The sequence below is a fragment of the Cellulomonas xiejunii genome (assembly GCF_024508315.1).
Classification (GTDB): Bacteria; Actinomycetota; Actinomycetes; order Actinomycetales; family Cellulomonadaceae; genus Cellulomonas; species Cellulomonas xiejunii.
The window spans coordinates 2,293,304-2,348,986 of sequence record NZ_CP101987.1 but is presented as its reverse complement, the minus strand read 5'-3'; the positions used below and the strand labels follow the sequence as shown (position 1 = coordinate 2,348,986).

The 55,683-nt window shown below is 73.2% G+C and carries 54 protein-coding genes (2 of these 54 only partly in view); 27 read left to right on the top strand and 27 right to left on the bottom strand.

Going from position 1 to position 55,683, the window contains the following annotated elements:
• On the top strand, positions 1–300 hold the end of the coding sequence (locus NP048_RS10725; RefSeq protein ID WP_227575601.1) for a TIGR03618 family F420-dependent PPOX class oxidoreductase. It extends 690 nt beyond the left edge of the window; only the last 300 of its 990 coding nucleotides appear in the window; its start codon lies beyond the left edge, outside the window; the stop codon is at positions 298–300.
• Between the two features lie 129 nt (positions 301–429).
• On the opposite strand, the gene glnA is transcribed toward NP048_RS10725, so the two are convergent.
• Complete coding sequence (gene glnA / locus NP048_RS10720) at positions 430–1,854, bottom strand: type I glutamate--ammonia ligase (protein WP_089799516.1); 1,425 nt, start codon at positions 1,852–1,854, stop codon at positions 430–432.
• A 176-nt stretch (positions 1,855–2,030) separates the two neighbouring features.
• On the opposite strand from glnA, the gene NP048_RS10715 reads away from it, so the two are divergent.
• The gene (locus NP048_RS10715; protein WP_227575600.1) at positions 2,031–2,540 is read left to right on the top strand and encodes an RDD family protein; all 510 of its coding nucleotides are present in this window, start codon (positions 2,031–2,033) and stop codon (positions 2,538–2,540) included.
• Positions 2,541–2,578: 38 nt separating this feature from the next.
• Here the strand turns inward: NP048_RS10715 and NP048_RS10710 are convergent, their stop codons facing one another.
• Together NP048_RS10710 and lipA are read right to left on the bottom strand one after the other, a co-directional pair.
• Positions 2,579–3,319, bottom strand: a complete 741-nt coding sequence (locus tag NP048_RS10710; protein WP_227575599.1) for a DUF4191 domain-containing protein — start codon at positions 3,317–3,319, stop codon at positions 2,579–2,581.
• A 51-nt stretch (positions 3,320–3,370) separates the two neighbouring features.
• The gene (gene lipA, locus NP048_RS10705; protein ID WP_227575598.1) at positions 3,371–4,384 is read right to left on the bottom strand and encodes a lipoyl synthase; all 1,014 of its coding nucleotides are present in this window, start codon (positions 4,382–4,384) and stop codon (positions 3,371–3,373) included.
• 158 nt (positions 4,385–4,542) lie between these two features.
• Between lipA and NP048_RS10700 the strand changes: the two genes are divergently transcribed.
• A complete protein-coding gene (locus tag NP048_RS10700) occupies positions 4,543–5,046 on the top strand; it encodes a flavodoxin domain-containing protein (RefSeq protein ID WP_227575597.1) in 504 nt (167 codons plus the stop codon).
• 4 nt (positions 5,047–5,050) lie between these two features.
• Here NP048_RS10700 and lipB read toward each other — a convergent pair whose 3' ends face one another.
• Both lipB and NP048_RS10690 read right to left on the bottom strand, forming a co-directional pair.
• Positions 5,051–5,737, bottom strand: coding sequence for a lipoyl(octanoyl) transferase LipB (lipB, locus tag NP048_RS10695; protein WP_227575596.1), 687 nt, complete (start codon positions 5,735–5,737; stop codon positions 5,051–5,053).
• A gap of 10 nt (positions 5,738–5,747) precedes the next feature.
• Positions 5,748–6,239 carry a MarR family winged helix-turn-helix transcriptional regulator gene (locus tag NP048_RS10690; protein ID WP_227575595.1) on the bottom strand — a complete coding sequence of 164 codons (492 nt, stop codon included), beginning with the start codon at positions 6,237–6,239 and terminating at the stop codon, positions 5,748–5,750.
• Positions 6,240–6,287: 48 nt separating this feature from the next.
• Between NP048_RS10690 and NP048_RS10685 the strand changes: the two genes are divergently transcribed.
• From NP048_RS10685 to NP048_RS10675, 3 genes are read left to right on the top strand one after another with little or no spacing between them, the layout of a single operon-like run.
• A complete protein-coding gene (locus tag NP048_RS10685; protein WP_227575594.1) occupies positions 6,288–8,621 on the top strand; it encodes an MMPL family transporter in 2,334 nt (777 codons plus the stop codon).
• Between the two features lie 20 nt (positions 8,622–8,641).
• Positions 8,642–9,688, top strand: coding sequence for a Gfo/Idh/MocA family oxidoreductase (locus NP048_RS10680; protein WP_227575593.1), 1,047 nt, complete (start codon positions 8,642–8,644; stop codon positions 9,686–9,688).
• Between the two features lie 56 nt (positions 9,689–9,744).
• Positions 9,745–11,130: a serine/threonine-protein kinase gene (locus NP048_RS10675; RefSeq protein ID WP_227575592.1), complete on the top strand. Its 1,386-nt coding sequence runs from the start codon at positions 9,745–9,747 to the stop codon at positions 11,128–11,130.
• On the opposite strand, the gene NP048_RS10670 is transcribed toward NP048_RS10675, so the two are convergent.
• The 3 genes from NP048_RS10670 to lpdA form a co-directional block, all read right to left on the bottom strand.
• On the bottom strand, positions 11,102–12,019 hold the full coding sequence (locus NP048_RS10670) for a TIGR01777 family oxidoreductase (RefSeq protein WP_227575591.1): 918 nt from the start codon (positions 12,017–12,019) through the stop codon (positions 11,102–11,104). The two genes, NP048_RS10675 and NP048_RS10670, sit on opposite strands and share 29 nt — an antisense overlap.
• Before the next feature lie 123 nt (positions 12,020–12,142).
• Entirely contained in the window at positions 12,143–13,930 is a 1,788-nt protein-coding gene (sucB, locus tag NP048_RS10665; RefSeq protein WP_227575590.1) for a 2-oxoglutarate dehydrogenase, E2 component, dihydrolipoamide succinyltransferase, read from the bottom strand.
• A 29-nt stretch (positions 13,931–13,959) separates the two neighbouring features.
• Positions 13,960–15,342, bottom strand: a complete 1,383-nt coding sequence (gene lpdA, locus NP048_RS10660) for a dihydrolipoyl dehydrogenase (RefSeq protein ID WP_227575589.1) — start codon at positions 15,340–15,342, stop codon at positions 13,960–13,962.
• A gap of 199 nt (positions 15,343–15,541) precedes the next feature.
• Between lpdA and NP048_RS10655 the strand changes: the two genes are divergently transcribed.
• On the top strand, positions 15,542–15,901 hold the full coding sequence (locus tag NP048_RS10655) for an oxidoreductase (RefSeq protein ID WP_227575588.1): 360 nt from the start codon (positions 15,542–15,544) through the stop codon (positions 15,899–15,901).
• Positions 15,902–15,935: 34 nt separating this feature from the next.
• Here NP048_RS10655 and NP048_RS10650 read toward each other — a convergent pair whose 3' ends face one another.
• Positions 15,936–17,417, bottom strand: a complete 1,482-nt coding sequence (locus NP048_RS10650; RefSeq protein WP_227575587.1) for a leucyl aminopeptidase — start codon at positions 17,415–17,417, stop codon at positions 15,936–15,938.
• Positions 17,418–17,497: 80 nt separating this feature from the next.
• On the opposite strand from NP048_RS10650, the gene NP048_RS10645 reads away from it, so the two are divergent.
• Genes NP048_RS10645 through NP048_RS10630 form a run of 4 tightly spaced genes read left to right on the top strand, consistent with a single transcriptional unit; the run spans position 17,498 to position 19,587 of the window.
• Positions 17,498–17,854 carry a hypothetical protein gene (locus tag NP048_RS10645; RefSeq protein ID WP_227575586.1) on the top strand — a complete coding sequence of 119 codons (357 nt, stop codon included), beginning with the start codon at positions 17,498–17,500 and terminating at the stop codon, positions 17,852–17,854.
• A 1-nt stretch (position 17,855) separates the two neighbouring features.
• Positions 17,856–18,314 carry a hypothetical protein gene (locus NP048_RS10640; RefSeq protein WP_227575585.1) on the top strand — a complete coding sequence of 153 codons (459 nt, stop codon included), beginning with the start codon at positions 17,856–17,858 and terminating at the stop codon, positions 18,312–18,314.
• Between the two features lie 5 nt (positions 18,315–18,319).
• Positions 18,320–19,375 (top strand): quinone-dependent dihydroorotate dehydrogenase, encoded by a 1,056-nt coding sequence (locus NP048_RS10635; RefSeq protein ID WP_227575584.1) that lies wholly within the window; start codon positions 18,320–18,322, stop codon positions 19,373–19,375.
• Positions 19,372–19,587: a hypothetical protein gene (locus NP048_RS10630; protein ID WP_227575583.1), complete on the top strand. Its 216-nt coding sequence runs from the start codon at positions 19,372–19,374 to the stop codon at positions 19,585–19,587. Before NP048_RS10635 ends, NP048_RS10630 begins: the two co-directional genes overlap by 4 nt.
• A 3-nt stretch (positions 19,588–19,590) precedes the next feature.
• Here the strand turns inward: NP048_RS10630 and yczR are convergent, their stop codons facing one another.
• Positions 19,591–21,039, bottom strand: coding sequence for a MocR-like transcription factor YczR (gene yczR / locus NP048_RS10625; protein WP_227575582.1), 1,449 nt, complete (start codon positions 21,037–21,039; stop codon positions 19,591–19,593).
• A gap of 188 nt (positions 21,040–21,227) precedes the next feature.
• Between yczR and yczE the strand changes: the two genes are divergently transcribed.
• Together yczE and NP048_RS10615 are read left to right on the top strand one after the other, a co-directional pair.
• Positions 21,228–21,878 carry a membrane protein YczE gene (gene yczE / locus NP048_RS10620; RefSeq protein WP_308054095.1) on the top strand — a complete coding sequence of 217 codons (651 nt, stop codon included), beginning with the start codon at positions 21,228–21,230 and terminating at the stop codon, positions 21,876–21,878.
• A 34-nt stretch (positions 21,879–21,912) separates the two neighbouring features.
• Positions 21,913–22,710 (top strand): hypothetical protein, encoded by a 798-nt coding sequence (locus tag NP048_RS10615; protein ID WP_227575581.1) that lies wholly within the window; start codon positions 21,913–21,915, stop codon positions 22,708–22,710.
• A gap of 22 nt (positions 22,711–22,732) precedes the next feature.
• Here the strand turns inward: NP048_RS10615 and NP048_RS10610 are convergent, their stop codons facing one another.
• Positions 22,733–23,332, bottom strand: coding sequence for a DUF3043 domain-containing protein (locus tag NP048_RS10610; protein ID WP_227575580.1), 600 nt, complete (start codon positions 23,330–23,332; stop codon positions 22,733–22,735).
• A gap of 32 nt (positions 23,333–23,364) precedes the next feature.
• Here NP048_RS10610 and NP048_RS10605 point away from each other — a divergent pair, with 32 nt between their 5' ends.
• Complete coding sequence (locus tag NP048_RS10605) at positions 23,365–24,759, top strand: dipeptidase (protein ID WP_227575579.1); 1,395 nt, start codon at positions 23,365–23,367, stop codon at positions 24,757–24,759.
• Between the two features lie 36 nt (positions 24,760–24,795).
• Here the strand turns inward: NP048_RS10605 and NP048_RS10600 are convergent, their stop codons facing one another.
• The 3 genes from NP048_RS10600 to nadA all read right to left on the bottom strand — a co-directional run bounded on the left by NP048_RS10600 (position 24,796) and on the right by nadA (position 27,260).
• A complete protein-coding gene (locus NP048_RS10600; RefSeq protein ID WP_227575578.1) occupies positions 24,796–25,314 on the bottom strand; it encodes an acyl-CoA thioesterase in 519 nt (172 codons plus the stop codon).
• 117 nt (positions 25,315–25,431) lie between these two features.
• On the bottom strand, positions 25,432–26,031 hold the full coding sequence (locus tag NP048_RS10595) for a DJ-1/PfpI family protein (protein ID WP_227575577.1): 600 nt from the start codon (positions 26,029–26,031) through the stop codon (positions 25,432–25,434).
• Positions 26,032–26,063: 32 nt separating this feature from the next.
• Positions 26,064–27,260, bottom strand: coding sequence for a quinolinate synthase NadA (nadA, locus tag NP048_RS10590; protein WP_227575576.1), 1,197 nt, complete (start codon positions 27,258–27,260; stop codon positions 26,064–26,066).
• Positions 27,261–27,357: 97 nt separating this feature from the next.
• Between nadA and NP048_RS10585 the strand changes: the two genes are divergently transcribed.
• Together NP048_RS10585 and erpA are read left to right on the top strand one after the other, a co-directional pair.
• Entirely contained in the window at positions 27,358–28,632 is a 1,275-nt protein-coding gene (locus NP048_RS10585; protein ID WP_308054094.1) for a glycerate kinase family protein, read from the top strand.
• A 73-nt stretch (positions 28,633–28,705) separates the two neighbouring features.
• Positions 28,706–29,056, top strand: a complete 351-nt coding sequence (gene erpA / locus NP048_RS10580; RefSeq protein WP_227575575.1) for an iron-sulfur cluster insertion protein ErpA — start codon at positions 28,706–28,708, stop codon at positions 29,054–29,056.
• Between the two features lie 84 nt (positions 29,057–29,140).
• Here erpA and NP048_RS10575 read toward each other — a convergent pair whose 3' ends face one another.
• Positions 29,141–30,304: a cysteine desulfurase family protein gene (locus NP048_RS10575; RefSeq protein WP_308054093.1), complete on the bottom strand. Its 1,164-nt coding sequence runs from the start codon at positions 30,302–30,304 to the stop codon at positions 29,141–29,143.
• A 213-nt stretch (positions 30,305–30,517) separates the two neighbouring features.
• Here NP048_RS10575 and ctaC point away from each other — a divergent pair, with 213 nt between their 5' ends.
• From ctaC to NP048_RS10560, 3 genes are read left to right on the top strand one after another with little or no spacing between them, the layout of a single operon-like run.
• The gene (gene ctaC / locus NP048_RS10570; protein ID WP_227575574.1) at positions 30,518–31,387 is read left to right on the top strand and encodes an aa3-type cytochrome oxidase subunit II; all 870 of its coding nucleotides are present in this window, start codon (positions 30,518–30,520) and stop codon (positions 31,385–31,387) included.
• On the top strand, positions 31,387–33,210 hold the full coding sequence (ctaD, locus tag NP048_RS10565; RefSeq protein WP_227575573.1) for an aa3-type cytochrome oxidase subunit I: 1,824 nt from the start codon (positions 31,387–31,389) through the stop codon (positions 33,208–33,210). The genes ctaC and ctaD overlap by 1 nt, the downstream gene beginning before the upstream one ends.
• The gene (locus NP048_RS10560; protein WP_227575572.1) at positions 33,207–33,605 is read left to right on the top strand and encodes a cytochrome c oxidase subunit 4; all 399 of its coding nucleotides are present in this window, start codon (positions 33,207–33,209) and stop codon (positions 33,603–33,605) included. The genes ctaD and NP048_RS10560 overlap by 4 nt, the downstream gene beginning before the upstream one ends.
• A gap of 219 nt (positions 33,606–33,824) precedes the next feature.
• Here NP048_RS10560 and NP048_RS10555 read toward each other — a convergent pair whose 3' ends face one another.
• From NP048_RS10555 to ctaE, 5 genes are all read right to left on the bottom strand, one after another.
• Positions 33,825–34,454: a superoxide dismutase gene (locus NP048_RS10555; RefSeq protein ID WP_227575571.1), complete on the bottom strand. Its 630-nt coding sequence runs from the start codon at positions 34,452–34,454 to the stop codon at positions 33,825–33,827.
• 122 nt (positions 34,455–34,576) lie between these two features.
• Positions 34,577–36,328: a cytochrome bc1 complex cytochrome b subunit gene (qcrB, locus tag NP048_RS10550; RefSeq protein WP_227575570.1), complete on the bottom strand. Its 1,752-nt coding sequence runs from the start codon at positions 36,326–36,328 to the stop codon at positions 34,577–34,579.
• Complete coding sequence (gene qcrA / locus NP048_RS10545; protein ID WP_227575569.1) at positions 36,325–37,383, bottom strand: cytochrome bc1 complex Rieske iron-sulfur subunit; 1,059 nt, start codon at positions 37,381–37,383, stop codon at positions 36,325–36,327. Before qcrA ends, qcrB begins: the two co-directional genes overlap by 4 nt.
• A complete protein-coding gene (qcrC, locus tag NP048_RS10540) occupies positions 37,380–38,165 on the bottom strand; it encodes a cytochrome bc1 complex diheme cytochrome c subunit (protein ID WP_227575568.1) in 786 nt (261 codons plus the stop codon). Before qcrC ends, qcrA begins: the two co-directional genes overlap by 4 nt.
• A gap of 70 nt (positions 38,166–38,235) precedes the next feature.
• The gene (ctaE, locus tag NP048_RS10535; RefSeq protein WP_227575567.1) at positions 38,236–38,883 is read right to left on the bottom strand and encodes an aa3-type cytochrome oxidase subunit III; all 648 of its coding nucleotides are present in this window, start codon (positions 38,881–38,883) and stop codon (positions 38,236–38,238) included.
• A 183-nt stretch (positions 38,884–39,066) separates the two neighbouring features.
• Between ctaE and NP048_RS10530 the strand changes: the two genes are divergently transcribed.
• Together NP048_RS10530 and trpD are read left to right on the top strand one after the other, a co-directional pair.
• On the top strand, positions 39,067–39,483 hold the full coding sequence (locus NP048_RS10530; RefSeq protein WP_227575566.1) for a hypothetical protein: 417 nt from the start codon (positions 39,067–39,069) through the stop codon (positions 39,481–39,483).
• Entirely contained in the window at positions 39,480–40,529 is a 1,050-nt protein-coding gene (trpD, locus tag NP048_RS10525) for an anthranilate phosphoribosyltransferase (RefSeq protein ID WP_227575565.1), read from the top strand. The genes NP048_RS10530 and trpD overlap by 4 nt, the downstream gene beginning before the upstream one ends.
• Before the next feature lie 27 nt (positions 40,530–40,556).
• Here trpD and NP048_RS10520 read toward each other — a convergent pair whose 3' ends face one another.
• Together NP048_RS10520 and NP048_RS10515 are read right to left on the bottom strand one after the other, a co-directional pair.
• The gene (locus NP048_RS10520; RefSeq protein ID WP_227575564.1) at positions 40,557–40,838 is read right to left on the bottom strand and encodes an Lrp/AsnC family transcriptional regulator; all 282 of its coding nucleotides are present in this window, start codon (positions 40,836–40,838) and stop codon (positions 40,557–40,559) included.
• A gap of 7 nt (positions 40,839–40,845) precedes the next feature.
• A complete protein-coding gene (locus NP048_RS10515; protein ID WP_227575563.1) occupies positions 40,846–42,660 on the bottom strand; it encodes a DEDD exonuclease domain-containing protein in 1,815 nt (604 codons plus the stop codon).
• Positions 42,661–42,743: 83 nt separating this feature from the next.
• On the opposite strand from NP048_RS10515, the gene NP048_RS10510 reads away from it, so the two are divergent.
• Positions 42,744–44,078 carry an NYN domain-containing protein gene (locus NP048_RS10510; protein ID WP_227575562.1) on the top strand — a complete coding sequence of 445 codons (1,335 nt, stop codon included), beginning with the start codon at positions 42,744–42,746 and terminating at the stop codon, positions 44,076–44,078.
• Positions 44,079–44,140: 62 nt separating this feature from the next.
• On the opposite strand, the gene NP048_RS10505 is transcribed toward NP048_RS10510, so the two are convergent.
• Positions 44,141–45,943, bottom strand: a complete 1,803-nt coding sequence (locus NP048_RS10505) for an AMP-dependent synthetase/ligase (RefSeq protein ID WP_227575561.1) — start codon at positions 45,941–45,943, stop codon at positions 44,141–44,143.
• 232 nt (positions 45,944–46,175) lie between these two features.
• On the opposite strand from NP048_RS10505, the gene NP048_RS10500 reads away from it, so the two are divergent.
• On the top strand, positions 46,176–47,123 hold the full coding sequence (locus NP048_RS10500; protein WP_227575560.1) for an ROK family glucokinase: 948 nt from the start codon (positions 46,176–46,178) through the stop codon (positions 47,121–47,123).
• Between the two features lie 27 nt (positions 47,124–47,150).
• Here NP048_RS10500 and NP048_RS10495 read toward each other — a convergent pair whose 3' ends face one another.
• On the bottom strand, positions 47,151–47,729 hold the full coding sequence (locus tag NP048_RS10495; RefSeq protein WP_227575559.1) for a hypothetical protein: 579 nt from the start codon (positions 47,727–47,729) through the stop codon (positions 47,151–47,153).
• A gap of 133 nt (positions 47,730–47,862) precedes the next feature.
• On the opposite strand from NP048_RS10495, the gene NP048_RS10490 reads away from it, so the two are divergent.
• The 3 genes from NP048_RS10490 to NP048_RS10480 all read left to right on the top strand — a co-directional run bounded on the left by NP048_RS10490 (position 47,863) and on the right by NP048_RS10480 (position 51,399).
• Complete coding sequence (locus NP048_RS10490; protein WP_372456791.1) at positions 47,863–48,645, top strand: lysophospholipid acyltransferase family protein; 783 nt, start codon at positions 47,863–47,865, stop codon at positions 48,643–48,645.
• A gap of 184 nt (positions 48,646–48,829) precedes the next feature.
• Entirely contained in the window at positions 48,830–50,050 is a 1,221-nt protein-coding gene (locus NP048_RS10485; protein WP_227575557.1) for a pyrophosphate--fructose-6-phosphate 1-phosphotransferase, read from the top strand.
• Positions 50,047–51,399 (top strand): class II 3-deoxy-7-phosphoheptulonate synthase, encoded by a 1,353-nt coding sequence (locus NP048_RS10480; RefSeq protein ID WP_227575556.1) that lies wholly within the window; start codon positions 50,047–50,049, stop codon positions 51,397–51,399. The genes NP048_RS10485 and NP048_RS10480 overlap by 4 nt, the downstream gene beginning before the upstream one ends.
• A 110-nt stretch (positions 51,400–51,509) precedes the next feature.
• On the opposite strand, the gene pknB is transcribed toward NP048_RS10480, so the two are convergent.
• A complete protein-coding gene (gene pknB / locus NP048_RS10475; protein ID WP_227575555.1) occupies positions 51,510–53,504 on the bottom strand; it encodes a Stk1 family PASTA domain-containing Ser/Thr kinase in 1,995 nt (664 codons plus the stop codon).
• A gap of 47 nt (positions 53,505–53,551) precedes the next feature.
• Positions 53,552–54,700 (bottom strand): LysM peptidoglycan-binding domain-containing protein, encoded by a 1,149-nt coding sequence (locus tag NP048_RS10470; protein ID WP_227575554.1) that lies wholly within the window; start codon positions 54,698–54,700, stop codon positions 53,552–53,554.
• Positions 54,701–54,873: 173 nt separating this feature from the next.
• Between NP048_RS10470 and NP048_RS10465 the strand changes: the two genes are divergently transcribed.
• Complete coding sequence (locus NP048_RS10465) at positions 54,874–55,284, top strand: Rv2175c family DNA-binding protein (protein WP_227575553.1); 411 nt, start codon at positions 54,874–54,876, stop codon at positions 55,282–55,284.
• A 75-nt stretch (positions 55,285–55,359) separates the two neighbouring features.
• Here the strand turns inward: NP048_RS10465 and NP048_RS10460 are convergent, their stop codons facing one another.
• Positions 55,360–55,683, bottom strand: the 3' end of a protein-coding gene (locus tag NP048_RS10460) for a polyprenyl synthetase family protein (RefSeq protein ID WP_227575552.1). The gene runs 795 nt beyond the window's last position; the window shows 324 of its 1,119 coding nt (coding positions 796–1,119); the start codon falls outside the window, past its right edge — the gene reads right to left on this strand; its stop codon occupies positions 55,360–55,362.

Here is a 55,683-nt window from a genome sequence, read left to right as displayed (position 1 = left end):
TGGTTCCTGCTCGACGGGGACACGTTCTGGATCGCGAGCTCGACGGTCAACGTCAAGGTCGCCAACATGGAGCGTGACCCCCGCGTGGCGATCGCGGTCGACGGCTCAGGGTCCCGGCCGGTCGTCGCCGAGGGCCACGCGTACGTGGACCGCGACATCCACGCGCACGCACCGCTCCTGGCCCGGTTCGCGGCCAAGTACGACGGCTGGGACGCCGCCGACGAACGCCAGGACGGGCCGCGGGTCATGGTCGAGGTCCGGGTCGACCGCTGGCTCCTGCGGCCCGACTCGAGGGACTGAGCTCCGACGCGCGTGGCAGGCGACGTCCTGCCACCGACGCCGTGTGCGGGGCCGCCCGGTCGCCGGACACGCCACGAGGGGCGCCCCTGACGGGACGCCCCTCGGTGCCGACTGATCGGGAGCAGCCGATCAGCAGTCGTAGTAGAGCTCGAACTCGTGCGGGTGCGGGCGCAGCCGGATCGGGTCGACCTCTGCCGAGCGCTTGTAGTCGATCCACGTCTGGATGAGGTCCGGCGTGAAGACGTTGCCGGCGGTCAGCCAGTCGTGGTCGGCCTCGAGGTTGTCGAGCACCTCGGACAGCGAGCCCGGGACCTGCTGGATGAGGGCGTGCTCCTCGGGGGGCAGCTCGTACAGGTCCTTGTCGACCGGCTCGGGCGGCTCGATGCGGTTCTGGATGCCGTCGAGGCCGGCCATGAGCATGGCCGCGAACGCCAGGTACGGGTTCGACGACGGGTCCGGCACGCGGAACTCGATGCGCTTGGCCTTCGGGTTCGAGCCGGTGACCGGGATGCGGATGCACGCGGAGCGGTTACGCGCCGAGTAGACCAGGTTGACCGGCGCCTCGAAGCCGGGCACCAGGCGGTGGTAGGAGTTCACCGTCGGGTTGGTGAACGCCAGCAGCGCCGGGGCGTGCTTGAGCAGGCCGCCGATGTACCAGCGCGCCATGTCGGACAGGCCGCCGTAGCCCTTCTCGTCGAAGAACAGCGGCTCGCCGTCCTTCCACAGCGACTGGTGCACGTGCATGCCCGAGCCGTTGTCGCCGAACAGCGGCTTCGGCATGAAGGTCGCGGTGCGGCCGTTCTCGTGCGCGACGTTCTTCACGACGTACTTGAACAGCTGCACCTTGTCGGCCGACTTGCCGAGGGTGTCGAACCGGTAGTTGATCTCGGCCTGGCCGGCGGTGCCGACCTCGTGGTGGGCGCGCTCGACCTGGAAGCCCAGCTCGTCGAGCTGCAGCGAGATCTGGTCGCGCAGGTCGGCGAAGTGGTCGACCGGCGGCACGGGGAAGTAGCCACCCTTGTAGGGCGTCTTGTGCCCGAGGTTGCCACCTTCCTCCTTGCGGCCCGTGTTCCAGGCGCCCTCGATGGAGTCGATGTAGTAGAACGACGCGTCCTGGCGGGTCTGGAACCGGATGTCGTCGAAGATGTAGAACTCGGCCTCGGGCGCGAAGAACGCGGTGTCCGCGATGCCGGTCGACTTCAGGTACGCCTCGGCCTTGGCGGCCACCTGGCGGGGGTCGCGGCTGTACGGCTCGTCGGTGTACGGGTCGACGATGTGGAAGTTGATGTTGAGCGTCTTCTCCGTGCGGAACGGGTCGACGTACGCCGTCGTCAGGTCCGGGATCAGCTTCATGTCCGACTCGTGGATCGCCTGGAAGCCACGGATCGAGGACCCGTCGAACATCTGGCCGTCCGTGAAGAAGTCCGCGTCGAGCGAGGCGGCAGGCACGTTGAAGTGCTGCATCACGCCCGGCAGGTCGCAGAACCGCACGTCGACGAACTTGACGTCCTCGCTCCTGATGAACGCCAGGACTTCCTCTGGCTTGGTGAACATCCGCTGCTCCTCGGTCGATGGTGCCCGGTCGTCCCGGGCAGAGCGAGGCTAGGAGGGGAGAGTTTCCCTGCCGTGGCCCTGCTGTTTCCGGGAAGTTACGGACCTGCGTGCGAGGTAACGATCGCACGACATGGCAGCGCGTCGGGCCGGTCTGGGGGCGCACGTAGGCTGACGCCATGGTGACGCGTGGCTCCGTGGGGTCCTGGCTCGAGGGTGGGCCCGGTGGCCACGGCGACGACGAGGGGCTCCCGCGTGGCGCGCGGCTGGGGCTGCCCGCGACCGGTCCTGGATCGCTCGCGCGGCTGGGCCGCCGGGTCGTCGCACTCACGATCGACTGGGCCGCGTGCCTCGCCGTCTCCGCGGTGCTCCTGCCTGCGCGCACCGACGGGCTCTTCCTGCTGCGTGGCGACTCGCTGGCGACGTTGGCCGTCTTCGCGCTCGAGAACGTCGTGCTCCTCGCGACGCTCGGGCACACCCTGGGGCACCGCCTGCTGGGTCTGCAGGTGCGGCGCACGATCCCGGCGACGCCCGACGGGCCGCCTCAGCTCTCGCAGCGCCCACCGGGCGTGCTCTCCGCGCTCGTGCGGACCGTGCTGCTCTGCCTGGTGCTGCCGGCGGTGGTCTGGGACGGCGACGGTCGCGGCCTGCACGACCGTGCCGCAGGCACGGTTCTCGTCCGGCGCTGACCGTCCCGCGCTGACCGTCCGGCGCGCCGGTCAGGGGCTCAGCGCCCCCGCATGCCCTTGCGGTCAGGGCGCGCCCGCGTGGGGTCGATCCCCTTCGGCACGGGCAGCTTCGCCGCCCCGAGGGACGTGACCCGGCGCAGGACGACCGCGACCTCGTCCTTGGTGAGCTGCGACTTGAGCTTGGTGACGGTGCGCGGGAGCTTGCGCAGCGGCACCTGGCCCTCGCCGTCACCGACCTGGATGAGGTGGATCGGCGCACCGGACACGACGCGTGCCGTGCGCTTGCGCTCCGCCTCGAGCAGCTTGCCGACGCGGTGGGACGGTCCCTCGCCGACGAGGACGACACCGGGACGCCCCACGCCCCGGAAGACGAGATCCTGCGTGCGGGGGTCGACCGCGACGGGCTCCTGGGTGAAGGTCCAGCCACGGCGCAGCGTGCCGAGCGCTGCCAGGGACGCGCCGGGCTGACCCTCGATGCGCGTGTACGCGGCCGTCTCGGCCCGACGGGCAAGCACGAACATCCCGCCGAGGAGGGCGAACGGGACGCTGAGCAGCAGCACGTACACGAGCTGGTCGATGAGCAGGCCGATCACGACGCCGAGCGCCACGATGCCGAGGAACACCGCCAGCATGATCCAGGTCACCGCGGGGTCCGACTGCCGCGTGATCTGGAACGCCTGCCAGACCTGGTGGTACCAGCGGGTCTTCTTGACCTTCCCGGTGCTCGCCCCCGTGCTCGAGGAGGAGCCCTGCGGGGACGTGGAGCGCTCGCGTGCCATGAGCCGGGAGTCTACCGGCGCGGGCGCGTGCGACCGAGCCCGTCGTCCGCGTCAGCCCGCCGTGGTCCTGGAGAGGAGGGCCGACGCCTCCTGGCGGGCCGTCATCGGCTCACCGAGGTGCGCGAGCGCGTCCGGGATATCCAGGCCGCGGCGTCGCATGGCCTGGCCCCACAACCGTCCGGCCCGGTACGACGAACGGACCAGCGGCCCGGACATGACCCCCAGGAAGCCGATGCGCTCGGCCTCCTCGGAGAGCGCGACGAACTCCTCCGGACGCACCCAGCGGGCGACGGGGTGGTGACGCACGGACGGACGCAGGTACTGCGTGATGGTGATGAGGTCGCAGCCCGCGTCGTGCAGGTCCTGCAGCGCCTCGACGACCTCCTCCGTCGTCTCGCCCATGCCGAGGATGAGGTTCGACTTGGTGACCAGGCCGGCCTCGCGTGCACGCGTCAGGACGGACAGCGAGCGCTCGTAGCGGAAGGCCGGGCGGATCTGCTTGAAGATCCGCGGCACGGTCTCGAGGTTGTGCGCCAGCACCTCGGGACGCGACTCGTTGACGAGGTCCAGCAGCTCCGGGACGGCGTTGAAGTCCGGGATGAGCAGCTCGACGCCCGTGCCGGGGTTCATGGCGTGGATCTGGCGCACCGTCTCGGCGTACAGCCACACGCCGCCGTCGGGCAGGTCGTCGCGGGCCACACCCGTGATGGTCGAGTACTTCAGGCCCATGGCCTGGACCGACTCGGCGACGCGGCGCGGCTCGTCGGTGTCGAGCGCCGCGGGCTTGCCGGTGTCGATCTGGCAGAAGTCGCAGCGCCGCGTGCACTGGTCACCCCCGATGAGGAAGGTGGCCTCGCGGTCCTCCCAGCACTCGAAGATGTTGGGGCAGCCTGCTTCCTCGCAGACCGTGTGCAGGCCCTCGCGGCGCACGAGGCCCTTGAGCTCGCTGTACTCGGGGCCGGTCGTGGCCCGCGTGCGGATCCACTCCGGCTTCTTCTCGATCGGGGTGGCGGCGTTGCGCGCCTCCACCCGGAGCATGCGGCGGCCCTCGGGAGCGATCGTCACGCCGCCAGCCTAGCCCGCCGGCCCGGACCGCCCCTGTCCACGGGGTGTGACGGGGACCTCTGTCCCGCGCGCATCCGGCGCCCTGGGGGCAGGCTGGGGCGAAACGGTCGACGTCCGGGTGTGCGGGGACGACCGGTCAGCCTGGAGGAGGTGGCGCGATGCGCGTCCTGGTGACGGTGGCGTCGCGGCATGGAGCGACGCGCGAGATGGGTGCGGAGGTCGCCTCGCAGCTGCGTGCGGCGGGCCACGACGTCGACGAGCTCGAGCCGGACGACGTCGAGCACGTCGAGCCCTACGACGCCGTGGTGATGGGTTCGGCCGTGTACGTCGGGCGGCTGGCGCTCGGGCTGCGGGACCTCGTCGAGCGGCAGGCGGGTCAGCTGAGGCAGCGCCCCACGTGGTTGTTCTGGTCCGGACCGGTGGGGGACCCGCCGATGCCCGAGACGGTGCCCGACGACGTGACCGACATCGCCCGTACGACGGGGGCGCGCGACGTGGCGGTGTTCGCCGGGCGGCTGGACCGCGACGGGCTCAACATCTCCGAGCGCGCGCTCGTCGCGCTCACGCGGGCCGACGCGGGCGACTTCCGCGACCTCGACGCGGTGCGCGCCTGGGCGCAGAAGATCGCGGGCGCGCTGCGCTCGATCGAGCGGGACGCGTAACGGCTCAGCGGCCGGTCGCCACCTCGTGGTGCACGGCCAGCAGCGGGGCGAGCGCGTCCTGCAGGTGCTCCACGACCAGCGGCACGACCTCGACGATCGTGACGTCGCGCGCCGCCTCGGCGGACAGCGTCGTGACGTCGGCGTCCTCGATGCCGCACGGCACGATGCGCGAGTACCAGTCGAGCGACGCGGTGCAGTTGAGCGCGAAGCCGTGCATCGTCGTGCCCCGCGCGACGCGCACACCGATCGCGGCGACCTTGCGCTCACGGCGTGGCAGCGGTGAGTCCGTGGGGTCGTCGGCGGGCAGCCACACGCCGCTGCGTCCCTCGACGCGCCCCGCGCTGACCCCGACGTCGGCGCACGTGCGGATCAGTGCCTCCTCGAGGGCGCGGACGTAGCGCACGACGTCGACCGGCTCGGCCAGCCGCACGATCGGGTAGCCGACCAGCTGGCCCGGTCCGTGCCACGTGATGCGTCCGCCGCGGTCGACGTCGACCACCGGGGTGCCGTCGACGGGCCGGTCGGAGCGCGCCGTCCGCCTGCCCGCCGTGTACACGGGCTCGTGCTCGACGAGGAGCAGCGTGTCCTCGCGCTCACCGGCGGCGACGGCCGCGTGGATCTCGCGCTGCAGGTCCCACGTGGGCACGTACGGCTGCAGTCGGGTGCCGAGCTGGAGCGGTTCGACGCGCATGCTCGCCAGGCTAGACCGTCGGTGCCGACGGCCGAGTGGTCTCGCGAGGGCGCGCCGGTCCCGGCAGCAGCTCCCACGGCGCGACGAGCTCACGCAGCAGCTCGTCGAGCAGCGCTCGACGCTCGGGCGGCAGATGACCGAGCACCTGCTCCTGGGCCGGCCGGGGATCGGCGCACGCTGCGAGGGCGGCCGCGCCCGCGGGCGTGATGTCGATCACGTGACGTCGGCGGTCGTCGGCGTGCGGGCGGCGCGTCACGTAACCGGTGCGCTCGAGCCGGGCGACCACGCGGCTCATCGTCTGCTCGGTGACGCCGCACGCGTCGGCGAGCTCGCGCTGCGACATCGACGTGACCGTGACGTGGACGAGGACCGGAAGGCTCGCGTGGTTCAGGTCCCACGACGCGAGGTGCGCGTCCCACGCACGCTCGATCCGCCGCGCGACGGCGGACAGCATCCGTCCGACCGGCCAGTGGTCCACCGGCGGCACCTGCGGGGTGCTCACTCGACCTCCCGTTTGCCGACCTCTTCCTCGGGGTCCATGATACTCAGCATGCTGAGGAATCCCGTGGCCCGTGCGGTGGCCGTCGCTGTGGTGCTCGTCGTATGGATGGGGTTCGCCTCCGTGGGGGGGATGGCCCAGGGCAAGCTGTCCCAGGTCCAGACGAACGACGCCGCTGCCTTTCTGCCTTCGTCGGCGCAGTCCACGCGGGCGGCGGAGGCATCCCGCGACTTCGTCGACACGCAGACCCTACCTGCGCTCGTCGTGCTGACCCCTGCCGACGGTGGTGACGTCACCGACGAGCAGCTGCGGGCCGTGGCGCAGTTCGCAGGTGAGTTCGCGCAGAAGGAGGTCGGCGACGGGACCTGGGCGCAGCGCCTGACCGGTGACATCGTCCCGATCCCGTCCGAGGACGGCGAGGCGATCCTGCTCGCCGTCCCGCTCGACGCCGACGCGGCGGAGGAGCTCGTGGGGGAGGAGTCCCTCACCAACGTCCTGGTCACCGACCTGCGGGCCGCGCTCGACGACGAGCTGGGTGCGACCGCGTCCGGCGCGGGCGAGCTCGGCCTCGAGGCGTGGGTGACCGGACCGGCGGGATTCGTCACGGACCTCGGCACCGCCTTCGCCGGCATCGACGGGCTGCTGCTGCTCGTCGCGCTCGGCGCCGTGCTGCTCATCCTCGTCATCGTCTACCGCTCACCGTTCCTGCCGCTCGTCGTGATCTTCACGGCCGTGTTCGCGCTCGCCCTCGCCGGGCTGGTGGTCTACGAGCTCGCCGATGCCGGGGTCCTGGTGCTCAACGGTCAGGCGCAGGGCATCCTGTCGATCCTGGTCGTCGGCGCCGCCGTCGACTACTCGCTGCTGCTGGTCGCGCGGTACCGCGAGGAGCTGAAGCGCACCGACCACCCGGCTGACGCCATGCGCATCGCCTGGCGCCAGTCCCTCGAGCCGATCGCAGCCAGCGCCGGGACGGTCGTCGCCGGTCTGCTCTGCCTGCTCCTGTCGGATCTCGCCTCCAACCGCAGCCTCGGCCCCGTGGCCGCGATCGGCATCGCCGCGGCCCTGCTCGCCGCGCTCACGCTGCTGCCGGCGATCCTCCTCGTCGCCGGTCGGCGCTCGCGCGCCCTGTTCTGGCCCCGGGCTCCGCGCCCGGTGACGGCCGCGACCACGCCGTCGACGCACGGCGAGCACGCTACGGCCGTCCCGCCGGAGGTCGCCGACGCGGCCGAGGGTGCCGGCCTGTGGGCCCGCTGGGCGCGGTTCGTCGCGCGACGGGCACGTCCCGTGTGGATCCTCAGTGCCGCCGTCCTCCTGCTCGCGGCCGCCTTCGTGCCGACGTTCCGCGCCGGCGGCACGAGCCAGACGGACGTGTTCCTCACGGCCGTGGACTCGGTCGCGGGCGAGGAGGTGCTGGCCGAGCACTACCCGGCCGGTGCCGTGCAGCCCGCCATCGTCGTGGTCCCGCAGGAGGAGCTCGACGCGGTGGTGGAGGCCGCCGAGGGGGTCGAGGGCGTGAGCTCGTCCGCCCCCTACACGGGTGCGGCGTCGGGGGCCCCGGGAGCGGGCGCCGACGCACCGCCGGTCGTCGTCGACGGCCGCGTGCGCGTCGACGTCGTCACCGAGGCGCCGTCCGACAGCCAGGAGGCCGTGGACACCGTCGCGGACCTGCGCGAGGCCGTCACCGCGGTGGCGCCCGACGCGATCGTCGGTGGGCCCGCAGCCGAGACGCTGGACACGCAGATCGCGAGCGAGCGGGACCTGCGCGTGATCGTCCCCGTCGTGCTGGTCGTGATCCTGCTGATCCTCATGCTGCTGCTGCGCTCGGTCGTGGCCGGTCTGCTGCTGATGGCGGCCAACGTCCTGTCGTTCGCCGCGACGATCGGCATCTCCGCGCTGGTGTTCAACCACGTGCTCGACCTGCCCGACGCCGACCCGGTCGTCCCGCTGTACGGCTTCGTCTTCCTCGTCGCGCTCGGCGTCGACTACTCGATCTTCCTCATGACGCGCGTCCGGGAGGAGTCGTTGCGCGTCGGCACGCGCGAGGGCGTCACCCGGGGGCTCGCCGTCACCGGCGGCGTCATCACCTCCGCGGGTCTCGTGCTCGCGGCCACCTTCGCCGCGCTGGCCGTGATCCCGCTGCTCTTCCTCGCGCAGCTCGCCTTCATCGTCGCGCTCGGCGTCCTCGTCGACACGTTCGTCGTGCGCAGCCTGCTCGTCCCCGGGTTGGTGCACGACGTCGGGCCGCGCTCCTGGTGGCCCAGCGCGTTGGCCCGGCGTCCGGAGCACGGCGCGCACAACGCCGCCGGTGAGCACGGTCCCGACGCCGCGGACGGCGAGCACGGTGCGCACGCCGCAGCCGGTGGGGCGGCCGCGACGACGCACTGACTCCCTCCTAGAGTGGCGGCATGGAGCCGCTGCGCATCGGGCTGATCGGGTACGGCGCGGCCGGGCGTGGGATCCACGCCCGGCTCGCGCGCGAGACGGGGCAGGACGTCGTCGCCGTCGTCACGCGCCACCGCGGCGACCAGGTGGTCGCGGACTGGCCGAGGGCGCGCGTCGTGCCCGACGTGGCCGCGCTGCTGGCCGCCCCGCAGGACCTGGACCTCGTCGTCGTGGCGAGCCCGACGGGCGAGCACGCCGCGCACGTGCGTGCGGCGCTCGAGGCCGACGTGGCCGTCCTCGTCGACAAGCCGCTCGCCACGACTCGGGTGCAGGCCGCGGCGCTGGTACGGCTCGCGCGCGAGCGCGAGGGTCGGCTGACCGTCTTCCAGAACCGGCGCTGGGACCCCGAGCAGCTGACGCTGCAGGGGCTGCTCGCGGCGGGGACCCTGGGGCGCGTCCACCGCTTCGAGCGACGCTGGGAGAGGTTCCGGCCGCAGCCGCAGCACCGGTGGAAGGAGCAGGACCCGGTCGCGGGCGGCCTGCTGCTGGACCTGGGTGCGCACCTGGTCGACTCCGCCGTGCAGCTGTTCGGCCCGGTGCGGCGCGTGCACGCCGAGCTGCGCGCGCTCACGACGCCCGCGTTCGACGACGTCTTCCTCGCGCTCGAGCACGCGCCCGACGCCACCGGTCACCACGTCGTGTCCCACCTCTGGGGTGGTGGGCTCGTGGGGGCACCAGGGCCGCGGACCCGGGTGCTCGGTGACGCCGGTGCGTATCTCGTCACGAGCTTCGAGGCCGAGCCGACACCGTTCGCGGTGCTCGACGACGCGCAGGAGGCGGGCCGGCGGCCCGGCGAGCCGGAGCACGAGGGCTGGCTCGTGCGCGGCGCGGAGCGCACGCCCGTGCCGCGCGCGCCGGGGGGCCACGGCGACCTGTACCGGGCGGTGCAGGCGTGGCTGCTGACCGGGGGGCCCGTCCCCATCGATCCCGCGGACGCGGTCGCCACCGCCCGGGTCCTGGACGCGGCCCGGGTGGCTGCGGAGACCGGCGTGGCCCAGCTCCTCGACTGAGCAGCGCCTGTGGACGGCCCGCTCGCGGCGCGGGCTCGTCGGTGTTGGATGTCGGGGTGCACACCGCCGCCCCGCCACCGGACGACGTCACCCGGCTCCTGCAGGCGCACGGCACGCGCGTCGCCTCGTCCGTCGGGACGGACGGGTCGTGGTGGGTGGCGCGGCCGGTCGAGGACGACGACGGGCAGTGGATCGAGGTGCTGGTCGCCGACGTCCCCGTGGACGCCACGCTCGCGGGACGGGCAGGGCTGCTCACGGCCCTCGACCACCCGCACCTGGCCCGCGTCCACGCGGTGGAGCCCCTGGGCCCGGGGCGCGTCGCGCTCGTGTGCGAGCACGTGCCCGGCCCGACCCTCGCCGCGGTGCGCGCCGCCCGGCCCCCGCTGGCGGACGGCGAGGTCGTCACGGTGGCCGTCCCCGTCGCGCAGGCCCTGGCCGAGCTGCACGCGACCGGTCTCGCGCACGGTGCGCTCGGTGCCGACCGTGTCGTCCTGACCCCGGGGGGAGTGCCCGTCCTCGTCGACCTGCGCGGTGCGCTGCGCGGTGTCGGTACCCCCACGGGGGACGTGCACCGCCTCGTCGCGGCACTGCTCGGCCTGATGCCACCGCTCGACGCGCACCTGGCCGCCGGCCTCGAGGAGACCGTGCGGCTGCGCGACGCGCTCGAGGCGCTGCTGCGGGGTCGCACCACCCCGCAGGAGGTCGTGGAGGCCGTGTTCGCGGCGGCCTCGCCCGAGCCGGTCCAGGTCCCGGAGGCGGACGAGCTCGCGGGCGCCCAGGTCGCGCTCGCGGGCGGGCGCAGCGGAGTACCGCGTTCGACGGCCCCTCCGCCTGCGCGCCGCGCACGCCGGGAGCGCCGTCGTCGCCGGTGGTGGCCGCTCGCCGGGGCGGCCGCTGTCGTCCTGGTGCTCGGCGGCGGAGCGCTCGTGGTGCGGGCGCTGCCCGACCTGCCCGCCGGGGCGACGTCGCCGACCGCCGCTACCGGCGCCTCGGCCGCGGGCACGTCCGCCGACGGTCACCCCGGTCCAGGTGACGGGCAGCTGCTGTCGGACGAGCAGGACCCGGCGGGAGCGGCCGCGGCCCTGACCCGGCTGCGGGCGGCGGCACTCGCGGGCGCCGACGCGGACGCCGTCGCCGCCCTCGAGGTCGCCGGGTCGCCGGCGTTCGCGGCGGACGCGGCCCTCCTCGCCGCGCTGGCCGGGGCACGCAGCGAAGGCCTGGTCGTCGACGTCACGTCCGTGGCTGCGACGGGGACCACGGCGGACGGTGACGCGACCGTCGAGGTCACCTCCGCCATGAGCGCGCACGTGCGGGTCGCGCCGACGGGGGAGCGCACCGACGTGCCGGCGACCCCGAGCCGCACGGTCGAGCTCGTGCTGCGCTGGACACCGGACGGGTGGCGGGTGTGGGACGTCAGGGAGCCCGGCGGCGCGACGCCCTGAGCCAGTGCGCCACCTCGGTGGCGGTGCCGTGCCGTGGCACGAAGCCCGACGCACGCAGCACGGCGGCGTCGGCGTTGATCGACCCGAGGACCTCCGAGGAGAAGTCCCGCAGGGCGACGCGCAGGAGGGGTGCGGGCACCGGGACCGTCACACGTGCGCCCCACGCGTGTGCCAGGGCCGCGACCAGGTCGCCGTGCCGGTCCGCCCGTGCCACGAGGTTGGCCGGACCCTCGACGGGCTGGGTCAGCAGGTGCGTGATCGCGCGGACCTCGTCGAGCAGGCTGATCCAGCTCCAGTACTGCCGGCCGGACCCCAGCCGCGTCGCGACGCCGGCGCGCAGCGGGAGGAGCAGGGGGGCGGCGGCACCGCCGTGCGCGCTCAGCACGATGCCGGTCCGCAGGTGCACGACGCGGACGCCCGCGTCCTGCGCCGGTGCCGTCGCGGCCTCCCAGCGACGGACGACGCCGGCGAAGAAGGTGTCGCCCAGGGGCTCGTCCTCGCGCAGCAGGGTGTCACCGCGGTCGCCGTACGCGCCGATGCCCGAGGCCTGCAGCAGCACGCGCGGTGGGGAGTCGTCCCGGCCGGCAGCGAGCTCCGCGAGCGTCCGCGAGAGCAGCCCGGCGGTCTGCACGCGTGAGGTCACGATGTCGCGCTTGCGCGCGGCGGTCAGCGGGCGTGACGCCACGGCGACACCGGCGAGGTCCACCACGGCGTCGCACGACGCGACGACCGCCGTGTCGATGCTCCCGGCGACGGGGTCCCACGCGGACTCGCCGGGGGACCGCGGGGCCCGGCGTACCAGGCGGACGACGTCGTGGCCGGACTCGCGCAGGTGCTGCACGAGCGCCGTCCCGACGAGGCCGGACGACCCGGCGACGAGCACGCGCATGTCGGCCACCCTAACCACGGGACGTCGGGACGGCGCGGGGTACCGCTGGGCGGTCGCGCGGAACCGGCACGACGCCGCAGGGCCGCCCACCTGTCGGTGGACGGCCCTGCGTAGGTGCGTGCGTCAGAGGCCGAGCTCGGCCTCGAACGCGCCCTCCTCGAGACGGTTCTTCACCGCGGTGAGGTAGCGCGACGCGTCGGCGCCGTCGACCAGACGGTGGTCGTACGACAGGCACAGGTAGCACATCGACCGGATCGCGATGACCTCCGCGCCGTCCGCGTCCTTGACGACCACGGGGCGCTTGACGATCGCGCCCGTGCCCAGGATCGCGGACGTCCCGCCCGGGACGATCGGCGTGTCGATGATCGCGCCGCCCGAGCCGGTGTTCGTGACGGTGAAGGTCGCACCGGACAGCTCGTCCGGCGTGACCTTGTTGGCACGCGTGCGTGCGGCGAGGTCGGCGATCTTGCGCGAGATGCCGGCGATGTTGAGGTCGCCCGCGTCGCGGATGACGGGGACGAGGAGCCCCCGCTCGGTGTCGACCGCGATGCCGACGTTCTCCTGGCCGTGGTAGGTGATCGTCTTGTCCTCGAGCACCCCGTTGACCTTCGGGTACGTCTTGAGCGCCTCGACCGCGGCCTGGACGAAGAAGGGGAGGAATGTGAGGTTGACGCCCTCGCGTGCCTTGAAGTCGTCCTTCGCACGTGCCCGCAGGCGTGCGATCCGGGTCACGTCGACCTCGACGACCGTCGTGAGCTGGGCCTGCGTGTGCAGCGCCTCGACCATGCGCTCGGCGATGATCTGGCGCAGCCGGCTGGCCTTCTCCGTCGTGCCGCGCAGCGGCGACACCTGGGGCGTCGCGGCCTTGGTCGGCGCCGGGGTCGATGCGGCCGGGGCGGGCGCGACCTTGGCGGCGTCCGCCGCCTTGCGTGCCTCCTCCGCCTTGGCGGCCGCCTCGAGGACGTCCTCCTTGCGGATGCGGCCGCCGACGCCCGAACCGGTCAGCGTGGAGACGTCCACGCCCTTCTCGGTCGCGAGCTTGCGGACCAGCGGCGTGAGGTAGGAGCCTGCGGCCGACGCCTGCGCGGCGGGCTGCTCCGCGGCGGGCGCGGGCTGCTCGGCGGCGGGCGCCTGCTCTGCCTGCGGCGTGGGTGCCTCGCCGCCGTCCTGCGGAGCGTCCTGGGCGGACGCCGCCGCCTGCTCGGGCGCCGGGCTCGACTGCGCCGGTGCTGCGGGCTGCTCCGCCGCGGGGGCTGCGGCGGCGTCGCCCGACCCGACGACGGCCAGGACGGCGCCGACCTCGACGGTCTCGTCCTCCTGGACGCGGATCTCCTGCAGCGTGCCGGCGACGGGCGACGGGATCTCGGTGTCGACCTTGTCGGTGGAGATCTCGAGCAGGGGCTCGTCCACCGCGACCTCGTCGCCGACGGCCTTGAGCCACCGGGTGACGGTGCCCTCCGTGACGGACTCGCCCAGTGCCGGCAGCGTGACCTCCTGGCCGCCACCGCCGCCGGACGGTGCAGCCGGGGCCGGTGCGTCCTCGTGCTCCTCGACGGGCTGCTGCGCCGACTGCTCGGCCGCGGGCTCCTCGGCGGGAGCCTGCTCCGCGGCAGGTTCGGCCGCCTGCTCGGCCGGGGCCTGCTGCTCGCCGGAGCCGGCGTCGCCGCTGCCCTCGCCGGAGCCGATCACGGCCAGCGTGGCGCCGACCTCGACGGTCTCGTCCTCCTGGACGAGGATCTGCTCGAGGACGCCGGCGAACGGCGACGGGATCTCGGTGTCGACCTTGTCGGTCGAGATCTCGAGCAAGGGCTCGTCGACGGCGACGGTGTCGCCGATGTTCTTGAGCCAACGGGTGACGGTGCCCTCGGTGACGGACTCACCGAGCGCGGGAAGCTGCACGTTGTCGGACATGACCGCTCGTGTCTCCTTCGATCCTGGGGTCAGTTGTGGGCGTGCAGCGGCTTGCCGGCGAGCGCGAGGAACGCCTCACCGAGAGCCTCGTTCTGCGTGGGGTGCGCGTGCACGAGCTGGGCGACGTCCTCCGGGTAGGCCTCCCAGTTGACGATGAGCTGGCCTTCGCCGATCAGCTCCCCGACGCGCGCACCGATCATGTGCACGCCGACGACCGGACCGTCCTTCTTGCGGACGAGCTTGATGAAGCCCTGGGTGGCGAGGATCTGGCTCTTGCCGTTGCCGCCGAGGTTGTACTCGAGGACCTCGACGCCGTCGTCGCCGTAGAGCTCCTTCGCACGCTTCTCGGTCACGCCGACCGACCCCACCTCGGGGTCCGAGTACGTGACGCGCGGGATGCCGGACTCCTCGATGAGCGGGGGGTTGAGGCCCGCGATCTGCTCGGCGACGAAGATGCCCTGCTGGAACCCGCGGTGGGCGAGCTGCAGGCCGGGGACGATGTCGCCGACCGCGTAGATGTTGGCCACGCCGGTGTGCAGGCGCTCGTCGGTGATGACGAAGCCGCGGTCGAGCGTGATGCCCTGCTCCTCGTACCCGAGGCCGCCGGTGTTCGGGCCACGCCCCACGGCGACGAGCAGCACGTCCGCGTCGAACGTCTTGCCGTCCTCCAGCGAGACGTGCACGCCGTTGTCGTCCTGCGTGACGCCGGAGAACCGGACCCCCAGGTTGAACGCGATGCCGCGCTTGCGGAACGCGCGCTCGAAGGCCTTCGAGATCGCCTCGTCCTCGTTGGGCACCAGGTGGGGGAGCGCCTCGATGATCGTGACGTCGGCACCGAACGAGCGCCACACGCTGGCGAACTCCGAGCCGATGACGCCGCCACCGAGGATGATCGCCGAGCGCGGCACCCAGTCGAGGGTGAGCGCCTGGTCGGACGTCAGGACGCGACCGCCGATCTCCAGCCCGGGCAGGGACCGCGCGTACGAGCCGGTGCCGAGCACGATGTGCTCGCCGGTCAGGGTGCGGTCGCCCACCTGGACGGTGTTCGGGCCGGTGAGCTTGCCGTAGCCCTCGACGACCTCGATCTTGCGGGACTTGATGAGTCCCTGCAGGCCCTTGTACAGGCGCCCGATGACGTTGTCCTTGTACTGGTTCACGCCGCCCATGTCGATGCGCTCGAGGTGCGTGTGCACCCCGAAGTGCGCACCCTCGCGGGCGTTGTCGGCCAGCTCCGCGGCGTGCAGGAGGGCCTTGGTCGGGATGCAGCCTCGGTGGAGGCAGGTCCCGCCGACCTTGTCGGCCTCGACCAGGGCGACGGTCTTGCCGAGCTCGGCGGCGCGCAGAGCGGCGGCGTAACCGCCGCTGCCTCCGCCCAGGACGACGATGTCGAAAGCGGTGCCGTTGTCGGCCACGTACGCACTCCTCGAGGGTGTGGGATCTGCTGCTCGCCCATCTTGTCATCCCGGTCGCGTCGCGACGAACCGTCTAGCACGTCTGATGGTGTGAGTCCCACGACAGTCGTCCCATGACCTGGCAGCGGGGTGTGCTCGCGGACACATCTGCCGGACGCCGTCCAGGCGGCACCCGGCCGCCGTCGGTAGTCTGCGGCGCATGGGTCTGTTCTCCCGCCGGCGTCCGAGTCGGTCCGCCGCACCCACCGGTGCGCCCGCCGGACGCGAGGCGCGCGCCGAGACACTGGCGTACCTGCGCGACTTCGTGGCGACCCGGGTGGGGGTCGAGGCCTACGTGGAGCCGCAGACGAACGTCACCCCCACGACGCTCATGCTCGTGGCCACCGACGGGGAGTGGACGCGGCGCAAGGTCCCCGACGAGCGCGCGGCCGCAGCGCTCGCGCGCGACCTGCAGATCCCCGTGTACGACGTCCAGCGCACGGGCTACCCGCAGCGCGTGCGCGACTGGAACTCGCGACAGCGCATCGAGCGCAAGCGGCGCGCGGCGGGACGCGCCTGAGGGCCCGCCCGGCCGCCACGCCGCCCCTCTCGTCTCAGGACGCGCGCTGCTCCAGCAGCCGCAGGAGGGTCCGGACCCCCACGCCCGTGCCGCCGACGGGGGTGTAGCCGAAGGCGGTCCGCTCGTTGAACGCCGGACCGGCGACGTCGAGGTGCGCCCACGGCGTGGTGCCGACGAACTCCTGCAGGAAGATCCCGGCGGTGAGCATCCCGCCGAACCGGTCGCCGATGTTGGCGAGGTCGGCCACCTTCGACTTCAGGCCGGCGCGCAGGTCCGCCGGCAGCGGCATGGGCCAGAACTGCTCGCCCGCGTCGTGCGCCGCGTCGACGAGCTCCGCGCGGGCCTCGTCCGTGCCCATGACGGCCGAGACGCGGTGGCCGAGCGCGACGACCTGCGCACCGGTGAGCGTCGCGATGTCGACGACGAGGTCCGGCTTCTCCTCGACCGCCGCGACCAGGCCGTCGGCCATGACCAGCCGGCCCTCGGCGTCGGTGTTGAGCACCTCGACGGTCGTGCCGCCGCGGATCGTGACGACGTCGGACGGCCGCTGCGCGGTGCCGGACGGCATGTTCTCCGCGAGGCACAGCCAGCCGGTCACGGCGACGGGCAGACCGAGACGCGCCGCTGCGACCACGGTGTGGAGCACGGCGGCCGCCCCGGCCATGTCGGACTTCATCGCCTCCATGCCGGCGGCGGGCTTGATGGAGATGCCGCCGGAGTCGAACGTGATGCCCTTGCCGACGAGTGCCACGTGCCCGGACGCCTTGGCCGGCGCGTAGGCGACCTTGACGAGCCGCGGCGGGCGCGCCGAACCCTGACCGACACCCACGATGCCGCCGTAGCCGCCCGCTGCCAGGGCCTTCTCGTCGAGCACGGTGACCTTCAGCGACTTGGCGCCCGACGCCTTGACGGCGGCCTTCGCGGCGTCCGCGAACGCCTCGGGGAACAGGTCGTTGGGCGCCGCGTTCACCAGGTCGCGCGTCGCGTGGACTGCAGCCGCGAGCACCTCGGCACGTGCGACGGCGGACTGGGTGTCCTTGTCGCGGGCGAGCGTCGTCACGACCTCGATGCGTCCGACGGGCGCGTCCTGGCTGTGGTACCGGTCGTACACGTAGGCGCCGAGCAGCGCGCCCTCGGCGACGGCGGCCACTGCCGCCGCGTCGTCTGCGGGCAGGGCGAGGGCGACGGAGCCCAGGCCGACCAGCTCGCGAGTCGCGGCGCCGCTCGCGCGTCGCAGGAGCTCGACGCCCGCGGGTGAGGTGGTGTCGGCCGGCCCGTCGCCGAGCCCCGTCACGACCAGCGTGGCGGCACGCAGGCCGGCACCCGGGAGCCGGCGGACCTCGTCGACCGCGCCGGTGATGCCCAGCCGCGCACCGTCCTGCGCGATCTGGCGCGTCAGCTCGGCCGGGAGCCAGTCGGCTCCCACCGGGACCACGGACGTGCCCTGGACGCGCACGCCCACGACGACCGCGTCGACGTCGAGCTGGCTGGGGTCGGAAGAGGTCAGCGAGATCACACGGCGATCGTACCGGCGGCACGCTCAGGGGCGGGGGCGCCTGTGTGTGCTGCGCACCGGCGACGGTAGGTTGTGGACCCGTGTTCACCCCTCTCGCGCTGCTCGTGGCGGCGCTCTGCCTCGCGCTGGCCTGCTGGGCCGCGTGGTTCGTGGTCGCCGATCGCGCCGTCGTCCTGCGTCAGCTGTGGGGTGGTGCCGTCGTGGAGGGCGTGCTGCTCCTGCAGGCGGTCGTCCTGGCCGTCGTGCAGGTCCGTGGTGACCAGGACGTCGACGGCTTGCTGCTGTGGGGCTACGTCGTCACGCAGCTGATCGTGCTGCCGGTCGCCGCGGCCTGGGCGTTCGCGGAACGGACGCGCTGGAGCTCGGTGGTGCTGCTCGTCGCGGCGCTGACCGTGGCGTTCCTCGAGCTGCGGCTCCTGCAGATCTGGGCGGCGTGAGATGACGACAGCGACGTCGGGGGCCGCGCCCGCGCACCGACCGACGGGCACCGGCGGGGGCCGGATGCTCGTCGCGGTGTACGGCGTGCTCGCGCTGGCGGCGACCGCTCGGGGCCTGTACCAGGTCGGGACCAAGCTGGACGAGGCACCGGTCGCCTACGGGCTGTCCCTGATGGCCGGGATCGTCTACCTGGTCGCGACCTACGCGCTCGCGCGCGACCGGCGGTCGCTGGCGTGGGTCACCGTCGGATTCGAGCTCGTCGGGGTGCTCGTCGTCGGGACCTTGTCGATGGTCGACGTCGGGGACTTCCCGGACGAGACGGTGTGGTCGCAGCTGGGCGCCGGGTACGGGTACGTGCCGCTCGTGCTGCCCTTCGTCGGGCTGTGGTGGCTGCGGCGCACCGGACGCGCGCCGGCCGTGGACATCCCGCCTCCCGGCGCACCGCCCGCCGTAGGGTGAGCGCCGTGTACCGGCTGCTGTTCGACCTGGTCTTCCGTCGCATGGACCCCGAGCGCGCGCACGAGGTCGCGTTCGCCCTCATCGGCGCCGTGGGCCGTGTACCCGGCCTGCGCCGCGCGGTGTCGCTGGTCCTGGGCGTCCCACGCGGAGGCGCCGGGCAGGTCCAGGTCTGGGGCCGCACGCTCCCGGGGCGGTTCGGCCTGGCGGCGGGATTCGACAAGAACGCCCGCGCGGTCGAGGGCCTGGCGATGCTCGGGTTCGCGTTCGTCGAGATCGGGACCGTCACGGCGCACCCGCAGCCGGGCAACGAGCGGCCGCGTCTGTGGCGTGTGGTCGAGGACCGGGCCCTGCGCAACCGGATGGGCTTCAACAACGAAGGGTCCGCGAGGGTCGCGGCGCGGCTGCGCCGCCTGCGGAGCACCCCGCACGGCCGTGCGCTCGTCGTCGGGGCCAACATCGGCAAGACGAAGGTGACGCCGGCGGCCGACGCGCCGTCCGACTACGCGATCAGCGCCGAGCGCCTCGCGCCGTACGCGGACTACCTCGTCGTGAACGTCTCGTCACCCAACACGCCGGGGCTGCGGGACCTGCAGGCGGTCGACGCGCTGCGCCCCGTCCTCACGGCGACCCGCGACGCAGCCGGCGAGGCAACCGCGCGGGCCGGGCTCCCGCCGGTGGCGGTCCTGGTGAAGATCGCGCCCGACCTCTCGGACGACGACGTCGACGCCGTCGCGGACCTCGTCACGGAGCTGGGCCTCGACGGGGTCGTCGCCGTCAACACGACGATCGCCCACGACCTGGGGCCCGGGGGCCTGTCCGGTCCTCCCGTCCTCCCGCGGGGTCTGGACGTGGTGGCCCGGCTGCGGACCCGGCTCGGTCCGGACCCGGTGATCATCGGCGTCGGCGGGATCAGCGGCCCGGCGGACGCCCGTGAGTACCTCGCCGTCGGTGCCACGCTCGTGCAGGCCTACACGGCCTTCATCTACGAGGGCCCGACGCTGCCCGCCCGCATCGGACGCGCGCTCGCCCAGGACGCCGCGCGCATGGCCGGTACGCGATGACCGCGGCGCGGCCCCGGTGGCAGTGGCGGCTCGAGGCGCTCGACGGCTCCGACGTCGAGCGGCCCGGCAGCCCCGTGTTCCTCGCGCGGTTCGAGGCCGAGCAGTGGCTCGGTGAGCACTGGCGTGCGCTCGCCGGCCAGGGTGTGCGGCGCGCCGTGCTGCAGAACGACGGCACGGAGCTCACGCCCGGCGTCGAGCTGCCCGCGGGCTGAGGCTCACACGAGCGCCGGCAGCGCTCCCGGTGCCCCCACGGGCGTCGACCCGCCGAGCGACGCCCACGCGGCGGCGAGCCCGTCGACGGCCCGACGCAGCGCGTCGACGGGCTGCGAGAAGGGCACCCGGAGGTGGTCGTCGAAGGTGCCGTCGACGCCGAACGCGGGGCCCGGCGCGATGCGCACACCGTGCCCGTGCGCGAGAGCCGCGAGCGCCGTGGACACGGGTCGCCCGAGGTCGACCCAGGTCGACAGCCCGCCCGCGGGGACGGGCACGCCCCAGTCCGGCAGCGCCTGCGTGAGCATCGCGGTCAGGGCGTCGCGCTGCGTCCGCACGACGCCGCGGCGCTGCGCCAGCACCTCGTCGGCGCGCGCGAGCAGCTCGACCGTGACCAGCTGGTCCAGCACGGACGTGGCGAGGTCCACGTGGGCGCGCCGCTGTGCGAGCGTGGCGACGAGGTCCGGGTGACCTCGCACCCACCCGACGCGCAGCCCGCCCCAGAACGACTTCGACGCCGAGCCCACGCACACGACGTACCGGTCGGCGGCGGCACCACCCGCGAACGGTGCCGGCTCGGGACCGTCGAGCGTGAGGTCGGTGAGCGTCTCGTCACCGACGACGACCGTCCGGGTGCGGCGCGCGAGGTCCCGCACGCGCTCGCGGTCCGCCGCGGACAGCGACGTGCCGGTCGGGTTGTGGTGGTCGGGCACGAGGTAGACGAGGCGTGGGGACGCCTGGCGCACGGTGGACGACAGCAGCTCGAGGTCGGTCCCGTGCGGGGTCACGGGGACGGGAACGGGACGGGCGCCGGTCGCGCGTACCGCGTCGATCGCGTGCGGGTACGTCGGGTGCTCGACGACGACGCGATCACCCGGGCCTGCGAACGCCCCGGCCAGGAGGTGGATCGCCTGCTGCCCGCCGGTGGTGACGAGCACCTGGTCGGGTGTGGTGGGCAGGCCGCGCGCCGTGTAGCGCTCCGCGACCGCTGCCCGCAGCTCGGGCAGGCCGAGCGGGAGGTACCCCGCGCCGGTCCCGTGGCGCGGGAGCACGTCGAGGGCGGCGGCGCACGCCTCGGCCAGCTGGGGCGGCGCCGGTGGGGCCGCTGCCGACATGTCGACGATCCCGTCCTCGACGGTGCCCAGCCGGGCGGGCGCCCGGTCACCCGCGTGCGACGGCAGGGTCGTCACGGTCCCCGACCCGCGCCGGCTGACCAGGAAGCCCTCGTCACGCAGCAGGTCGTAGGCGGCGGTGACGGTGGTGCGCGACAGGCCCAGCGCCTCGGCGACCTCGCGCTCGCCCGGCAACCGGGTCGCCAGCGGCAGCGTCCCGGAGCGCGTGAGCCCGCGCAGCGCGTCGGCCAGGGACTGGTAGGCGGGGCCCTGGTGCTGCCACGACCCGAGCAGGGCCCGGAGCCGCGCCCCGTTGATGCGACGATCCACGTTCACCGACATGGGTCCACTCTTGACGAAGTGGCTATGGATAACAAGGCCACCCGTCGCGAGGGTGGGGCCATGCTCTGGTTCGTGGCCTCCTTCCCTCTCGCGGTCGTGCTCGTCGCCCTCGCCCGGTGCGTCCGCGGCGACGGGCTCGGCCATCGACCGCCTCCCAGCCGACCCGGTGACGAGCGAGGCGCGACGTGGTGAGGCCCGCCCCCGACGGAGCGCGCACCGAGGACCAGGTGGTGCCGCGCGGTCGGGCCGGTGCGCGCCGCGGCGCGCAGCTCGGAGCCGGGCTCGTCCTGTACGCCGCCTCCGTCGCGCTGCTCGTCCACCCGGCGCTCGGGTCGATGCCCTGGGACGTGCTGAGCCAGGGGGTCGCACGCGTGACCGGGTGGACCTTCGGGACGACCACCGTCGTGATCTCGCTCGTCGTCCTCGTGTGCTGGGTGCCGCTGCGCCAGCGCCCGGGAGTCGGCACCGCGGCCAACGTGCTCGTGATCGGTGCGCTGGTCGACCCGTTCCTCGCGCTCGCGGCGATGCTGCCCGAGCCGCTGCCGCTCGCCGTCCGCGTGGCGATGGTCGTGCTGGGGGTCGGCGTCAACGCGGTGGCGACCGGGCTGTACGTGGGGGCGCGACTCGGCCCCGGGCCGCGGGACGGGCTGATGACGGGGCTCGTCGCACGGACCGGGCACCCGGTCCGGTGGGTGCGCGGCGCGATCGAGGTCCTCGTCGTGGCGGCGGGGTGGGCCCTCGGGGGAACGGTGGGCCTCGGCACGCTCGCGTACGCGCTGGCGATCGGGCCGCTCGTCCACGTGCTGCTGCCGCGACTGACCGTGCCGACCGAGGGGTAGCCTGCCGCCAGGTGGGACGTCGTCGAGGAGGGTCATGTACGCGGTCGGTGCGGTGGTCGACGGTTTCGAGCTGACCCCGTCGGGAGAGTGGGTGCGCCTGTCACCGACCGGGGGATCGCCCTACCGGATCGGTGACGTCGTCGACGGGCACATGCTCGACGACGACCTGACCTGGGTCCCGCTGCGCCGCGCGCCGGTCCAGCCGTACGTGGCCGGCGACCTCGTCGACGGGTACGTGCTGACCCCGGACGGCGAGTGGGTCCCCCTCGACTCGCGGGTGCGAGGACGAGCGGCCGGGGAGCCCTCGCGTCGGCAGGCGCCGCAGCCGGCTGCGGGCACCGGCGCCCGTGGCGAGCAGTCGGCCGCGCAGCGCTCTGCGCGTCGGGCAGCCGAGCATCAGCTCGCGGCGGAGAGAGCTGCGGCCGACCGGCGGGCGGTGTCGCAGGAGGCGTCGGCGGAGCAGCGGGCGACCCAGAACCGCGCGGCCGACGCGCGCGCGGCGGCGGGGCGCGCGTCCGAGCGGGCGCGCCAGGTCGAGGCCGCCCGGGCGCAGCAGAGCAGCGCATCGACCGCCGTGCAGGGTGCCGCGCCGCCGGCCCGACGCACGTACCGGGTCGGTGACGTCGTCAACGGGCACGTGCTCACCCCGGACCACCGCTGGGTGCCCGTGGGCGGCGCGCCGTCACGACCGTCGACCCCCGGGCAGGCGGCGCGTCAGCAGCCACGCCCCGGGACGGAGCAGCCCGCACGCCGTAGCGGCATCCCGCCGATCGTGCCGCTGCTCTTCGTCGGATTCCTGGTGCTGCAGGCCGTGCGGGCCTGCGCGGGCTGAACGGCGCCGGAGCGCCGTCCCGTCAGGCCGGGTGCTGCCCGTGCTGGACCCGGGGCTTCGGGAGCCTCATCGGCCGCAGCTGGAACGCACGCATCACCGCGTACATCGCCAGGCCGCGGGGCAGCGCCTCGGCGCCGAACTTGGCGACGAGACGCTTCTTCAGGCCCCGCCACATCATCGCGACGTCGAACATCGCGGTGACGATGTAGGCGTAGAGCACCACGAGCGAGATCTCTGCGACGAGGGGTGCGCTGATCGCGGTGACGAGCTGCAGGACGAGGCAGAACGCGGCGAACGGCAGGAAGAACTCGCCCAGGTTCCAGCGTGCGTCGATGCTGTCGCGCACGTAGCGGCGCACCGGGCCCCGGTCGCGCGCCGGCATGTGGCGCTCGTCGCCGTTGCGCATCGCCTGGTACTCCAGGTCACGCTGGACACGGGCCTTGGCGCGGGCTTCGCGCGCAGCGGCTCGACGGTCCGCGGGGACGAGGGGGCGCTTGTTGCGGGCCTCCGCCTCCTTGCGCTTCGGCGTCGGGCGACCCTTGCCGGAGGGAGTGGGCTGCGGCGGCTCGTCGACGACGGGCGCGTCGACGGTCAGCGGGGGATCCTGCTTGCGTCCGAACACTCCTCCAGGGTAGTCGAGTAGCGTCGTACGACGTGACCACCACCGATCCCGTCCCCACCCTGACCGACGAGCGGGTCGCGACGCTGCGCGAGCGCGTCGCGGCGCAGTTCGCCGGTGTCCGTGCCGACCTCGAGGCGCTCGTGCGCATCCCGAGCGTCTCGAACGCCGAGTTCGACCAGGCGCACGTGGAGGCGTCGGCCACCGCGGTCGCGCGTCTGCTGGCGGACGCAGGCATGCCCCAGGTGGACGTGCTGCGCGTCACGGGCCGGGACGGCGCGACCGGCGCGCCCGCGGTCGTCGCGCGTCGTCCGGCACCCGCCGGCGCGCCGACCGTGCTGCTGTACGCCCACCACGACGTGCAGCCGCCGGGGGAGGACGCCCACTGGTCCACGGAGCCCTTCGAGCCCACGCAGCGCGGCGAGCGGCTGTACGGCCGCGGCGCCGCGGACGACAAGGCCGGTGTCGTGGCCCACGTGGGCGCGCTGCGCGCGCTGGGCGACGAGCTCGGCGTCGGTGTGACCGTGTTCGTCGAGGGCGAGGAGGAGATCGGCTCCCCGACGTTCGTGGACTTCCTGCACGCGCACCGCGACCTGCTCGCCGCCGACGTCATCGTCGTGGCCGACTCGTCCAACTGGAAGGTGGGCGTCCCCGGCCTGACCACGTCGCTGCGCGGCCTGGTCGACCTCGTGGTGGACGTCGAGGTCCTCGACCACGCCGTCCACTCGGGCATGTTCGGCGGCCCGCTGCTCGACGCACCGACGCTGCTGGCCCGCCTCATCACGACCCTGCACGACGAGCAGGGTGACGTCGCGGTCGCGGGCCTGGTGCATGCCGCCGACCCGCAGGTCGACTACGACGAGGCCGACCTGCGCGCCGACGCCGGCGTCCTCGAGGGCGTGCGCCTGGCCGGCACCGGCCCGCTGACGGCGCGGCTGTGGACCCGCCCGTCGATCGGGGTCATCGGTCTGGACGCGCCGCGCGTCGCGAGCGCCTCGAACACCCTCACGCCGCGCGCGTCCGCCAAGCTCTCGGTGCGCCTCGCGCCCGGGCAGGACCCCGCGGCGGCGATGGCCGCCATGCGCGAGCACCTGCTGACGCACGCTCCGTTCGGTGCCCGGGTCACTGTGCACGAGGGGGAGCAGGGCAGGCCCTTCCAGGCGCCGGCCGACTCGGCGGGGATGCGGGCCGCGCGCTGGGCCATGGGCACGTCGTGGGGCACGCCGCCCGTCGACATCGGGGTCGGCGGGTCGATCCCGTTCATCAGCGACCTGCTCGACGTGTACCCCGACGCCACGATCCTCGTCACCGGGGTCGAGGACCCCGACTCGCGAGCCCACGGTGCGGACGAGTCGGTGCACCTGGGTGAGCTCGAGCGGGTCGTGCTCGCCGAGGCGCTCCTGCTGGAGGTGCTGACGCCCCGCGCCTGAGCGCGAGGCTCGCGACCGAGGGCGGGCGCGCCGCCGTCAGCGGTGCGCGACGTCCACCGCGCGCGCCCAGGTGGCCACGTCGTCGGGGAGCGTCGGGCTCACGCGGTCGCCGCCGTCGATCGCGGACACGACGTCGGCGGGGGCGATGCGGTCACCCGCGCGGGACAGGAACCGACCGGCGACCCAGCCGCGCGCGACGAGCTGCCCGTCGCGCTCGACGACCTGCTCGAGGTAGACGACGCGGCCGTCCCACCCCAGCACCCGGGTCGTGACCGTGAACCGCTGGCCCAGCGTCAGGGAGCGGCGGTAGCTCATGGTCGACGCAGCGACGACCGGGTACCAGCCGCGTGCGGATAGCCTGCCGAACGCCCCGAGGTCGGCGAGGTAGTTGGACCGCCCCAGGTCCATGTACTGCAGGTACACCGCGTTGTTGACGTGCCGGTACAGGTCGAGGTCGCCGAGCCGCACCCGCAGGTGCGTCACGGAGGGGTCGAGCAGGTCCCGCCCGGCGACGGCGGCACGCGGACGGAGGGTGACGAGGGCGAGCTGCAGCATCCGGGACACCGTCGGTACGTTACCGACGGTTCCGGTCGAGCTCGTGCGGGGGCCGGACGGGCGGGGTTCAGGACGGCCGGGGTTTCAGGACGGGCGGGGTTTCAGGACGGGCGGGGTTCAGACGGTCGGGGCCGGGTCGTACTGGATGCCCCGCCGCACGCCCCGCGCGGCCTCGGGGGACTCCAGCCGGGAGACCAGGTGCAGCGCCATGTCGATCCCTGCCGACACGCCGGCCGACGTGATGACGTCGCCGTCGTCCACGAACCGTGCGTCGACGTCGACGAGCACGGTCGGGTCGGCCGCGACCAGGTCGTCGAGGCAGCCGTGGTGCGTGGTCGCCGGTCGGGCGGTCAGGAGACCCGCGGCGGCGTAGACGAGAGCACCCGTGCACACGCTGGTCATCAGCGGCGTGCAGGCCCGCATCGTCCGCACCCAGGCGAGGTGCTGCTCGTCGGCCATCAGGGAGCGCGTGCCGAACCCGCCGGGGTGGACCAGCACCGTGAGCGGCCCGACGTCCTCGGCGCTCGTGTCGGGCACGAGCCGCAGTCCCTTCGCGCAGCGCACCCCGCCCCCGTCGACCGAGAAGGTCAGGACGTCGGGGCGCAGCGGGCTGTGCCGTGCCCACCACGCGAGCACCTCCCACGGGCCGACGACGTCGAGCTCCTCCACGTCGTCGAACACGAGCAGGCCCACACGCAGCGCGGACTGGGTCGGCATCGACGGCCTCCTCGAGGTCGGTTGTGGAGCGGTCAGATCCCCGGCAGCGCCAACATCTGGTCCAGTGCGACGCGCGCCCAGTGCGCGTCGTCGGGGTCGACCACGATCCGGTTGGGGACGCGGCCCTCGACGAGCGACTCGAGCGCCCAGACCAGGTGCGGCAGGTCGATCCGGTTCATGGTCGAGCAGAAGCACACCGTGGAGTCGAGGTAGTGCACCGTGAGCTCCGGGTGCTGTGCCGCGAGGCGCCGGACGAGGTTGAGCTCGGTCCCGATGGCCCAGGACGACCCGGGCTCGGCCGCGTCGAGGGCCTGGATGATGTACTCCGTCGACCCGACCATGTCGGCCGCGGTGACGACCTCGTGCGTGCACTCGGGATGCACCAGGACCGTCACACCGGGCACGGCGGCACGCACGTCGGTGACGTTGCGCACCGAGAACCGACCGTGCACCGAGCAGTGACCGCGCCACAGGATCATCCGCGCGTCCCGCAGCTGCTGCGCCGTGACGCCACCGCCGGGCTTGCGGGGGTCGAAGACCACGCAGTCGTCGAGCGACAGACCGAGCCGGGTGACGGCGGTGTTGCGACCGAGGTGCTGGTCCGGCATGAACAGCACCTTGCCGCGGCCGTCGACGCCGCCGACCTTGTCGAACGCCCACCGCAGCGCGACGTGGGCGTTGGACGAGGTGCAGACCGTGCCGCCATGACGACCCGTGAACGCCTTGATGGCGGCGGTGGAGTTCATGTAGGTCACCGGCACGGTGTCCTGCGCGACCCCGGCGTCGACGAGCACGTCCCAGGCGTCCTCGACCTGGTCAATCGCCGCCATGTCGGCCATCGAGCAGCCGGCCGCCAGGTCCGGCAGCACGACCTGCTGCGTGTCCGCCGTGAGGATGTCGGCCGACTCCGCCATGAAGTGCACGCCGCAGAACACCACGAACTCCGCGTCGGGCCGCGCCGCAGCCTCGCGCGCGAGCTTGAACGAGTCGCCGGTGACGTCGGCGAACGCGATCACCTCGTCGCGCTGGTAGTGGTGCCCGAGGACGAAGGCGCGGTCGCCCAGGGCCGCGCGCGCCGCACGGGCGCGGGCGAGCAGCGTGGGGTCGCCCGGCTCGGGCAGGGCGCCGACGCACTCGACGCCACGCTCGGAGGCCAGGTCCACGCCGCGGCCGAGCAGCAGCAGGGCCGACGGGGCAGGCTCGGTGAACGTGCCGGTGGGGGTGCTCACGGCGGAATGATCCCACAGGGTCTCGGCACGCGGCAGGACCGCCCGGCGGGCACCACCGCTGGTCCCGGTGGTGCCCGGCACGTGCCACCATCGGGGCGTGCGCGTCCTGATGGCCCCCGACGGCTTCGGCACCAGCCTCACACCTGCCGAGGCGGCCGACGTGCTGCGCGCCGGCTGGGTGGACGGCGCGCCGCACGACACGGTGGACGTGTGCCCGCTGGCCGACGGGGGTCCGGGATTCGTCGCGACGCTGCACGCCACGCTCGGCGGTGACCTCGAGCCGGTGACCGTGACGTCGCCCGTCGGGGAGCCGGCACCGGCCGCGCTGCTGCGCGTCGGTACGACCGTCCACGTGGAGTCCGCGCACGCGCTCGGGCTGGCGCTCGTGCCGCCCGACCTGCGCGACCCGACGCGCACGACGAGCCTCGGTGCCGGCGAGCTGGTCGCGGCGGCGCTGCCGGGGGCGCACCGGGTCGTCGTGGGGCTGGGCGGGTCCGCCACCAACGACGCGGGCGCCGGGCTCCTCGTCGCGCTCGCCCGCGCACTGCTGCCCGCGGGCGCGGTGGCGCCCGACGTCGCCGCGCGCATGAGCAGCGGGGGCGGGGCGCTGGGCGACGTCGGGGTCGACGACCTGCGCTGGCTGCCGGACCTGCGAGCCGCCCTGCGGACGGTCGACCTGCTGGCCGCGGTCGACGTCGACGTGCCGCTGCTGGGGCTGCAGGGCGCGTCGGCAGGCTTCTCCCCGCAGAAGGGCGCGACGCCGCAGCAGGCGCAGGACCTCGAGCGCGCGCTCGGCGCGTTCGCGCACGCCGCGACGACCGCCGCGGGGCCGCTGCGCACGGGACCGGGTGCGGACCTGCTCGGCACGAGTGACGTGCGCGCGGCCCGGTTGTCGGCGCTGCCGGGCGCCGGTGCCGCGGGAGGCCTGGGATTCGCCCTGGCGCTGCTCGGGGCCCGGCTGCTGCCCGGGGCGCGACTGGTCGCGGACGCGGTCGACCTGCCGGCGCGCATCGCCGCGCACGACCTCGTCGTCACCGGCGAAGGACGCACCGACTGGCAGTCGCTGCACGGCAAGGTCGTGGCCGAGGTCGCCGGGCGCGCCCTGGCCTTCGCGGTGCCGGTCGTGGTCGTCTCGGGCGAGGTGCTCGTCGGGCGTCGCGAGCTCTCCGCCGCGGGCGTGACCGCCGCCTACGCCGTGGCGGAGGGCCCCGAGGCGGTCCGGGCCGCGCTCGGCGACCCGGCGGGCACGCTGCGCAGCCGGACGGCTCGCGTCGCGCGCACCTGGTCGCCCCTGCGCGAAGGGTCGGGCCACCGGAACGGTCCGCCGCCGTCCGCCGCGGGCACCGCCGAGGCCCCGCACGGCGGAGCGTAGGCTGATGGGGAACAACGGTCCGAGCGACGGTGTTGGCGTCGTCGACGAACGTTCTGGCGAACCCGGGAGTGACATGAGCGAGACCACGCAGACCTCGACGCACGGCGTCCAGCTCACCGACGTGGCTGCCGGCAAGGTGCGCAGCCTCCTCGAGCAGGAGGGGCGCGACGACCTGCGTCTGCGCGTGGCCGTGCAGCCCGGCGGCTGCTCGGGCCTGATCTACCAGCTGTACTTCGACGAGCGCCTGCTCGACGGTGACGCGACGCGTGACTACGACGGCGTCGAGGTGGTCGTGGACCGCATGAGCGTCCCGTACCTCGACGGCGCCACCATCGACTTCGCGGACACGATCGAGAAGCAGGGCTTCACGATCGACAACCCCAACGCTGGCAGCGCCTGCGCGTGCGGCGGCTCCTTCAGCTGACGCCACACCCGTCCGGCTCCACGGGCCCGCACCCCTCGGGTGCGGGCCCGTGCGTGTCCGAGTGTCCGCAGGTGCGACGGAGGGTCAGGCGCCCAGCGCTGCGCGCACCTCTGCGACGGCCCCCGGCAGCACGTCGCAGAACCGGTGGACGTCGGCCGCGGCGACGTCGTGCGGCAGGCACAGCCGCACGTTGCCCTGGGTGAGCACGCCCATGGCCGCGAGCACGTGGCTCGGCTCGAGGGTGCTCGACGTGCACGCGGACCCCGACCCGACGCCGAACCCGGCGCGGTCGAGACGGTCGACGATCGCCTCCCCGTCGACGTAGAGGCACGAGAACGTCACGACGTGCGGCAGCCGGTCGACCGGGTCCCCGACGACCTGGACGTCCGGGACCTCCGCCGCGACCCGGTGGCGGACCACGTCGACGAGCGCCCGGCGGTGCGCGTCCGCCGCCGCTCGCTGCGCCACGGCCTCCTGCAGCGCGACCGCCGCCGCGAGCGCCATGGGGACGTGGACGCCGCCGGGGGACCACCGCTCGTCGTCCTCCGGCCAGTCGGGGCTGCGACGCACGCCCGTGCGCGTCACCACGACCCCCAGCGGAGGGCCGCCCCAGTCGCCCGCGTCGGCCACCATCACGTCCCCGGCCCGACCGATGTCTACGTGCCCCACGCTGGCGCCCACGTCGACCAGCAGGGGGACGCCCGCCCGACGCATCGCCTCGTGGACGTCGTCGACGGGTTGCCGGGTCCCCACCTCACCGTTCGCGTGCTGCAGCACCGCCACGGCCGCGTCCTCGCCCACGACGGCGGCGAACAGCTCGGGGTCGACGCGACCGTCGGCGTCCACCCCGACCGTCCGGACGTCACCGCCGCCGGCCGCGGCGGCGAACGCCGCGGCGTGGTGCAGGGCGGCGCGCTCGACGGCGCTCACGACGACGTCCGCGCCCGTCCGGCGACGGCCGCGGGCGACCGAGCGGACGGCACCGTGCAGCGCGAGCGTGTGGGTCGGGACGAGGTCGACCTCGTCAGGGCGTGCGCCGAGGGACTCCGCGAGCGCCTCGCGGGCACCGTCCAGCAGGAGCCGGGCGCGCCGCCCCTCGGCGAACAGCCGTCGCGGGTCGGCCCAGCCCTGGTCGAGCGCCTCGAGCAGGGCCGCGCGGGCGGTGGCGCGCAGCGGTGCGTGGCCGGCGACGTCGAGCACGGCCCGGGCCGCGCGTGCGCCGGGGGCGCCGGGGGGAGGAGAGCTCACGCGGGCACGGTAGCGCCGTCGGCGACGGCCCGTCGCCGTCCCACCAGCGGGGCCGTCGGTGTGACGGTGCTGACACCACGTCGTCAAACGAGCGGCGCAGCACGTGAGGGGCGCCACGGCGCGCTACGCTGACCCGGTCGAGGACGAAGGTCCCGCACGGCTGAGTACCCAGGCACGGGACGTCGTCGGTGGGACGTGAGTGGAAGGCTCTCCGTGCACCCGGTTCCCCCCCGCCGCATCCGGCGCGCCACCGTCGCCGTGCTGGCCACGGCGCTCGTGCTCGTGCTCAGCGGCTGCTCCGAGTCGGTCCAGCGCGGCTGGCTCCCCGGCTACTCCGACCAGGAGGTCACCGACCAGACCGGTCGGGTGGTCTCGCTCTGGGTGGGCTCGTGGATCGCCGCACTCGCGGTCGGCGTCATCACGTGGGGCCTGATCCTGTGGTGCGTCGCGGTGTACCGCAAGCGCAAGGACGACCACACGCTCCCCGTGCAGCTGCGCTACCACGTGCCGCTCGAGATCATGTACATCCTGCTGCCGGTCGTCATGGTTGGCGTGCTCTTCTACCACACCAACGAGGACACCCTCGCGCTGCAGGACACCTCGGCCGAGCCGGACGTGAACATCCAGGTCGTCGGCAAGCAGTGGAGCTGGGACTTCAACTACCTCGACGAGGACGTCTACGAGACGGGCCAGCACGCGGAGGACATCGGTGGCGACCCGGCCGCGCTGGGCGAGCAGGTGACGCTCTACCTGCCCGTCGACCAGCGTGTCGAGTTCACGCTGGACGCGCGCGACGTCATCCACTCCTTCTGGATCCCGGAGTTCCTCTACAAGCAGGACATGATCCCCGGGCACACCAACACCTTCCAGGTCACGCCGACGCGCGAGGGCGTGTACCGCGGCAAGTGCGCCGAGCTCTGCGGGGAGGAGCACTCTTCGATGCTGTTCAACGTCGAGGTCGTCTCCCAGGAGGAGTACGAGGCGCAGATGGAGAAGCTGCGCGAGCGTGGACAGACCGGTGCACTCGGCCTCGAGTACAACCGGCTCCAGGACCTCAACGACGTGGCGGAGGACGAGCACTGATGGCGGCGCACACCGAGGTCATCCCCGGACTGTCACCCCGGCGGCAGACGCTGGGACGGACGGTCGTGAAGTGGATCACCTCCACCGACCACAAGACGATCGGGTACATGTACCTGATCACGTCGTTCGTGTGGTTCGCGATCGGCGGCATCCTGGCGCTGCTCATCCGTGCCGAGCTGTTCCAGCCGGGCATGGACCTGTTCCAGTCCAAGGAGCAGTACAACCAGGCCTTCACGATGCACGGCACGATCATGCTGCTGCTGTTCGCGACACCGCTGTTCGCGGGCTTCGCCAACATCATCATGCCGCTGCAGATCGGCGCACCGGACGTCGCGTTCCCGCGGCTCAACATGTTCGCGTACTGGCTGTACCTGTTCGGCGGGCTCATCGCCGCCGCGGGCTTCCTCACGCCGCAGGGCGCCGCCTCCTTCGGCTGGTTCGCCTACGCGCCGTTGTCGAACCAGATGTACTCACCAGGGCTCGGGGGAGACCTCTGGGTCTTCGGCCTGGCCCTCACCGGGTTCGGCACCATCCTCGGCGCCGTCAACTTCATCACCACGGTCGTCACGATGCGCGCGCCCGGCATGACGATGTTCCGCATGCCGATCTTCACCTGGAACATCCTGGTGACGTCGCTGCTGGTGCTCATGGCGTTCCCGCCGCTGGCCGCGGCGCTGTTCGCCCTCGGTGCCGACCGACGCCTCGGGGCGCAGGTGTTCAACCCCGACAACGGTGGCGCACTGCTGTGGCAGCACCTGTTCTGGTTCTTCGGGCATCCGGAGGTCTACATCATCGCGCTGCCGTTCTTCGGCATCGTCTCGGAGATCCTGCCGGTGTTCAGCCGCAAGCCGATCTTCGGCTACAAGGGCCTGATCTACGCGACGATCGCTATCGCGGCGCTGTCGGTCACGGTCTGGGCGCACCACATGTACGCCACCGGCGCGGTGCTGCTGCCGTTCTTCGCCTTCATGACGATGCTCATCGCCGTACCGACCGGCGTGAAGTTCTTCAACTGGATCGGCACGATGTGGCGCGGCAAACTGACGTTCGAGACGCCGATGCTCTGGTCGATCGGCTTCCTCGTGACGTTCCTCTTCGGTGGTCTGACCGGCGTCATCCTGTCGAGCCCCGCGCTGGACTTCCACCTCTCCGACACCTACTTCGTGGTCGCGCACTTCCACTACGTGGTGTTCGGGACGGTCGTGTTCGCGATGTTCGCCGGGTTCTACTTCTGGTGGCCGAAGTTCACGGGTCGCATGCTCGACGAGCGGCTCGGCAAGATCCACTTCTGGCTGCTGTTCGTGGGCTTCCACATGACGTTCCTCATCCAGCACTGGCTGGGTGTGGTCGGGATGCCGCGTCGGTACGCCGACTACTCGCCGGCGGACGGCTTCACGTGGATGAACCAGGTCTCGACGGTCGGTTCCGCGATTCTCGCCGCGTCGACCCTGCCGTTCCTCTGGAACGTCTACATCACCTGGCGCAACGCGCCCAAGGTGACGGTCGACGACCCGTGGGGGTACGGCGGGTCGCTGGAGTGGGCGACGAGCTGCCCCCCGCCGCGCCACAACTTCACGTCGCTGCCCCGGATCCGTTCCGAGCGTCCTGCCTTCGACCTGCACCACCCGGAGGTCGCTGCGATGGACCACGTCGCGCCGGACGACCCGGGACCGCTGGACTGGGCTCCGCAGCAGACCGGTGAGCGCGAGCTCGCGGAGGAGCGTGTGGCCCGGGGGACCGGCGAGGAGAGCCAGTCCTCGGCGGCCGTCGTCGAGGGTGACGTCGAGGACGTGCGCGAGCGGCGCGAGGGGGAGGACCGATGAAGATCGAGGCAAAGCTCTTCCTGTACGGCGTCCTCTTCTTCTTCCCGGTGGGCCTGATCTACGGCCTGTGGAGCGACGGTGAGGCGGTCGGCACCGTCAGCATCCCGCTGGTCGGCGGACTCGTGGGGATGATCGGCGGCTACTTCGCGCTCCTCGCGCGTCGGATCGATGCACGTCCAGAGGACGACGAGCTCGGCGAGATCGAGCAGGGTGCCGGCAACCAGGGCACGTTCAGCCCGTGGAGCTGGTGGCCGCTGGTCGTCGCGCTCGGCGCCTCGGTCGCGTTCCTCTCGCTGGCTGTCGGTTGGTGGCTCATGGTGCCCGCCGCTGTGCTCGGCGTCATCGGCCTGGTCGGCTGGATGTTCGAGTACTCCCGCGGTCAGCACGCGCACTGAGGCTGCACACAGCCGCACGACGACGGCCCGTCACCATCAGGTGGCGGGCCGTCTCGGCGTTCCGGGTGCGGTCCGCTGCCGATCGGGGCCACCGGAAGCCAGGGTGGCGCCCGCTGCGGGCTCCCGGAGGGAGTCGCAGGGAAGGAACGCAACAGCCGCCCGCCCTGAGGGGCGAGCGGCTGTTGCGTTGCTGCGGCCGCCGGAGCGGCCTGCGTGTCGTCAGGCCGAGGCGACGATGAGCCCGGCCGTCTGGGTACGCGCGCGCGTGAAGCGCTCCGAGGCGTCCGCCCAGTTGACGATGTTCCACCAGGCCTTGATGTAGTCCGCCTTGACGTTGACGTAGTCGAGGTAGAAGGCGTGCTCCCACATGTCGAGCACGACGATCGGCACGAGGCCCAAGGGGTAGTTGCTCTGCTGGTCGTACAGCTGGAAGATCGCGAGCTTCTGGCCCACCGAGTCCCAGCCCAGGATCGACCAGCCGGAGCCCTGGATGCCCGCGGCGTTCGCAGCGAAGTGCTTCTGGAACCCGTCGAACGACCCGAAGTACTCGTCGATCGCGGCCGCGAGCTCGCCCGTGGGCTTGTCGCCGCCGTCGGGGGAGAGGTTCTCCCAGAAGACCGAGTGGTTGACGTGCCCACCGAGGTTGAACGCGAGGTTCTTCTCGTGCAGGTTCACCGCGGCGAAGTCGCCCGTCTCGCGCGCGGCAGCGAGCTTCTCGAGTGCCGTGTTGGCGCCCGTGACGTACGCGGCGTGGTGCTTGTCGTGGTGCAGCTCCATGATCCTGCCGGAGATGTGCGGCTCGAGCGCCGCGTAGTCGTACGGCAGATCCGGGAGGGTGTAGTCAGCCATCTCGTACCTCTCCTGCGTCGGGTGGCGGGTGGGAGCACCCGCCCGGAAACGCCGTCGCGGTGCCCGGCGCATCCGGCCGGACACCGCGAACGGTCGTCTGTCAGGTCAACTCTGGCCCAGGATCAGGTGTTCCGCGTCTCGGGGCCGGTCTCATCCTCCGGGCGCAGGCGTGTGCCGCCACCCGTCGGAGCACCCTCGGCGATCAGCTGCGCGGGGGCCTTCTCCTGGTCGGAGCCGAGCGCGTCGTGCTCACCGTGGGAGTGCGACGCCTCCAGCTCGGCGGGCGTCACCGGCTCGACGCGGTCCTCGTAGAAGACCTGCGAGAGACGCTGGCGCATGCGGTCGAGACGGTAGCCCTTGCGGCGGACGCCGCGGGAGTCCTCGGCCGGCTCGATCTCGATCGGCCGGATCGCGTCGTGCTGGACACGAAGCCAGCGCTCGTGAGCGTCGAGGGGCTTGTGCACCTCGATGTACTCGCCGGAGGCGAACCGCACGATCTGACCGGTCTCGTGCCCGTGGAGGACGAGCTCGCGGTCCTTGCGCTGCAGACCGAGGCAGATGCGCTTCGTGATGACGAACGCCGCCCAGGGGGCCAGGAAGAACAGGAACCGGAAGACCCACGTGATGTCGTTGATCGACAGGTCGAAGTGCGTCGCGAGGAGGTCGTTGGAGCCGGCGAGCACCAGGATGAAGAAGGCCATGAGGACCGACACACCGAAGGCCGTGCGGAAGGGCCGGTTGCGCGGCCGGTCGAGCACGTGGTGCTCACGCTTGTCGCCCGTCGCGAACGCCTCGACGAACGGGTAGAGCGCCAGCAGCGTGAACAGCACACCGGGCACCACCACGGCGGGGATCAGCACGTTGAGCGACAGGGTGTAGCCGTCCGGACCGAACAGCACGTACTCCATCTGCCCCGGCATGAGTCGCAGCGACCCCTCGAGGAAGAGCATGTACCAGTCCGGTTGTGCGCCGGCGGACACGGGGGAGGGATCGTACGGTCCGTAGTTCCACACGGGGTTGATCGACATCGTCGCGCCCATGAGCGCGATGACACCGAACACCACGAAGAAGTAGCCGCCCGCCTTGGCGACGTAGATCGGGAACAGCGGGTAGCCCACGACGTTCGCGTTGGTGCGGCCCGAACCCGGGTACTGCGTGTGCTTGTGCAGCACGACGAAGAACAGGTGCAGGGCCACGAGCGCCAGGATGAGCCCCGGCACGACGAGGATGTGCAGCGTGAACAGGCGCGGGATGACGTCGTGCCCGGGGAACTCGCCGCCGAAGATGAAGTACGACAGGTAGCTGCCCACGATGGGGATGGAGCGGACCACGCCGTCGGTGATGCGCAGACCGTTGCCGGACAGGACGTCGTCCGGCAGCGAGTAGCCGGTGAAGCCTGCCGCGAGGCCGAGGATCATGAGGACGAACCCGACGACCCAGTTGAGCTCGCGCGGCTTGCGGAACGCACCGGTGAAGAACACGCGCATCATGTGCGTGACGATCGCGGCCATGAAGATCAGCGCGGCCCAGTGGTGGATCTGCCGCATGAGCAGACCGCCGCGGACCTCGAACGACAGGCGCAGGGTCGAGGCGAACGCCTCGGACATCTCCACGCCGTTCAGCGACGGCCACGGCCCCTCGTAGTGGACCTCGGTCATGCTCGGGACGAAGAACATGGTGAGGAACACGCCGGAGAGGATCAGCGTGATGAAGCTGTAGAGCGCGATCTCACCCAGCAGGAACGACCAGTGGTCGGGGAAGATCTTGCGCGCGAACTCCTTGACAGCGGTCCCGATGCCGGTGCGCTGGTCGAGGTAGTCGGCTGTCGCTGCGGCGGCCTTGCTGCCGCCGCTCGGTGCGGTCGTGGTGCTCATCGCAGCCGCTCCCAGAAGCTCGGACCGATGGGCTCGTGGAAGTCGCTCTGCGCGACCAGGTAGCCCTCGTCGTCGACGGTGATCGGCAGCTGGGGCAGCGGCCGCTTGGCGGGACCGAACACGACCTTCGCGCTGTCGGCGACGTCGAACGTGCTCTGGTGGCACGGGCACAGCAGGTGGTGCGTCTGCTGCTCGTAGAGCGCCACCGGGCATCCCACGTGGGTGCAGATCTTGGAGTAGGCGACGATGCCGTCGTACGACCAGCCCTCACCCTGCTCGGACTTGATGTCCCGGGGGTCCATGCGGACCAGGAGCACCACGGCCTTGGCCTTCTCGTCCAGCGGCGCCTCGGACTCGTCGAGTCCCTCAGGGATCACGTGCACGACCGAGCCGATGGTGACGTCCGCAGCCTTGATGGGACGGCCGGTGGGGTCGATCGTGAGCTTCTTGTTCTTCGCCCATAGTGTGCGCTTGAACTTCGAGACGTTCCAGTCCTCGCCCACCTCGCCGATCAGCGGCAGCACGATGGTGAGCGGGAAGAGCGCGAGCGACGAGACGAGAGCGCCCTTGAGCACGCCGCGTCGCCCGATGCCCGAGTCCTGGGCGCCGTCCCGCAGGACCTGGACGGCCTCGGCGCGCGTCTGGTCCGAGCTGCGCTGCGCGTGACGGTCCTCGGCCTTCTCGTGGTCGTTCATGAGCGACTTGGCCCAGTGGACCGCCGCCAGACCGATGCCCAGCAGCGAGAACGCGAGGCCGAGACCCAGGGCGAGGTTCGACGTGCGCATCGACGCGATCGTGTCGCCCGGGGGGAGCGTGAAGTACGCGACGATGAACCCGATGGTGCCGAGCACCGACAGGGCGAAGAGCGCGACGACCTGACGCTCCGCCCGCTTGTCCGCTGCCGGGTCGACGTCCGCACGCCGAGGGCGGTGCGGGCCGAAGCCGGGGTTGGCGAACTTCTCGACCGAGTCCTCGCCCTCGCGCAGGACGACGTCCGAGCCGGCGGTGTCGTCCTGCGGGTGGCCGTCGTGGCCGTGGTCAGGGGTGATGCTCACGAGGACCTCGCTCCGATCCAGACTGCCGCGCCGATGAGGAGACCCATGCCCACGACCCAGGCCCACAGGCCCTCGCTGACCGGCCCGAGGCTGCCGAGCGTGATGCCGCCGGGTGCGCCCTCGCCCTGCAGGTCGAGGAACGCGATGATGTCCCGCTTCTCGTCGGGCGTCAGGGTGGCGTCGTTGAACACGGGCATGGACTGCGGCCCGGTCAGCATCGCCTCGTAGACGTGCGTGGGCGTCGTCTCCCACAGGTTCGGGGCCCACTTGCCCTCGGACAGCGCGCCACCGGCGCCGATGGCGTTGTGGCACATCGCGCAGTTGGTGCGGAACAGGGCCATGCCGCTCGCCGGGTCGCCGAGGGAGCCGTCGACCTGCTCGGCGGTGGGGACGGCCGGCCCGGCGCCGAGCGAGGCCACGTAGGCGGCGAGCGCCGCGATCTGGTCCTCGTCGAACTGGGCGGGCTTGGCCGGTGCCTGCGGGCCGTTCATCTGCATGGGCATGCGTCCGGTGCCGACCTGGAAGTCGACGGCCGCGGCGCCGACGCCGACGAGGGACGGGACGCCTTCGCGTCCGGTCGCGTCCGGCCCGTGGCACGTCGCGCAGTTGGCCTGGAACAGCTTCTCACCGGTCTGCACCTGGTCCGCCGTCGCCGCGGTGGGAGCGGCGTCGGCAGAGGTCGGGGCCAGCACTGCGTACAGCGCACCGGTGATCAGCAGCGCCAGCAGGAGCAGCACGACCGGCGCACGCCTGTCGTGCCTGCGGGCTGCGAGTGCCTTCACGGATCGGTCCTCGTCTCGCGTGTCGGGGGTGTGCGGGTGGGTGGCGCCGGCCCGCGAGGGCCGGCCGTCGTCATCGGACCAGGTAGATGACCGCGAAGAGCGCGATCCAGACCACGTCGACGAAGTGCCAGTAGTACGAGGTGACGATCGCGGTCGTCTCCTCGTGGTGGGTGAAGCGCTTGGCCGAGAACGAGCGGCCGAGCAGGATGAGGAAAGCGATGAGGCCGCCGACGACGTGCAGGCCGTGGAAGCCGGTGGTCAGGTAGAAGACCGAGCCGTACGGGGACGACGAGATCGTCAGGCCGTGCTCGACCAGCTCGGCGTACTCGAAGATCTGCCCGCCGATGAAGATCGCGCCCATGACGTACGTGAGCGTGATCCACTCGTTCATGCCCCAGCGCCAGAACTGGAGCAGGGAGCCGCTGCGGACCGGCTGCAGCCGCTCCGCGGCCCACACGCCCATCTGGCACGTCACGGACGACAGCACCAGGATCATCGTGTTCGCGAAGGCGAACTGCAGGTTGAGCTTGTCGGTCTGCAGCGCCCACTCCTCCGGCACTGCCGCGCGCACGGTGAAGTACATCGCGAACAACCCTGCGAAGAACATGAGCTCGCTGGCGAGCCACACGATCGTCCCGACCGACACTGGGTTCGGTCGGTTGACGGTCACGTGGGGGACAGGGCGCGAGGCAGCCGTTGCGGTCGACACGTAGGACATTGTGCCTGACGGGAGCGCCGCATGGGTCGTTCGACCCACCCGGAGGCCCGGGGATATGTCACACCGTCACCTTCCGCCGCCCCGGCCGACGCGCGGCGCGCTCCGGAAAGCGGTCGGCGCGCCCCACGAACGCCTCGACGTGCCAAGATGCCCCTTGCACGTCGACGACGAGTGAGGGGCACCATGAGCACCGCGAACCCGGCGGCCCGCGCGCCGCGCATCCTGCTGTACAGCGACGACGTGGACGCGCGTGACCAGGTCCGCCTGGCGGTGGGTCGCCGCCTGGGGCGTGGCGAGCCCGACATCGAGTGGATCGAGGTCGCGACCGCGGCCGCCGTGATCGCCGTCGCCGACGCCCGCGGGGCCGACATCCTCGTCCTCGACGGCGAGGCCGACAAGGTCGGCGGCCTCGGACTGTGCCGGCAGCTCAAGGACGAGGTGTACGAGTGCCCGCCCGTGCTCGTCCTCACCGGCCGCCCGCAGGACGCGTGGCTCGCGTCGTGGTCGAACGCCGACGCGGTCGTCAGCCGGCCCCTGGACCCGGTCGTGGTGCACGCGGCCGTCGCGGACCTCGTGCACGCGGTGGCGGCCCGCGGATGACGCCGGTCACCACCTGGCCGGACCTGCTGACGTCGCTGGTCCGTGGCCAGGACCTCGACAGCGCCCGTACGGCGTGGGCGATGGACCAGATCATGAGCGGCGAGGCCTCGCCCTCGCAGGTCGCCGGGTTCCTGGTGGCGCTGCGGGCCAAGGGCGAGACGGTCGCCGAACTCGCCGGCCTCGCCGACATGATGCTCACGCACGCCCACCGGTTCGAGGTCCCCGGCCGCGCGGTCGACATCGTCGGCACCGGTGGTGACCGGCTCCACACGGTGAACATCTCGACCATGGCCGCGCTGGTCATCGCGGGAACGGGCCTGACGGTCGTCAAGCACGGCAACCGGGCCGCGTCGTCGTCCACCGGGACGGCCGACGTGCTCGAGTCGCTGGGCATCCGGCTCGACCTGCCGCTCGAGCGCGTGGCCGCGCTCGCCACCGAGGTGGGCATCACCTTCTGCTTCGCGGGCGCGTTCCACCCGTCCATGCGGCACGCCGGCGTCACACGGCGGGACCTGGGCATCGCGACGGCGTTCAACTTCCTCGGGCCGCTGACGAACCCCGCGCAGCCGCAGTCGAGTGCCATCGGCGTGGCCGACGCGCGGATGGCGCCGCTCATGGCCGGTGTGCTCGCCGACCGCGGCCGCACGGCCCTGGTGTTCCGGGGCGAGGAGGACGGGCTCGACGAGATCGCGGCGACCGGCACCACCCGCTTCTGGGAGGTCCGGGACGGCACGGTGCGCGAGGAGGTCGTCGAGTGGGCGGCCGTGGGCGTCGGACCGGTCACGGTCGAGCAGCTGCGCGGCGGGGCGGCCGAGCAGAACGCGGCGGTCGTGCGCGAGCTCGTGGCCGGCGCGCGCGGCCCGGTGCGCGACACGGTGGTGCTCAACGCCGCTGCCGGTCTGGTGGCGGACGCGTCGCTGCCCGGCACGGCCGAGGGCACGCTCGTCGAGCGCCTCGTGGCGGGCGCCGGTCACGCCGAGCGCGCGATCGACGACGGCGCGGCTGCGGCCGTGCTCGAGCGCTGGCGGGTCGCCGCGAACGCCTGAGCGTGGCCCCGCGGCGACGGGGCCTGCTCAGTCCTCGAGGCCGAGGTCGAACGCCTCCTCCAGGTCGTGCCGCGAGTACGCACGGAAGGCGATGTACGTCTGCGTGCGCAGCACGCCCTCGACCTTGCTGACCTTGTCGGCGATCACGTCGGCGAGGCGGTCGTGCTCGCGCACCCGGACGAGCGCGATGAGGTCGACCTCGCCGGTGACCGAGTAGACCTCGCTGACGCCCTCGATGTCCGCGGTCGCGGCGGCGACCTCCGGGATACGGGCGGCGTCGCAGTCGATCAGGACGATGGCAGTGAGCATGCGCCCATCATGCCGTGCGCTGCGGCTCCACGACCGCGGTCGTCGGCGCGTCGTCGACCAGCGGTGCGCGCGGCGCCACGAGGTCGAGCGTGACCGCGGCGGCGGCGTCCCGCACGGACTGGGCCGAGCGGGCCGGTGAGGACCACTCGCCGTCGACCGCGACGAGCCGTACGCCCGGCTGCTCGAGCCACGCGAGGACCAGATCGGTCTCCTCGGGGTGCGCGGCGGTTGCCGGCGCCACGGGGGCAGTGACGTGCTCGCCACCGGCCCGCAGGCTCGCCACGACGGGCAGCGGGTCCGTTCGTCGGTCGACGACGGCCGTCCCTGCGAGCCGGCCGTGGCGCACCAGGACCAGCTCCCAGCCGCCCTCCTGCGTCCGACGCGCCGCGACGAGCTCGCGGCACGCGGCGGCGCGTGCGTGGCGCTGAGCACGTCCCGCGCCCCGTACGAACGCGGTGAGCCGGTCACGCACCACAGCCGCGTCCTCGAACCGCTCCTGTGCCGCCAGCGTGCGGATGCGCACGGCGTGCGCCTCGGCGACGTCACGGGGGTCACGCGTCATGGCCTCCCGCACGGCCTCGACCACGGGGGCGTACGCAGCGACGTCCTGCCCGCCCACGCACGGCGCACCGCAGCGTCCGACCTCGGCGAGGACGCAGGCGTGGGCGCCCGGCGCGGGGACGACCGGCAGACGCCCCGTGCACTGGCGCACCGCGAACGTCGCGTGCAGCGCGTCGACGGCCTGCTGCGCGAGCGCGCGCGAGGCGAACGGTCCGATGTGGGCGGTCCCCGTGCGCACGTCGCGGACGACGGACAGCCGCGGGAACGGCTCGTCGGTCAGGCGGACCCACGGCATGCGCTCGGGCGCACGGGAGCGTCGGTTGTACCGCGGCGCGTGCTCCGCGATGAGACGCAGCTCGCGGACGCGTGCCTCGAGCGGGGACGCGCACACGACGGGGTCCACCCGCACCGCGAGGCGGACCATCTCGGTCATGCGCCCCCGCTTCTCGGCGGATGTGAAGTAGCTGCGCACGCGCCGGCGCAGCGACGTCGTGGACACCCCGACGTACAGGACCTCCTCGCGAGGGCCGCGGAACAGGTAGACGCCGGGGGAGTCCGGCAGACCGTCCGCCAGCGTGCTCCTGCGCCGGACGTCGGCGGGCACGGGGTCCGTCGCGGTGGCGAGGTCCTCGAGGTGTGTGACGCCCAGGGGTGCGAGCCTGCCCAGCAGCGCGTGCAGCACGTCGACGGTCGCGCGCGCGTCGGCCAGGGCGCGGTGGTTGGGTGTCTCGGTCGCCCCGAACAGGGCTGCCAGGGTCGACAGCTTGTGGTTGGGCGCCTCGTCGCGCAGCACGACGCGCCGCGCGAGGCGGACGGTGTCGACGACCTGGAACCCGGGCCAGGCGCGGTCGCAGCGGGCCGCTGCCGCGCGCAGGAAGCCGACGTCGAAGGGGGCGTTGTGCGCGACGAGCACCGCCCCGCGGGCGAACTCGAGGAAGCCGGGCAGGACCTGCGCGATCGTCGGTGCACCGATCAGCATCGAGGTCGTGATCCCGGTGAGCACCTGGATGAACGGGGGGACGGGGCCCCCGGGGTCGACGAGCGTCTGGAACTCACCGAGGACCTCGCCGCCGCGGACCTTGACGGCACCGATCTCCGTGATCGCGTCCTCGGCTGCCCGCCCGCCCGTCGTCTCGAGGTCGACGACCACGAACGTCACGTCTCGCAGCGGGGTACCGAGCTCGTCGAGGCCCACCTGCACCGGCGTCGCCCCCAGATCGGCGGCCCCCTCGGACGGGCGCAGGCGACGGGCGGTGGGCATGTCCCGGACGCTACCCGGCGCATCCGACAGGACCGGGCGAGCACGCCGACGCGCGCAACCCAGCAGGCACCTAGGCTGGCGCCATGGCTGGTCAGGAGCACGGACCCGGGTCCGACCCCGATCCGTCGGACGTCCCGGCCGCGTTGCGCTCGGCGCTCGTGCGCCTCGCCGCCGACGTGCTCGGCGACACGGACCCGGCGGACGTCCCGCCGTCCTTGCTCGCGGTCCGGCGGTTCGCGCCCCGTCGCCGCGCGACCGCCGGTGGTGCGCCGCTCTGGTCGGCCCTGCAGGAGGACGCCGCCTTCCGTGCGCGCGTCGCGCGGGTCTGGCTGCAGGCGCACGACCCGGCCCCCGCCGCCACCCCCGACCGGGAGCCGTCCTCGACCGAGGGCGCCGCCGGCGTCACCCAGGTCGAGACCACCTCTCCAGGGCCAGCCACCGGCACCGATGCCGCGGTCGGGGCCTGGCTGCAGAACCTGCCGTGGCAGCACCTGGTGCCGACGTCCGCGCCCGCGGTGGTCGAGACGGCCGACACGCAGCGGCTCGCGGGCCTCGAGCGCGAGGTCGAGCGGCTGCGCGCGGCGCTCGGCGTCGCGCGTGAGGACGAGCGCGCCGCGCGTGACGAGCTCACCGCGCTGCAGCGCGAGCTGCGGCGGCTGCGCTCGGACGCGGACCGTGCCCGCAGCGAGGCCCGGGCGCTGGCGGCCGCGGCGGAGCTCGACGCCCGTCGGGCGGCCGCCGACCTCCAGGCCGCGGCGGACGAGCGCGCCCAGGCGGCCGCCGACCTGCGGGCGGCTGCCGCGGAGCGGTCGTCGGCGCGAGAAGAGCTGCGGACCGGGCACCGGCTGGCCGAGTCGCGGGTCCGGCTGCTGCTCGACACGGTCGTCGACGCCGCCACCGGGCTGCGTGCCGAGCTCGCCCTGCCACCCGTGCGTGACCTGCCCGCGGACCTGGTGGCGCCCGGCGTCGACGGACCGCACGTGCGGCCGACGTCACGCGGGCGGTCGGTCGGGGACCCGGCGCTGCTCGACGACCTGCTGCGGCTGCCGCGGGCGCATCTCCTGGTGGACGGCTACAACGTGTCCAAGACCGGGTGGCCGCACACGACGCTCGCCGACCAGCGCCGTCTGCTCGTCGACGGCATGGCGGCGCTGGCCGCGCAGACGGGTGCCGAGGTCACCTGCTGCTTCGACGGCCAGGCCGGGCACCGTGCAGCGCCACCGGTGCGCGGCGTGCGGGTGCTGTTCACCGCGGGGGAGACGGCCGACGACCTGCTGCGGCAGCTGGTCGCGGCAGAGCCGCCCGGCCGGGTGCTCGTGGTGGCGACGTCCGACCGGGAGGTCGTCGAGGACGTCGAGCGGGCTGGCGCGTGGGCGGTGCCGGCGGCGACCCTCGTGGAGCGGTTGCGTCGCCACTGACGGCACGACCCGCGCCACCGGCGGTCACCGGGTGCGCGGGTCGTGCCGTCAGTGGGCGCGGGTCAGCCCGCGCCCTCGGCGTACAGCGCGTCGACCTCGGCCGCGAAGTCCTTGAGCACCTCGGAGCGCCGCACGCTCAGCTTCGGCGTGAGGTACCCGTCGGCGATCGTCAGGTCACGGTCCAGGATCCGGTAGCGGCGGATGGACTCCGCGCGGGAGACCGCCTTGTTGGTGCGCTCCACGGCCTTGTCGAGCGACGCCAGCACGTCGGGGTCCTTCGCCGCCTCCTCGAGCGACATCGGCGGCTTGCCGTGCGCGGTGAGCCACCCCGGGACGCCCTCCGGGTCCAGCGTGACCAGTGCGCCGATGAACGGTCGCTGGTCCCCGACGACGACGACCTGGCTCACCAGCGGGTGGCCGCGCAGCCGGTCCTCGAGCACGCTCGGTGCGACGTTCTTGCCGCCCGCGGTGACGATGATCTCCTTCTTGCGGCCGGTGATGCGCAGGAAGCCGTCGTCGTCGATGGTGCCGAGGTCGCCCGTGCGGAACCAGCCGTCCCGCATCGACTCCTCCGTCGCCTGCGGGTTGTTGTGGTAGCCGCGGAAGACCTGGACGCCCTTGATCTCGATCTCGCCGTCCGCCGCCAGCCGCAGGGACGTGCCGGGCAGCGCGGGGCCCACCGAACCGATCTTGGTCTTCTCGGGCAGGTTGACCGTGGCCGGGGCCGTCGTCTCCGTCAGCCCGTACCCCTCGAGCACCTTGAGACCGACGCCACGGTAGAAGTGGCCCAGCCGCTCGCCCAGGGGCGCGCCGCCCGAGATCGCCCACTCGACCTGGCCGCCGAGCACCTTGCGCAGCTTGGAGAGGACCAGGACGTCGGCGACCTTGTGCTGCAGACGCAGCCACGGGCTCGGGCCGCGCGGGGTGTCCAGCGCGCGCGAGTAGACGATCGACGTCTTCGCGGCCCGCTGGAAGATCGCGCCCTTGCCGCCGGCGGCCGCCTTCTGCTCGGCGGAGTTGTAGACCTTCTCGAAGACGCGCGGCACGGACAGGATGTACGTGGGGCGGAAGGTCCCGATGCCCTCGATGAGCGTCTTGGTGTCGGGCCAGTGGCCCAGGACCGAGCCGGCGGGGATCGCCAGCACGTGCACGAAGCGCGCGAACACGTGCGCGAGCGGCATGAACAGCATCGTCCTGGCGCCGGGCGTGGAGACCACGGCGCTGAGCCTCTCGACGGAGTTGATCGTCAGGGCCGAGAAGTTGCCGTGCGTCAGCTCGACGCCCTTCGGCCGTCCCGTCGTGCCCGACGTGTAGATGACGGTGGCGAGGTCGTCGCGCGCGGCGAGCCCCCTGCGCCGTGCCACCTCCGCCTCGTCGACGTCCGCGCCGGCGGTCACGAGGTCCTCGACGGCCCCCTCGTCGATGACCAGGACCTCGCGCAGCGCCGACGCCTGGTCGCGCACCTCGGCGACGACGTCCGCGTGCGCGGGCGTCTCGACGAACAGCAGGCTGACGTCGGCGTCGGTGAGGATCCACGCGACCTGCTCGGCGGACGACGTCTCGTAGAGCGGCACCGGGACCGCCCCGACGGCCCACGTGGCCCAGTCCAGGAGCGACCACTCGTACCGGGTGCGGGACATGATGCCGACGCGGTCTCCGGGCTGCACGCCCTTCGCGACCAGGCCGCGTGCGGCGCCGATGATCGCCGCGTCGTACTCCCGCGCCGTCATCGGCAGCCACTGCCCGTCGACGTGGCGCTCCACGAGGACGCGGTCCGGTGTGCTGCGGACGCGGGCGGCGAGCATGTCGTTCAGGTTGTCCGAGGGATCGACCTCGACGAGGAGAGGGCTGTGGGACTCGTCCATGCTGACTCCAGTGGCAGGGGGGCGAAGGTGCCATGAGGATACGGGACGTCCGTCCCTGGTCAGTGGGCTCCGTCCGGATGGAGTCGCAGGCCAACGGTGTGTCGGGCGGGTCCGCGCCGGACGCGGCGCCGCGCGGCGACCGTGGATGCGCTCTCGCCGCGCGCTGGGTGCCGCTAGCGTGGAGGCGCTGCGCGACGGACGCGGGGCGGCGAGGGCAGGAGCGGACCAGGACATGCATGCCATCGGTGTCGACATCGGCGGGACCAAGATCGCGGCTGGCGTCGTCGACGACGACGGCGTGATCCTCGCGCAGACCCGGCGGGAGACGGATCCCGACGACGTCGCGAGCATCGACGCCGCCATCGCGGAGGTCTACCGCGAGCTCAGCGGGTCGTACGAGGTGCGCGAGCTGGGGCTCGCCGCCGCGGGGTTCGTGGCCTCGGACCGCGCGCGCGTGCTGTTCGCGCCGAACATCGCGTGGCGTGAGTACCCGCTGCGCGACAACGTGGCCGCGCTCATCGCCGACCCCGGCGTGCGGATCGTCGTCGAGAACGACGCGAACGCTGCCGGCTGGGCGGAGTTCCGGTTCGGTGTCGGACGGGACGTCGAGGACATGGTGATGCTGACCCTCGGCACGGGCCTCGGCGGGGCGATCGTCAGCGGCGGGCGTCTCACGCGTGGTGCCTGGGGCGTCGCGGCCGAGATCGGGCACATGCGGGTCGTGCCCGGCGGGCACTACTGCGGCTGCGGGCACGAGGGCTGCTGGGAGCAGTACGTGTCCGGCTCGGCGCTCGTGCGCGACGCGCAGGCCGCCGCGATCACCGAGCCCGGCCGTGCCGCTGCCCTCGTGGCGCTCGCGGGTGGGCGCCCGGAGGCCATCACGGGACCGCTCGTCACGCGCGCGGCCCAGGACGGTGACCCTCTGGCGGTCGATCTGCTCGCCGAGGTGGGGCGTTGGGTCGGTGAGGGCGCGGCGAGCGTCGCGGCCCTGCTCGACCCCGAGATCTTCGTCATCGGCGGCGGGGTGAGCGCGGCCGGTGACCTGCTGCTCGTGCCGGCGCGCAAGGCGTTCGACGAGCAGCTCTCGGGGCGGGGGCACCGCCCCGAGGCGGCCATCGTCGTCGCCGACATGGGCAACGACGCCGGCATGGTCGGTGCGGCGGACCTGGCGCGGGTCTGACGGCGCGGGCGCGGCAGCCGGCGGTCGTCAGACGACGGCGCCGTCGCCGTCCGTCGGCTCGCGGTGCTGTGGCATGCGCCACACCAGGACGCCGACGGCGACGACGAACAGCACCGCGGCCGCCCGGACGAGCAGGGTGGGCGCGTCCCGCCACACCGTGACGACCAGGAGCAGGAAGAGCGGGCCGCCCGCCGCGGCGCCCCAGGCCAGCGTGAGCAGAGGATCGCCGCTCGTCAGGGGGCCGGGGTCCTGGGGCACGAAGTGCTCGAGGTCGTCGACCTCGGACTCCGCGGCGTCGTACTGCGTGGTGCCGTCCCAGTCGCGGCCCATGGTCGGCGCGCCGGCTGCGTGCGACACGCCCGGGCGGTGGTCGTCCTCGTCCTGGAGGTCGGACAGGATCTGGCGGACGGCCGGATCGGTGCCCCCGTCGACGTCGGAGAGCCGCGCGACGATCGACGCCCACACCTCGTCCTCCCCGGGTGGCGCAGGTGCGTCCGGACGGGACGGGTCCGTGCCGTCCTCGTCGGGGCGCGCCGAGGGTCCGGCCGGCTGCTGCGCACCGGTGAAGTCATCGGCGTCGGCGTCGTCGTCGGGACGTGCGTCCATGGGAGCACTCTAGAGTCGGACCCGACGTGCCGACCCGTCGTGGTCGGTGGCAGGTCCGTGGGACCGTCCGGCGCCGCGGGGCGGCGGCGGCGCGGCGGACGTCGAGCGAGGAGACACGTTGTTCTACTGGTTGATGAAGCGGGTGTTCGTCGGGCCCCTGCTGCGCCTGGTCTACCGGCCGTGGGTGCGTGGTGCGGAGCACGTCCCCGCCGAGGGCGGGGCGATCCTCGCGAGCAACCACCTGGCCGTCATCGACTCCTTCTTCCTGCCGCTCGTGCTCGACCGCGAGATCGTCTTCATCGGCAAGCAGGAGTACTTCACGGGGGTCGGTCTCAAGGGCCGTGTGACGGCCGGGTTCATGCGCGGGGTGGGCACGATCCCCGTCGATCGTGGCGGCGGCAAGGCCGGTGAGGCCGCGCTGCGGACGGGGCTGCGCAGGCTCGCGGAGGGCGGGTTGTTCGGGATCTACCCCGAGGGCACCCGCAGCCCCGACGGCCGGCTCTACCGGGGCAAGACGGGCGTCGCGCGGCTCGCGCTCGAGTCCGGGGCCCCGGTGATCCCCGTCGCCATGGTCGGCACCGACGTCGCGCAGCCGCTCGGCCGCCGGATCCCCAAGATCATGCGCATCGGCGTGGTCATCGGCGAGCCGCTGGACTTCTCGCGCTACCGCGGGATGGAGAACGACCGCTTCATCCTGCGGTCGGTGACCGACGAGATCATGTACGCGATCATGAGCCTGTCCGGCCAGGAGTACGTCGACGTGTACGCCGCGACGCAGAAGGCGCGGATCGCGACCGGCCACCAGCAGCCGGACGACGGCACGGGCAAGATGCCCGCCGCGCCCGGCGGTCGGCCGGTGCCCGATGTCCAGGTTCCGGTCCCGCCGCAGGACGAGGCGCCACCGTCAGTAGGATGAGCACGACCCGGACGTGTGCCGGGCCTGTGCGCGTGCCCGGTGGGCGCGTGCCCGCCGTCCCTGCGCGACGGCTCGACCCGGACCTCGGTCCCGGTCGCGGCCCCCGTGCGAGCACCACCCTGGGCCGGCCGGGTACGTCCTGCACCCGCGCCGTCCGTAGCTGTGCCAACGAGAGGTGTGTCCCATGTCGGTCCGTCGCGTCGCCCTTCTGACCGCCGGCGGTTTCGCTCCCTGCCTGTCCTCCGCCGTCGGGGGGCTCATCGAGCGCTACACGGAGATCGCTCCCGAGATCGAGATCATCGCGTACCAGCACGGCTACCACGGCCTGCTGCGGGGCGACAGCGTGACGATCACGCCCGAGGTCCGCGCCAAGGCGGGGCTGCTGCACCGTTTCGGCGGCTCGCCGATCGGAAACTCGCGCGTCAAGCTCACCAACGCGAAGGACTGCGTGAAGCGCGGTCTGGTGGCCGAGGGGCAGGACCCGCTGCACGTCGCAGCCGAGCAGCTCAAGGCGGACGGCGTCGACGTGCTGCACACGATCGGCGGTGACGACACCAACACGACCGCCGCCGACCTCGCCGCCTACCTGCACGACAACGGCTACGAGCTCACGGTCGTCGGCCTGCCCAAGACGATCGACAACGACGTCGTCCCGATCCGTCAGTCCCTCGGCGCGTGGACCGCGGCCGAGGAGGCCGCCGGCTTCGCCGTGAACATCATCGGCGAGCACCGCTCGGGGCCCCGCATGCTGATCGTGCACGAGGTCATGGGTCGTCACTGCGGGTGGCTGACGGCCGCGGCCGCCGCCGAGTACCGCAAGTGGCTCGACCTGCAGGAGTGGGTCCCGGGCATCGGCCTGTCGCGCGAGCGGTGGGACATCCACGCGGTCTTCCTGCCCGAGCTCGCGCTGGACATCGACGCGGAGGCGGCTCGCCTCAAGGGCGTCATGGACGAGCTGGGCAACGTCAACATCTTCCTGTCCGAGGGTGCGGGCATGCACGAGATCGTCGAGCAGCTCGAGGCGGCCGGCACGCCCCCGGAGCGGGACCCGTTCGGCCACGTCAAGCTCGACACCATCAACCCGGGCCAGTGGTTCGCCAAGCAGTTCGCCGAGAAGCTCGGCGCCGAGAAGGTCATGGTCCAGAAGTCGGGCTACTACTCGCGCGCCGCCGCGGCGAACGCCGAGGACCTGCGCCTCATCAAGTCGATGACCGACCTGGCGGTCGAGTGCGCGCTGCGCGCCGAGTCCGGTGTCATCGGCCACGACGAGGAGCAGGGCGACCGGCTGCGCGCGATCGAGTTCCCGCGCATCGCGGGCGGCAAGGCGTTCGACGTTTCGCAGGAATGGTTCGGCGAGCTGCTGGCGGACATCGGGCAGCCCCTGGTCCCGGCGAGCCACTCGTGAGCGTCGAGCCGGACCCGCAGGTCCTCGCAGGGCTCGACGTCTGGGAGACGCTGCCCGTCGGGCAGCAGCCGCAGTGGCCCGACGCGACGGCGGTCGGGCGCGTGCGCGACCGGCTCGCGAGCCTGCCGCCACTCGTCTTCGCCGGTGAGGCCGACGCGCTGCGCGCGCAGCTCGCCGCGGCGTCGCGGGGTGAGGCGTTCGTCCTGCAGGGCGGGGACTGCGCCGAGACGTTCGCCGAGGCGACCGCCGACAACATCCGCAACAAGATCAAGACGATCCTGCAGATGGCGGTCGTCCTCACGTACGGCGCGAGCCTGCCGGTCGTGAAGATGGGCCGGATGGCGGGCCAGTACGCGAAGCCACGGTCCTCCGACGTGGAGACCCGCGACGGCGTCACGCTGCCGGCGTTCCGCGGCGACATCATCAACGGGTTCGAGTTCACCGCCGACGCGCGGACGCCGGACCCTGACCGGCTGCTCGAGGCGTACCACACGTCCGCGTCGACGCTGAACCTCATCCGCGCCTTCACGACGGGCGGGTTCGCGTCGCTGCTGCGCGTGCACGAGTGGAACCGAGGCTTCACCGCGAACCCGGCGTACTCGCGCTACGAGCAGCTGGCGGCGGAGATCGACCGCGCGATCCGCTTCATGGCGGCGTGCGGTGCGGACGTCGACGCGCTGCGTGCGGTGGACTTCTACTCCGCGCACGAGGGGCTGCTGCTGGACTACGAGCGGCCGCTCACCCGGATCGACTCACGGTCGGGCCTGCCGTACGACTGCTCGGCCCACTTCCTGTGGATCGGTGAGCGGACGCGTCAGCTCGACTCCGCGCACGTCGACTTCTTCTCCCGCGTGCAGAACCCGCTCGGCGTCAAGCTCGGCCCCACGACGACCGGTGACGACGCGATCGCCCTCATGGACCGGCTGAACCCGACGGGGGAGCCGGGCCGCCTGACCTTCGTCACGCGCATGGGCGCCGGCAAGGTCCGGGACCTCCTGCCCGCGCTCGTCGAGAAGGTCACCGCCGACGGCCGGCCGGTGACGTGGGTGTGCGACCCGATGCACGGCAACGGCATCACGTCCGCCAGCGGCTACAAGACCCGCCGGTTCACGGACGTGATGGACGAGGTCGCCGGGTTCTTCGAGGTCCACCGCGCGCTCGGAACCGTGCCCGGCGGACTGCACGTGGAGCTCACGGGCGACGACGTCACGGAGGTCCTCGGTGGCACCGAGGAGATCGACGACGACGGGCTGGCGCGCCGGTACGAGACGCTGGTCGACCCGCGACTGAACCACCAGCAGTCGCTCGAGATGGCCTTTCAGGTGGTGGAGCTGCTGCGCCGCGCCTGATGCCGTGACGACAGGGCCCGGTGCCGCCACGCTCGGCGGCACCGGGCCCTGTCGTGCGTCACGGGCCGGGCCCGTCGGGGGAGCGGCCGTCGCCGGCACGGGGGGTCCCGCTAGACCACCTGCAGCACGATCTCCGTGCCCTTGCGCACCGCCTGACCCGCCGGGACGCTCTGCGTCCGCACGGTGCCGAACAGGCCGCCCAGGACGTTGTCGCGCTTCGCGGTCAGGCCGAGCGCCTCGAGCTCTGCCTTCGCCTTGTCGAACTGCTTGCCCGTGAGGTCGGGCATCGCGACGGTCTCCGGACCCTTCGACACCGTCACCTTGACCACGTCGTTGCGGTGCGCGGTCTCGCCTGCGGGCGGGGTCTGGTCGATGATGCGTCCGGCGGGGACGGTGTCGTGGAACGCCTCCGTGGGCTCCACCGTGAGCGCGTCCTGCGCGAACTGGTCCTGCGCCTCCTCGACGGTGATGCCGACGACCGAGGTGACCACGACGGGTGCGGGCCCGTCGGACAGCACGAGCGTCACGGTGGTCCCGCGCTTCGTGGTGCCACCGGGCGTGGCGGCGGAGCCGTCGGGGAGCGTGGCGTGCAGCACCTGACCCTTCGGCGCCTCGTCGTGGTGCTCGGGGGGCCCGTACTCGACCACGAGGTCGGCGTCCTTGAGCGCCTTGTCGGCATCGGCCTGCATCGCCCCCACCACCCCGTCGGGGACCGTCACCAGGTCAGGGCCCTGGGAGACGGTGTAGAGGACGGTCCCGTCCTTGCGCACGCGCTCCCCGGGGCCGGGGTCGGTCGACACGACCGAGCCTGCCGGGACCTGGTCGTCGAAGGCCTCGGCCCTCGTGGTCCGCAGCCCGGCGGCGGTGAGGGCGTCGACGGCGTCGTCCTCGAGCGCGTCGACGACGTCCGGCACGCTCGTGTACGCACCGGGACCCACCTCGAGGTACCACCACGTGCCGCCACCCAGCAGCGCGAGGACCGCCACCAGGGCGGCGACCAGGGGCCAGCGTCGACGTGAGGGTCGCGATGACGTACCCGGGGGTGCCTCGACCACGCCGAGGCCGATCGGCAGCGCGACCGTTCCTCCGCGCGCGTGGTCGCCGACGGGGACGCGTGCGGTGAGTGCCGGGTCGTCCGTAGCCAGGTCGTCGGCATCGGGATCGACGGGCAGGCCGGACCCGGACGGATCGGTGGCGGACGGCAGGGCGAGCGTCGGGGCGACGTCGGCGCGGCGGTCGAGCGTGACGCCGTCGAGCGCGAGCCGGGTGCGTCGGACGAGCAGCAGCGCGGACGCGGCGTCGACCGGGCGGTCCTCCGGGCTGTGGGCTGCGAGCGCGCCGACGAGCTCGTCGATCTCCGAGGGCAGCCAGTCGACCACCGTCGACGGAGCCGGGATCTCCGAGCTCACGTGCTGGAACGCCACCTGGATCGCGGTCTCACCGGTGAACGGCTGCCGGCCCGTCAGCATCTCGAAGAGCATGACGCCCACGGCGTACACGTCGGTGCGGGCGTCGCTGGCGCCGCGCTGCACGAGCTCGGGTGCCAGGTACGCGACCGTGCCGAGCACCGTGCCCGTCGTCGTCGAGGTGACCTCGGTGACCGCGCGCGCGAGGCCGAAGTCCGCGACGCGCACCCGGTCGTCGGACGCGATCAGGACGTTCTCCGGCTTGACGTCGCGGTGCACGAGCCCCGCGCGGTGGGCGGCCGCCAGGGCGTCGAGGACGCTCTCGGTGACGCGCAGGGCCTCACCGACGCGCAGCGCGCCCTGCTCGGCGATCTGGCGGCGCAGGTTGGTGCCGTCGACGTACTCCATCGTCAGGTAGCTGGTCTCACCGTCGACGCCCTGGTCGAACACCCCGACGAGTCCGGGGTGCGTCAGGCGTGCCGCGCTGCGCGCCTCGCGGCGGAAGCGTGCGACGAAGGCGTTGCCCGACGCACCCTCCGCGAGGTGCGGGTGCATGACCTTGAGAGCGACCTCACGGTCGAGCCGACGGTCGATGGCCAGGTACACCGTCGCCATCCCGCCGCGTGCGATGCGCGAGACGACCTCGTACCGGCCGTCGACCAGGCGGCCGACGAGCGGATCTGTGACGGTGGCTCCCACGCGCGGCAGTCTACGGTCGGCGGGCGTGAGATTCGGGGAGCCGCGCGTCAGCCGAAGCGCGTCATGAGGGTCTGGACGTTCGCGACGTAGCGCCGGGTGTCGGCGTACATGCCGTTGCGCTTCACGGAGGAGGCGCCCTGGTAGTACGAGGCGATCGCGGTCGGGAGGTCGGGGGAGGTCCGGACGAGCGAGCGCAGGATCGCGACGCCGGCGACCACGTTGTCGTCCGGGGACAGCAGGTCGAGCTGCCGACCGACGAGCTGCGAGGCCCACTCGCCCGACGAGGGGATCACCTGCATCGTGCCGATCGCGTTCGCGGGCGAGACCGCCGTGTGGTCGAAGCCCGACTCCTGGTGGGCCACGGCCTGCGCCAGCGCGGCGTCGACGCCCATCGCCCGTGCGGTCGTCGCGACCTTCGCCTGCATGTCGGCACGCGAGGGCGCGCCGGCCGCCAGCAGGGTGGCCTTGTTCTGGTTGGCGGCACCGACGACGTCCGCGGAGTAGGTGCGGCCGGCGAACGTGTTGCCCACGAGCTGGGTCGCCGGCGCTGCCGCGGTGGACCCGGGGACGGTGAGCTTCTGGCCCGCGCGGATGAAGGCGCGTGCGTCCAGGCCGTTGGCGGCCACGACGGCGGCGACGGTGGTGCCGTGGCGGGACGCGATCGCCGAGACGGTGTCGCCGGTACGCACGGTGTAGGTGCTGCCGGCGCTCGCGGGTGCCGCGGCGGGGGCGGCGGCGGGCTGCGGGCTGCCGGTGCCCGGGATCGTGAGCGTCTGGCCGGCCCGGATGAAGGCGCGTGCATCCAGGCCGTTGGCGGCCACGACGGCGGCGACGGTGGTGCCGTGGCGGGACGCGATCGCCGAGACCGTGTCTCCCGTGCGCACGACGTACGACGCACCCGCGGGTGCAGGCCTCGGTGCGGCGGTGGCCGGCGGCGCGGTGTCGGGCAGACGCAGCACCTGCCCGGCGCGGATGCGGGACGGGTCGGACATCGCGTTGTCGCGCGCGATCCTGCTGGCGGTCGTCCCGCTGCGCTTGGCGATCGAGGTCAGGGTGTCGCCCTCGCGCACGGTGTAGTCGGCGGCGTGACCCGCTGTCCCGGTGGCGGCGAGCGCGACCGTCGCCAGCGCGAGCGTGGCGCCTGCCCCGGTCGCGACGCGCGTCGTTGTGCGCGGACGCGGAGTGGTTGCGGACATGGCCCCCCCAGGGCTGTCATCGAGCATCGGTCGGACGGAACGATCGACCTGTCGTGACGCGTGGTGCTGGTGTGACAGGTGTGACGAACTTCGACGCTAGACGAGAAAGTGGAGGATCGAAACCCCGCGGGCCGGATAGTGGGCTCCCAGGGCCGAACCCGTAGGCTGACCGGGTGAGTTCGACCTCGGATCTGGACCTTCTCGTCGGCAGCTGGCTGACGGTTCCTGATGTGGCGCAGATGCTCGGCGTGGACGCCGGCAAGGTGCGCCGCCTCCTTCAGGAGCGGCGGCTCGTCGCTGTGCGCCGCGGCACCCCGCCGGTGCTGAGCGTGCCGGCTGCCTGCCTGGTGCCCGGGCACCTCGCCAACCCCGCGGCGCCCGACGTGCCTTCCGAGGACCGGCCGTGGGCCGTGCTCGCGTCGCTGCAGGGCACGCTGACGGTGCTGGACGACGACGGCTTCTCCGACGAGGAGGCGATCGTGTGGCTCTTCACCGAGGAGGAGTCTCTCGGTGTCGCGCCGATCGTGGCGCTGCGGGCCGGGCGCAAGACCGAGGTCAGGCGTGTCGCCCAGGCGCTCCTCTGACGGTCGGCGCTACCGCGCAGCCTGACCTCTGACGGTCGGCGCTACCGCGCTGCCTGACGCGACCGAGCTGTGGTGTCACGCGGCGCGCTGGACCGCCGCGTGCGCGAGCGCGATGAGCGTGCCTCGCGCGGGCTCGGGCCAGTTCTGCGCCTCGATCTGCGCGAAGGCCTCGGTGCAGAGCTCGTCGATGAGCTGCTCGACCTCGGCGACCGCTCCGGTGCGCACCAGCAGGTCGGTGAGCGTCGCGACCCCCTCGGCATCGAGGGCGGGATCGCCCACGCCGCGCGTGAGGGCGTCCACCGCTGCCCGGTCGCCCATGGCCGTGGCCCGGGCGAGGGCCCGCGCGACCAGGACCGTCCGCTTGCCCTCCCGCAGGTCGTCGCCGGTCGGCTTGCCCGT

Excerpts from the sequence above, each read along its gene's own strand:
- trpD (WP_227575565.1), top strand. The coding sequence starts at position 39,480 with ATGACGCCGGTCACCACCTGGCCGGACCTGCTGACGTCGCTGGTCCGT.
- NP048_RS10500 (WP_227575560.1), top strand. The coding sequence starts at position 46,176 with ATGCATGCCATCGGTGTCGACATCGGCGGGACCAAGATCGCGGCTGGC.
- NP048_RS10485 (WP_227575557.1), top strand. The coding sequence starts at position 48,830 with ATGTCGGTCCGTCGCGTCGCCCTTCTGACCGCCGGCGGTTTCGCTCCC.
- NP048_RS10630 (WP_227575583.1), top strand. The coding sequence starts at position 19,372 with ATGACCGCGGCGCGGCCCCGGTGGCAGTGGCGGCTCGAGGCGCTCGAC.
- NP048_RS10490 (WP_372456791.1), top strand. The coding sequence starts at position 47,863 with ATGAAGCGGGTGTTCGTCGGGCCCCTGCTGCGCCTGGTCTACCGGCCG.
- NP048_RS10495 (WP_227575559.1), bottom strand. The coding sequence starts at position 47,729 with ATGGACGCACGTCCCGACGACGACGCCGACGCCGATGACTTCACCGGT.
- NP048_RS10640 (WP_227575585.1), top strand. The coding sequence starts at position 17,856 with ATGACGACAGCGACGTCGGGGGCCGCGCCCGCGCACCGACCGACGGGC.
- ctaD (WP_227575573.1), top strand. The coding sequence starts at position 31,387 with ATGGCGGCGCACACCGAGGTCATCCCCGGACTGTCACCCCGGCGGCAG.
- NP048_RS10560 (WP_227575572.1), top strand. The coding sequence starts at position 33,207 with ATGAAGATCGAGGCAAAGCTCTTCCTGTACGGCGTCCTCTTCTTCTTC.
- NP048_RS10615 (WP_227575581.1), top strand. The coding sequence starts at position 21,913 with ATGTACGCGGTCGGTGCGGTGGTCGACGGTTTCGAGCTGACCCCGTCG.
- NP048_RS10670 (WP_227575591.1), bottom strand. The coding sequence starts at position 12,019 with ATGCGCGTGCTCGTCGCCGGGTCGTCCGGCCTCGTCGGGACGGCGCTC.
- NP048_RS10595 (WP_227575577.1), bottom strand. The coding sequence starts at position 26,031 with ATGCCGACCCAGTCCGCGCTGCGTGTGGGCCTGCTCGTGTTCGACGAC.
- ctaE (WP_227575567.1), bottom strand. The coding sequence starts at position 38,883 with ATGTCCTACGTGTCGACCGCAACGGCTGCCTCGCGCCCTGTCCCCCAC.
- NP048_RS10515 (WP_227575563.1), bottom strand. The coding sequence starts at position 42,660 with ATGCCCACCGCCCGTCGCCTGCGCCCGTCCGAGGGGGCCGCCGATCTG.
- qcrB (WP_227575570.1), bottom strand. The coding sequence starts at position 36,328 with ATGAGCACCACGACCGCACCGAGCGGCGGCAGCAAGGCCGCCGCAGCG.
- NP048_RS10505 (WP_227575561.1), bottom strand. The coding sequence starts at position 45,943 with ATGGACGAGTCCCACAGCCCTCTCCTCGTCGAGGTCGATCCCTCGGAC.
- NP048_RS10555 (WP_227575571.1), bottom strand. The coding sequence starts at position 34,454 with ATGGCTGACTACACCCTCCCGGATCTGCCGTACGACTACGCGGCGCTC.
- glnA (WP_089799516.1), bottom strand. The coding sequence starts at position 1,854 with ATGTTCACCAAGCCAGAGGAAGTCCTGGCGTTCATCAGGAGCGAGGAC.
- NP048_RS10510 (WP_227575562.1), top strand. The coding sequence starts at position 42,744 with ATGGCTGGTCAGGAGCACGGACCCGGGTCCGACCCCGATCCGTCGGAC.
- NP048_RS10600 (WP_227575578.1), bottom strand. The coding sequence starts at position 25,314 with ATGCTGCAGCTCGCCCTCGTCACCCTCCGTCCGCGTGCCGCCGTCGCC.
- NP048_RS10715 (WP_227575600.1), top strand. The coding sequence starts at position 2,031 with ATGGTGACGCGTGGCTCCGTGGGGTCCTGGCTCGAGGGTGGGCCCGGT.
- NP048_RS10685 (WP_227575594.1), top strand. The coding sequence starts at position 6,288 with ATGCTGAGGAATCCCGTGGCCCGTGCGGTGGCCGTCGCTGTGGTGCTC.
- NP048_RS10470 (WP_227575554.1), bottom strand. The coding sequence starts at position 54,700 with ATGTCCGCAACCACTCCGCGTCCGCGCACAACGACGCGCGTCGCGACC.
- yczR (WP_227575582.1), bottom strand. The coding sequence starts at position 21,039 with ATGTCGGTGAACGTGGATCGTCGCATCAACGGGGCGCGGCTCCGGGCC.
- NP048_RS10700 (WP_227575597.1), top strand. The coding sequence starts at position 4,543 with ATGCGCGTCCTGGTGACGGTGGCGTCGCGGCATGGAGCGACGCGCGAG.
- NP048_RS10680 (WP_227575593.1), top strand. The coding sequence starts at position 8,642 with ATGGAGCCGCTGCGCATCGGGCTGATCGGGTACGGCGCGGCCGGGCGT.
- NP048_RS10530 (WP_227575566.1), top strand. The coding sequence starts at position 39,067 with ATGAGCACCGCGAACCCGGCGGCCCGCGCGCCGCGCATCCTGCTGTAC.
- sucB (WP_227575590.1), bottom strand. The coding sequence starts at position 13,930 with ATGTCCGACAACGTGCAGCTTCCCGCGCTCGGTGAGTCCGTCACCGAG.
- NP048_RS10655 (WP_227575588.1), top strand. The coding sequence starts at position 15,542 with ATGGGTCTGTTCTCCCGCCGGCGTCCGAGTCGGTCCGCCGCACCCACC.
- lipB (WP_227575596.1), bottom strand. The coding sequence starts at position 5,737 with ATGCGCGTCGAACCGCTCCAGCTCGGCACCCGACTGCAGCCGTACGTG.
- NP048_RS10710 (WP_227575599.1), bottom strand. The coding sequence starts at position 3,319 with ATGGCACGCGAGCGCTCCACGTCCCCGCAGGGCTCCTCCTCGAGCACG.
- NP048_RS10520 (WP_227575564.1), bottom strand. The coding sequence starts at position 40,838 with ATGCTCACTGCCATCGTCCTGATCGACTGCGACGCCGCCCGTATCCCG.
- erpA (WP_227575575.1), top strand. The coding sequence starts at position 28,706 with ATGAGCGAGACCACGCAGACCTCGACGCACGGCGTCCAGCTCACCGAC.